The following is a 57,671-nucleotide window of genomic DNA, read 5'->3' as shown; positions in this document are numbered from 1 at the left end:
AAATGGAACAGGACAGATATCTTTATCAGACGCCACGCAACTAAAAATCTTAGCCGCAGACTGGATTTGGCCCGCAACAATCAATTTACCCGTGCTGGACCAACTCAAATTATCTGGCTTTACACCAATATTAACTAACAAAGGTTTACCGCTTCCCGACGCGGTGGGCAGTCGCAATAATGTCTCTCCCCCCCAGCCCGCAATATAATAAAATTTGCCATCGGGACTGATTTTAAGGCCGTTATTAAGTGGCAGTTCACTATTTGGAACACGTGTAAAACCCTTGCGTTTTGTCCATTCGAGCAGATATCCCGTATTTTCTTTTTTCTCTAATTGTTCAATAAGCTGGGTATTGTCGGTTTCAAAAGAAATGGTCATTGCCAGTCCATCCTGTCCGATGGGTACGACCGCATTTGGAAAAGCTTTAGCGGGCATAACCACACATCCACTCCATGTCAATGCGGGCTTAGAGCCAGAAAGATCAACATTGAAAAACTCAACAGACATTCGCTTTCCACGATTTACAGCTATGAGTTGGTTAGCACCGTCGGTTTCATTGCGCATCGCCAGACCACTCATTGCCAGGTCACTCATTACAATAGGCTTACATGATGGATCTCCGGCGGTAGGAATTGGCGCTATCTTTGCGTTCACAAGTTCGGCCTTACCGCTGAGTGAGTTAATGAGATAAAGGTAACCAGGTTTCTTTTTACTGGGTGTTTTGTCCGTTGAAGCGATAACCCAATGCGTCTTATTGACCACTACCATATCTTCGGGGTTTATGGTGTTTTGGATATATCCGATAAATCCCTGCGCGTGTAGCTTCGCAGCACTCAAGGCCACGACCAAGACAAACGAGCTACCAATAAGTGACTTAATTTTCATACAGGCCATGTGTCTCACTCTTTAATTAACAACCAACGAGATTTTGATGGAGAATGTGCCTACTTTAATTAAAGTACTTAAGTTGATAAATAAGCCCATAATCACTACATTTGTGACTCAGATTCCAGCGAGATGACATCATGGATTTAAGTGCAATAAGCGCATTCGTATCCGCAGCGGAAAGAGATAGCTTTACTGATGCTGCGGCGGAGCTTGGTATTAGCGCCTCCGGTGTAAGCAAGGCCGTTTCTCGCCTGGAAAATGAACTACAGATACGTTTGTTTAATCGCTCAACACGCAGCCTTAGCCTGACTGCGGATGGTGCCGCGCTATATCAACGTTGTAAGCAGATCCTCAATGATCTAAACGAAGCTAAACTTGCCATGTCTCAAGCACAGAGTGCTCCTGGTGGTCGCTTGCGTGTGAGCATGCCTGTCGCCTTCGGTCGTTCCCGTGTTATCCCGATAATTTCGGCCTTTTTGCAACGCTACCCAGAGGTAAATGTTGAAGCCAGCGTAACTGACCGAATTGTGGATGTGGTGGAAGAAGGTTTTGATGTTGTCGTACGGATCGGTGACTTGCCTGATACGCGGATGGTCGCCCGCTCTTTGGGAACGACTCGCTTTGTGGTCGCTGCTTCACCTTGTTATTTAGAACAGCATACCCGACCGCAAACACCCGCGGATTTACGCGAACATAATTGTGTTTCGTTTATTTCTCCACAGACTCGAAAACTCATCGAATGGGTTTTTGACGAAAATGGACAGCGTTACATCCATATTCCCGTCGGCACGCTGTCGTTAGACGATGGTGAAGCCATGGTCGATGCTGCAATTAGCGATGTTGGCGTGATTTACTGCCAAGACTACCTCATTGAAAAAAGTGTTAAATCGGGGGAGCTGGAAATATTACTCAACAAGGTGATGACGCCTCAAAAGCCCGTTGTGGTGATGTATCCGCAAAATCGTCATCTTTCACCCAAGGTACGGGTATTTGTTGATTTTATGATCGCACATTTTGAAGCAGCCGCTGCGGAATTAACGCATGATGTTCCCAATACGCCAACTGCAAATAATTAATATGATGTTGAATATAAGTCGTCATTTTATTTCGGAAGGCTATTCTCATTTTTTGATCGCCTAAATAAAACCAACAAACCAAGAAAAGGGAATAGTTAAAGTAAAAAAGACGGATTAAAGAGTGAAATCACTGGCCGGATTCCCGGCCAGAATGGGGATGCAAGCCTGTTTATTGAGAACTTTTGGTGATATTCACAGGCTGACTGGTATTTATTTGGCCATCATTTGGTGTATCGAATATATTTCGGCACACGGCGCTATTACCCCAACACTGCTCGTAAACGTGTCCCGTAAGCTCTTCGATAACGGCGCGAGCTTCGGGGTCAATTTCACTGATTTTCCCCCCTGCTTTTATACGCGACACTTCGTTGAGAACCACCAGATGTGTTTTGCGATTTAACTTCATTTGATAGCTGAAAACCATCGACATAAAAGCAAGGCTGATCACGCCAATGCCAAAGACCATGGCTATCGCCGTGACAGCACTTTCAGGCTGAGTATGGGATTTAGACTGGAAACCGTAAAAACTCAGGATTGCCCCCATTGCGAAGACAATGACCGAACGCATTAACCTTCCTGAGAAGGTCATCGCTCCAGCATAGATGCCCTCACGACGGCGGCCAGTAAATACTTCATCAATATCTGCCAGGAATGTGTAAACCGTCCAGGGAATGTAGTACACACCGCCGGTACCGATACCGAAAATCACCGTGATAGTTAACATGGCTACAGTGACATACTGTTGCGGTAGTTTAAGGAAATGCAGCAGGCTATAACAAATAACGGCGAATACAACAATACAGAGTGCCCAGATATAAGGTTTACTGAAACCGTGCTTTACACAGATACCGATAAAGATCGCTGTAGAGAATAATTGAAGAATGGAATTAAGGCTGTTAAGCCCAGCTACCATGGCGGGATCGTACTGTAGTACGAATATTATAAAATAGGTGAAGACAGAGGCAAATAGCCACTCTGCACCAAATCCGCAAAGGTACATTCCTAAGTGCTTACGAAAAACGCGCAGATGAAAGGTCGATTTCATGTCCCGCACCAGCGTTATTGCTGTTTTCGCTAAACCTATTTTCTTCTCTTCGGCTATCGAGGTTTCTTCTGCTGGCCGTTCCCACGAATAGAAATAGAGTAACCCAATAGCGATAAACAGAATAACGCCATAGGTTAAAGCGGTAAAAAAGAAGGGCTGCGCAGAGTCTTTGCCATAGATCAAAATGAACTGGCCCGGAATTAAAGCAGCCAGGAAGTTAGCTATCTTACCGAAAATGGCTTTGTAACCGGTAAGTTTAGAGCGAGCGGAAAAATCGGTCGTCATTTCTGTCGCCAGCGTTTCATACGGCACCATCACCGACGTATAAATCAGCTCGAATAAAACATAAGTAGATAAGTAATACCAAAAGCCAAAGCCCTCTATCCACAAGAATGGATAGAACATCATCAGGGGTATGCCGAGTAAAATGAAAAATCGACGTCGGCCAAAACGTTTGCCAAGTCGCGTTTTGCCAAAATTATCAGATAGATAGCCCATCAAAGGGTTACTTACGGCGTCAATGATGCTTGCGACAGAGAAAATAACTGAAGCCTGTAAAAGCGTCAGCCCACAGAAGGTGGTGTAAAAATACAATAGCCAGATGCCAGCGATAGCCAGAGCCCCGCTACCGAGTAGATTCCCTCCTCCGTAAGCAAGTTGATGTCTGAATAGAATTCTTTTTTCTACGTTCATCCTGATACCCACCCAGATAGCATTTGTAATATGAAACGCTGTTTCATTTTTATTGATAGAGGGCTTTATATGTCAATCTGTGATCGATAGCTGTGAATGACTTCACATTAAAGAGATTGTTAAACAGTACCTATGGGTTGAATCTTTCGTCATTGATAGCTAAATCATCGACTATTCATGTTCAGAGCGAAGCATATAAGTGAGCTGATCCCGCTCATAACGGTTATTGAGAGAATAATTTCTACAGGAGAGCAGGATTTTAAAAGAAATAACGCCACGAAAATATTGCTTTTGAATCAGTTTTAGGACGGTACAAATAATTATTTGAAATGTGATCGACTCTACATTTTCAAGGGTGATTAGCGTCTCATGGAGCAAATCGTTAATGTATTATTATAAAAATGAAACGATGTTTCAATTTAAATTATATAAATTATCCTATTTATTTCAGTGAGTTAATGTAAAGCCACTCATGGAGAACATCATGGCCAAGGGTTCAAGCATTCAGTTTAACTTCTCTACATTTAAGGATCCGAAAACCGGCGCCTCTGTTACACGCTTAACGCCTCCCGATGTCCTGTGCCATCGCAATTATTTCTATCAGAAATGTTTTACCAACGAAGGTAATAAAATACTTTTTGCGGGGGAGTTTGATAAAAATCGCAACTACTATCTTCTTGATTTAAGTTCGCAAAAAGCCGTTCAACTCACAGAGGGGAAAGGTGATAACACTTATGGCGGCTTCCTTTCACCTGATGATAAGTTCCTTTATTACGTTAAAAACGAACGTAATCTATTACGCGTTAACTTAGATGATTTAAGTGAGGATGTTGTTTACCAGGTACCAGATGAATGGGTTGGATACGGTACTTGGGTGGCAAACAGTGAATGTAATAGTTTAGTTGGCATTGAAATCAGCCGTGAAGACTGGAAACCGCTGCCTGACTGGACCATATTCCAGGCGTTTTATCACAGTAATCCACACTGTCGTCTGCTAAAGATTGATCTGCTGAGTGGCAAATCGAAGGTAATACATGAGCGAAATGAATGGCTAGGACATCCCATTTATCGGCCGTTTGATGATAATACCGTCGCATTTTGTCATGAAGGACCTCATGACCTTGTTGATGCACGCATGTGGTTAATGGATTCAGAGGGCAATAATGTCCGTAAGGTAAAATCACATGAGTCCGGTGAAAGCTGTACACATGAGTTTTGGGTGCCTGACGGATCGGCGCTGATTTACGTGTCGTATCTTAAAGGTCAGCATGACCGATATGTGCGCCGCTATGATCCGGTCACTCACGAAGATACGTGCTTGATGAAGATGCCTGCATGTTCGCATCTCATGAGCAATGAAAACGGCACAATGCTCGTCGGCGATGGCTCTGGTACTCCTGTGGATGTACAAGACACTACCAGCCATACGATTGAAAATGATCCGTGGTTATATTTATTTGATGTTAAAACACGCCAATATACGCCGCTTGCGGCACATAATAGTTCATGGCGCGTTCTAGATGGCGATCGCCAGGTCACTCATCCTCACCCTTCTTTCTCCCCAGATGATCGTCATGTCCTGTTCACCACAGACTATGAAGGATTACCTGCGTTATACCTGGCAGAAATCCCTGATGCGATGCGTCAAGCTCTCAGAGAATAACAGCGACAATCAGGTTAAGCTCAATCAAACCAATGGCGACGGTCATCACCGTCGCGTTTTGGTAGAGAATAGATGTTATGGATGAGGTACCCGCTGACATCTCTCTGCTATTAAGCGAATTTAATCAACACCATGCCCACTAATAACAATCCCACGCCTAACCAGCCTCGGGAACTCAATCGTTGCCCGAATAAAATCCAGCCAGCGGCGACCGTAGCGACCAATCCGAAACCGCCCCAAAGCGCATAGGCGACAGACAAATCGATGCCTTTTACGGCCTGAGCCAGCGCACTGAACGCGGTCAATACCGCGATAAGTGACAATACACCATACAAAGGGCGGCGAAAGCCATGGGAAAACTTCAGAAAAACATTCGCTATGATCTCTAATCCAATCGCCAAGGCTAACCAGGCAATATGCACCCAATTAAAGGTGGCCATGTTGCACCTCCTTGCGCGCTAGCGTGCCAGATTTAATCAATACAATGCCCGCAACCAGCGTCATCAATCCGGCGATTTTCATAGCGGATAACGCTTCCTCAAACAGCATTACACTAAACAGCGTAATAAACAGAATGCCAACACCTTCCCACATTGCGTATGCCACACCCAGCGCAATGCGCTTAATGGCAAACGACAGGAAAATATAAGAAAGCGCGATCATCACTAACATAAAAATATAGCCTGCACTGCCACCATTAACAGTGGCCCATTTCATTGAAACGGTGCCAATAATTTCCGACGCAATTGCCAGCGCTAATAAAATCCAATAGAACATGATTTCTCTCCTAAATGAGAAATAATGGCCAAGCACGCAAAAAAAGGCGCATTAGCCCAGTTAAATTTAAAAAAACAAAAGGAGAGAAAGGAACTACAGTCCGAAACGCCAGTGCTGATCGCAGATCAGGCGGTTTGAGCCAGAGAGAGATAAAGAGAGTTGAGCCATTATTGAAGCGAACATTTTGTCCATAATTTTACAACTTATCCACGTTGTTGCTTTTCGTCAGTGTGGATGAAAAATTGTCCTCTGTCGTTATACACGCGCTTATTCTCGCATATGTGAAATTATATTTTAAGGGATTTTCATTTCTTTACGTCAGCTCGTTTAATAATCTGCGCGTCGGTTCCCTTCTTCCATTCTAATTAACCAAACTGAATAATAAACATTAAAATTCTAACATCCTTAACATTCAGGCCTGTTAAATAAAATTTTAATAACAAGAAGGCTCAGGCGACGTCAAGTCATGCCACAACACACTACGATCTTTGCTTCATTTTCAGTACTTATCAAGCGCACCAACAGAGTGACGGGGTCAGCCTGACACGATTGATAGGTTGTTATCTTAAGGACAGTTCCCCTATGCTAACCTTGAGCGACGTCATTGAGCCCAGCATTAACCTGAATTTCTGCACTGGCCCTGTTCACCAAACAGGGCCAGTGCAGCAGGTCGCGCAACGTTTCAGCGAAAATCCACAACGCAATATCTTGTATAGGCTGAGGCGTCCTAATAGGCGTTTTTCAAGATATGCAGGGCATCACGTCCAGATTGCATAAGGTTGAACAACCCGTTTTTGCCAGCACTCAGGTATGACCGAAATCCGCCTTAATGTCGCTTTTTTAGCGAAAGTTATTTAGGGGCATAAGAGAGATAACCCGCCACACCGCCCTTCCCACCATCTTTAGGATGATTATTCCCATCACTTACAATGACCGATGTAAAATCAAACGGCGATATTCCTTTAATGCAGGCAACATTGACACCAAATTTTTCAGGATCAGAACGGCTCTGATGAAATGTATAGATACCGCAAACTGAACAGAAATAATGTGCAACTTCTCGACTATTAAAGCGATATTCAGTGAGTTGGCTTCGCCCCTCTGTTACTTCTACGCCTGCGGCATAGACAACCACGGCACCACGCATACGGCAAAAAGAACAGTTGCAGCGCCGGACTGAGTCAAACCCGTCTATCAGTTCCACAGTGAAAGCGACCGCACCACAATGGCACTGAGCAGGCATTTTATCTGGCATAGCAATCTCCCGGTGATGTTCGGTGAAATTATTCGACACGCCATAACAGGGCTTACTTCTGTAGAATTGGCGTTTTACCTAATAATCTTATGCTGAGTAAGGCAAAAGATACAAACGTTATACTCACGTGTTCACGTTGCCGACGTAGCGTTACTATCGTTTAGCGCCGTATTAATCTTATATCTTTTGTGCTGGCAACTATCTGTATTCATAGAATTTCTGGTATAAAACATTTTTCGGTCAGAGTTAAAATATGAAAAATCCTCTTTTTTGCCAGAAATAGCATGGGATTTAATAAATCTTAGAAATTATTATATAGCTCATGCCTTATATAGGATTTTTCATAGATACCCGTTTGCACGCCTGTGTCTCTCATCAATATAAACTCAGATGGGCAACTATTGTGAAATCAATCTTCGGCATGATTTTCAGGTGATTTATAAAAAATAAACCAATGAGAAATAAGATAATCACATGGCATTGAATTATGATGTTAGATCTGTGATACAACCCTGTTTATAAAAAGCCAAATAGCGCCTTATAAAAAAGATAATCTCTTAAGATGTGATATCGGGAATGTCGAAGCGATCGCCACGCGTGGTAGGTTGAGAGATAACAATAAACTCAACCGGGTTATTTGAATCGTTTCTGGCCTGATGTTTTGTCTCGGGAGGGATTTCAATTCCCTGCTGGGCTCCGATCTCATGTTTCTCTCCTTCCAGTTCCATTGTCAGGATGCCTTCAAGAACGAAAAAAAACTGTCTCGAGACAGCGTGATAGTGCCTTTTTTCCTGTGTGCCGGCAGGCATTTTCTCATGAATAACGAGCATATCCTGGTTTTTGACCAGGTACCATCCATCGCATTTATCACCCCAAACGTAGTGCTCTGCATTATCCTTAGAAATCATTTTCACCTCAATTATGTCGAATTTTTATTTCACAAAATCAGTGTTTGCGCTAAACATCGAAAGCCTGAACGTCCCCGCATTACTAAGAGTCTTTCTTCAACGTTTAACCGAAACAGCAAAATCCTTGTTCATAAGCGCTTACGCTGGCCAGGCCTGCATAGCAGCCTGAACGACCAAATCGAGTTCGGCGCGTTCTGCGCCATCCACCGCAGCAACCGAAAGCCCTTGTAGGACCGTTGCGTAAAAGCGGGCGAGCGCAGCCGAATCAACAGTAGGCGGCAGTAATCCCGCCTCCACGTCGCACAATATACGTTGCTCCAGCGCCTCGCGTAGTTCAGCTCTCATCGTGCGCAACTCCGCAGCGATGTCCGCGTTTTCTACGCCAACCATGAGCATTCCGCTGGAAATCATACAACCAACCGGTTTACCCGGCTGCGTCACCGCTTTAACGCCGAACGCCAAAACGCTTTGTACCGCTGAACGGGCAGAAGGCATCGCCGCGATCTCTTCCACGGTTAGATTGCCCGCGGCATAAAGCCGTAAAGCACTTCGATAGAGATCAGCCTTGCTGCCAAATGCATGGTAAAGACTGGGCGGCGCTATACCGATCGCCTGACACAAATCGGTTATCGATACGCCTTCATAGCCATGCCGCCAGAAGAGATTCAAAGCAATACTGAGCGCGTCGTCCCGGTCAAACGTGGACTTGCGACCACGGGATTTCGAATCAGCTGTGGGAGAGGTATTCGTTGTCATTTGCGCATTATATCTGCTTGACACCTCTGCGCAAGAAAGTATTGTTTATCGCTCACTAAACAATAAGGGCGCCTCAGTACCCGCGCCACATTTTGAAAAAGGATGAAGATTTTATGATGAATGATCAGCAGGTTGTGATTATTGGCGGCTCAGAAGGGATTGGTCTTGCCGTCGCTAAAGCCGCCACCGCACTTGGCGCACGCGTGCTAGCCGTCGCAAGGACAAGGGAAAAACTCGAGGCCGCACAAAGAGCTGTGAATGGGCTGGAAATCCAGGTCGCTGACATCAACAACACAGAATCCCTTCAGGGACTCTTTGCTCAGCTCCCTTTTGTCGATCACGTTTATATTGCTGCGGGTAGCACCAAAGTAGGCAGTCCACTTGAAGCTGAAATCGGTGATTTTCGACATAAGTTTGATGAACGTCTTTGGGGCTCCGTTGAGGTGGTGCGTGCTGCGCATGGTCTTATGCGGCCTGGTGGATCATTTACATTTACCGGCGGGCTCTCATCAGACCGCCCCGTCAGCGGCGCATGGGTATCTGGCATTGCCACAATGGCAACTGAACAATTGGCGCGCGTGCTGGCGCTGGAACTCGCTCCCCTTCGCTTTAACGCCGTTGCACCCGGTTATACGGACACGCCAATGTGGGACACTATTTTCCCAGAACTCGGCGTGCGAGTACTCGATGAGGTCGCAAAGAAAAATCCCGTTCCTCGTCTGGTAACTGCTGATGAAGTGGCACAGGCGGTGTTGCTCCTTATGCAGAACAAAGCCATCACCGGTGAAACCATTCATGTGGATTGCGGAGCCCGCCTGGTCTGATCCCCTCTAAAAGCCATCAATGCTTTAAGCCATGCCGATAGATTTCGCTGAATGGAAGGAGAAGACAGCATGAATATTGAGAGTTTCGAACACCGAAGGGTAGTAGCTGGCGACATTAACATTCATGCCGTGATTGGCGGTAGTGGATCGCCACTTGTGCTGATTCACGGTTTTCCGCAAACGTGGTGGGAATGGCGTCACATGATGCCGCAACTTGCTAAACGGCACACTGTCGTGGCCGTTGATCTTCGCGGAGCCGGGCATTCTGAAAAACCTCAGGGCGGATATGACAAGCACAGCATGGCCAGTGATGTTCACGCCGTTATGACAACATTGGGTTTTACGAAATATGCAGTCTGCGGTCATGATATTGGGGCGATGACGGCTTTGGCGCTTGCCCTGACGCAGCGGGATGCCGTTACGCACCTGGCCGTGTTGGATGCATCTCAACCTGGCTGGAGCCGTTGGGTGCAAAACTCGCATGAGCAAAAGGTCTGGCATTTCGCCTTCCACATGAAACGTGATTTGCCAGAGTTATTGATACAAGGCCGTGAGCGGGAGTATGTCTCTGCCTTTATCTACGATCGGGCGTTTGATCATGGCGCGCATTCGGTTGATGAAATAGACACATTTGCGCGCGCGCTGGCACAGCCGGGAAACCTGAGAGGCGGTCTGGAATGGTACCGCGCCTTTCCGCGCGATCACGAAAATGCCCTTGTCTGGAAAGAAGAGCGGCTCTCCATTCCTGTGCTGGCGCTTGGGGGCGAGCATTCGTACGGTTCTCTGATTGTGCCAATGCTGGAGGAGTTCGCATCCAACGTGCGCGGTGGCAGCGTTTCAGGCTGCGGCCACTGGCTACCGGAAGAACAACCCGATGAAGTGGCAACGCAGGTAATGCAGCTTTTGTCCGCGTAATAGAGTGATGGCGCCGAACAGGTCGCCGTCATCCCTTCTTGTCGCCGGTTGCGGCCAGCCGCCAAATTCGCTCCCGAATCACCGTTTTCTCATGTTCATCCGTTTCAGCTTCTATTTCCCCAAACAAACCCCAAATTTCTTCTTCCAGTTTATTGCTCTCCTCATTGGATTTACTGGTTTTATCGACACGCTGAATCGTAAACCCATTACAGGGCATCACGACTACTGCATCATGCTTGATCATCATCACTCCCCTGATGCCGGTCATCGGCCACGCCAGATGCATACACCGTTAATCCCGGACATCATCAGATGTCTCAAGGTTAGTCACCGCAGGGAATCCAACAAGCGTAAGCGCAAAGAATTATCTGAGTCTGTTTTTTTATATTCATCCATTGAGAAGGTAATGGCTTAATGCCAGTCAAATGAGATGCAAGAGATGATGTCTTGACGCTACCTGCCAATGCCCTGGAACTGTCAACCTTGGCCTAATACCAGCGGGCGATCTTGGATCACCGTCTTCACCACCAACGTGGAAGTTAAACGTTGCGCCAGCGTAATCGGCGGCACCTGTTTAACGGCTTACTCAAAAGTGTTTACAGCTTGCTGCCGTATCAGTAAAAAAAGAGATGGATCACGTAGGCACGACTTAATTGTGCGACATCATTCTGGGTGAGAGTGTTGACTTCAAATGCGAAAAGGCCACCCTATTGGGCAGCCTTTCCTGAATCAATTCTGTTTATTTGGTCAGTTCGGCTGATACGTAAGCTTTGTTATCAACACGGGCGCCAGTAATTTTATATGAAGCGCCAATCTTATGAGCCTGAGCCGCAATTTTGGCTTCGGCACCGTCAAGTGTAGAAGCGGAAGCAGTAACGCTTTGTGCGAAGCTACCGAAAGAAACCAGGGTCAGGGCTGCAACTGCAACGAAAGTTTTGATAGATTTCATGGTCATTTCCTCAGTTAATTTTATACGGTGTGAGGCATTGTGCCTCGATGTGAACAATCATAGAGCTGAGGAAGCTTGATTAAAAGCAGTGCTATTTGCTCAAAGAAATCAAAAAATTTGAATATTCATTCGTGGTGTATAAACCTTAAAGCGTGAACACGGATTCAACACCAATGCATGGATCGACGCCTCAGAGAGTAAACATATTTGTTAGGTCCGCGAAAGTGACAGGCGTAAACGTAAAGGTTGAGTGGACGAGAAGGCTTTAAGCTAATAAAGAACCCGCAACTGATTGTTGTCAGGATATAGGACGCGCTTAATGATAGAAGTCATGACTCCCAAACGGTGTGCTTTGATTTATTGGTAAGCGTTATGTTAGAAGCTGTGCCGAGACCATTCTGAGGTTAAATGCTCTGCGGCACGGTTCATTCTAAATAGCAGCTTAACTGTTACGCTGTAACCTGTACTTACCAGAGAGCTGCTTCAATGAGTTTATCTTGCGCGATATAGACACGTTGTTTTAGATCTTCACTTTCATTGAAGCCCAGCTTTTCGGCCGCAAACTCTTCATTAATGAGCGCCAAAACAATTTTAGTTTTATTTTTTAACCCAACATGCCAGTTACCGTCGGGAAAAGTCGCAACCTGATTCTCTATCATTGATACACACTCAACTGCACTTTTACCCGCGGTAGAATTTAAATACGCACACATATCTACCTCTTTAACCAAAAGAAAAAATTATACCTTAGGTTGCCCATTCGAAGGGCTCTTTTATGAGCATTCACACCTTATGATTACGCTCAATTGAAGACGCGTAACTTGAAATGCCACTAACATTTTAAATTATCAAAACCAATAAAAAACCGGCTCGTAGCCGGCTTCTTAAATGTAATCATAAAGCAGAGAACTCAGCACCTTCCCCTGCCCTACTCAACGGCGTTATTTCATTGTCGCCAAAATTTCTCTAATTGAGCGGTCGATCTGATCTGCAATCTCTTTCGGCAAACGGCTGAACTCATACTGCACCGTGCGCTTCTCTTCATTGGTTTTACGACGTGCATAGGTATTAGCCGTGGTAAAACTTGCCAATTTTTCTGTAACTGCTTTATTGATCTTAACCGGCGCTTTTAGTTGCCGTTTCGTCGCCTTGAAGAATCCCAGGATCGCAGACTTTTTCTCGTCAGCATTGCTGGTGTTTGGCAACTCAGCTTCGGTGATCTTTTCCTTAACCTTCGCGATTACATCTGTAATGTCGACAGCTTCCGCTTTCGCCTCTTCCCAAACATCCAATAGCAGTTGATAGTCCTGAAGCGTCAATTCTGAAACCACCGGGAACAGCTCAATAAATTCCACTGGCACTGCGGCGGCTTGAAAAGCACGCGTCACCTTGGCATTAGAAATACCTTCAGCTTTGGCAATATCGCTTTTGCTCATGCCTGCTTCATGCAGCAACATGAAGCGCAAACCTAACTCGCGTAGGTTGTGCTCTTTAGCTGTCTGTATATCTGCAGCTAGCTGGCGCGCATCGCTGATGTCGAGTTCGTCTACGGTAGTCAGGATTTCAAGGCTGGCACCGGAGAAAAGACAAGCCGCTCGACGACGCGAACCATCCATGATTTCAACACGATCGCCCTTCATACGGCCAATCGCTGGAAAGAACTGCTGTAAGGTGATAGTCCGCGTAATGTCTTTAACGGACTCTTCCGTCAACGTTTTTTGGTCACGTCCATTGATCTGCGGATCAACAAAAGTTTTCGCTTCAATATCATCATGTGGCACTAACTGACGAACAAAGGTCGCTGTTTTTCCTGACTTCAGCGTGAAGACGCGAGACTGGCTACTGCTGTCGATCATACTCGCGATCGCTGATTGGCCAAGGGTTCGGCCGATGCGCTTTAGTTGTTTTGGATCGCTCACAGCGTGCTCCTGATATATTCAATGCGGTCAAAAACAGCCCGTGAGAACTGCTCAGCTTCATGTTTGGCTTTACGTAATGCGTCCGCACTACCAGGATAAGAAGAAGGATTTGCACTTATCACAGTATCAAAGGATTCACCGCAGCGCTCAAATCCATCCAATCGCGGTAAACCGCAGTCCAGCATTGATTTGGTAAAAACTTCGCGCGCGTAGCTCTGAGAGGTTAAATGGTCATGCTTAGACGTCATCTTCGACATAAAGCCAATATTAGCTTTAAGTCGCGGCTCAACCCCTTCTGACTCGATGCGCTCAAGCATTTCCGGTAGGCGCGTCAGGTACTTCATCGTTGAATGGAAATCAACTTGTGCAGGCGGTGTCGGTGTAAGCAGAACATCACTGGCGGCGATGGCATTCAACATAAAGGAGTCAAGATGCGGACCCGTATCAAGGAAGATAAAGTCGTAGTCGCCTGCCAGGCGATCAATCACATTTCGACGCAACACTTCTGAAGGTGCAACTCCTGGTAAATGTTCCGCAACCAGCTCTTCCCAATCGCTGGCCACAAAGCCGTCATCAATTGAAGCAGGTATAACATCGACGCCTGGCATGACTGTCGGTTTGATGAATTGAGCACGCAACTGATCCGCATCCAGATCGTTAAGCATCGCTTGGGCAGCCGTCTCGAGTACAGAACCGACGCTGTTGGTATGGCTTAAGAACATGGTGCTGGATGCCTGCGGGTCAAGATCGATGACCAAAATGCGCAAATCGTTGTGCAGCATGGACGGATGGGCGCGCATACCATGAGCAAGCGTGACGGTGCTGACGGTTTTAGACACGCCACCCTTGAGGCTCACCACAAATACAACGAATGGCCCTTCATGCTTATCGCGGTATTTTGGCACTTTGCGATGCTGATAGATGTCGATGACGTTTTGTAAGCTCAGTGCGTATTGTGAAGTGCTGCCCGTTTGCTTTTTACCAAACTGATAACCGGCTTCTTCCATATCATTTATGGCAGCAACGACAGCGTGTTTACTCAGCAAAGGCATGTTAGCTACAGCGTTACGGGAAAAAGTTTGATAAAAGCTTGTTTGATTAAATTCCTGCCGCTGCTGTTCAATGTGACTGCTTAACCCGTGCAACATGGAATTAGCACGCGTCGCCATCTCCAGCACACCACCGTAATCACGCTTCATAAGCACCTCAGTATTAATGTTTTTTGGCATACTACACAAAAAACTGAAATCTGCCAATTTTTTAGGAAAATCCCAAAAACTTGGATTTTTTCTGGCTAGGTGGATCAAAGCATGCAGTTTATTATTAGATGATTTCAAATTACTACTTTTGAATTAAGAGAAAGAAACTGACATTTATCATAAATAAGGTTCATAACGATATAACGCTAAGTCGCGTAACAAGGAAAATGCACATTTATTATTGACCTTTTCTTACAACAACAATTTGGCTGGCTGTTCTTACTGAAGCGATTTTATTGCTTTGTTGCAGTTTCAACACGCTTATAAGCAAGAGCTTTTCAGATCGAGAGCATTTCTTCTCTTTAGGGGAAATCAATGCTTCTATCTGTAATCATTTTAATACAGTAAATGATGCTTAGAAGGCTGCGTGTTTCGAGCATAACTTTTTGGGTTTATTCATAAGAGGGGGGTATCCAAATTCCGCTATCGTAAAGTCTTAAAGACGAGTGCAAAGAGGTGTTTTCATCATGAAAATTATAATATATTCCTTTAAATTCAATAGCATAGAATTAAAATGGTAAGGTGATATATTTTATGAATAATGAGATTAGAAGTATGAGAATCAAATGCGATTAGTCTCGACGGAAGGCTGTCGGTATTTGCTCCAGAGATATGTCAAAGAGGGTTAAATATCGTTAGGTGCTTCAAAAGAGGTAATGCCAAATCAGGTTTGTTTGACTACTTCATAGTAGTTGTCAACGTTGTAGAAACTCTACGCAAGTATCTTTACGCCGGTTAATTCACAGACGCCTTGGGTCACATTTTCTCTAGTCAACTTTATGGGTAATTCGGTTTACGTTGTAAAAAACGCATTCATTTGATGAACTAAAATTTAAAGCACAACTAAGTTGTGCGTCACGTCAAATCCTTCTCAACTATTCAAACGGTACACACAGACCTTATTTTATTGCTGATGACAACCAGGGAAGACATGTAAATGTCGCTGACTTATCACGCTGAAGGTAATTTGAAGCATGGAACTGCCATCAATAAGTAAAGCTTAGCTCCACAAGGTAAATTTAGCAGAGAGCAGTGCGGCTGTGCTTCAAAAAACAGAATAGTAGGAGCATATAACGTATGAGTACTTATGAAGATCATAGCTACTTAACAAGCGTGCATTTGACATGCCATATCTAACCTTGCAAACGAATTCCACCTTTATTAACAACCGGGTCAAAGCAGTGCTACGCAGGATAAAGAACGTGTAACGCCCGAAGCTTAATTCAATTCATAGTGATCACTTAAATCATTGGGTTGGTGAAACGAATCTGAAGATCACGTTTCGTAGCCTAACTCTATTCTTTCTTATAAAAAGTGAAGAGTCTGCTGTTCACTTCACGCTGTGTTTGCGAGTTATTATTGCTACATTCAGCACTATTAAAAAAGCATGCGGCTTGATAGCTAAGAGAAAAATTATCTAGAGTCTGGATCTGGCAACTTGGCCAAATGATGCTTAACGATAATAAATTTTTAAAAAAACTAAGATGCGAGCAAGTAATATTGCTGTGCCGTTCACATTCGCATTTCCTCATCAAAAAAAATCTGCTTTAGGTAGGTATACGCAGATATATATCTTAGTGATTTTACCCGTGAGTTTGAGCCACCAAACTGCAAATTGGTGCAATGTACCCTGTTTACTCGTACGCAATCGAAAACTTCAAAAGATTGATTAGGGTATTTTCATCATGAAAATCTCACAAAAACCCCTTATTGTCATATAGTTAGCGGCATATTCAAAGGGTGAAAAAGAAATGCTCTGCTGCTGGCATACGATTCTGGGTAATCGCTTTCTGCTGTAAATTATTGCTTTCAAAAGCTTGTTTTGTACGGCAGTGCGAGGATCTATTAAGTGATGGTACATGTATAGGCGTCACATAAGGATGAGCAAAGGGGAGGGCGGTTCGTTTGGATTTAACGACATATTCAATAGAGAAGATAAGCAGTGTGTTAAGCAGTAGATATGTTTAACGAGTTCTATTTCTAAAATGATCTGTTCTAATTTTTTAGTCTAAGCATGTGCAACACTTTCATGTCGGCGTTAAAACTGTTGATGTACGTACTGATGACGGATTTATTTCTATACGTAAAAAAGTTTTATCCACAAATCGAGTGAGAGCTAAGCATGATAAAAAGTGTAATGCCGTGTTGAGCGGGTGAAACTTACAGAGGCTCGACATAAGTGACCTGTATCTGAACATTTAGCCTCTTTGCAAAAGAGAAATCATATCGTTGATCCCCGTTATCAAAAGTTCTTCTCGCACCAGTCTGATCAATCCTATGTTCTCCCTCGTCTAATTTCAGAAAGTCGAAGCCTTCCTCATTACGTTCGTATATGCCTGTAAAGGGAAAATATCGTTATAAAAGTGTTTTTGGTTTTGCTCATCAGAAACGGCAAACTCAGGAACCAAGATCTTCCCATTTTAAAATGTCTATTGTCGTCATCTTTAAACTTAATTATCAGTAAGTTAATACGTTAACTTCACAGATATAATGAGCTATTGATTTAATTATGAACATCCTTAAAAACCATATATTTTATGTGGTTAAAGAAGTTGTCGATCAGAAAAGCATATTTGATGTATTTGAAAGAATTCTTTTGCCCGGTTTCAAACAATACAGGTTACGTTGCTCGTCATGCATGGACCTACCTTTGCGAAGGTAAAGTTTTAACGAATGTCACCTTTTTGAACAGAGTAGGGCGGTGTCAAAAACTGAGCGTTAAGGTGAAGGGTTGTTCAATCTGAAAAAATGTAGATTCACTGCCAGTACAGGCCGTTATCTTTGCGTCTTGGGTTGTCTCTTTTTGTATATCGCTCTCAAATATTTATGAATCACTTTTCCCCGTTATTCACAGGCTAGATCCAATCAGTCGATCCTATATAGATCATATATAGATCCTAAATAGATCCCCGTACCTTGGCAGCCCTTGCTGTATAAGGCCTTTAAGGGCTTCTATAACCACTATGGAGAGAAGATTAACCACTATAGGTAGTGAAACAACCACTGTAGCGAGTGTTACTAACCGCGCTGGAGAGTAGATGAAAACCACTATAGCGAGTAACTGTGCTTTTATCCTGTGCTTAACTTCTGGCTACGAAATGAACGAAATAACCCATCGCGGTTGAGCCTTGCAGTGAAGGATATTGAATTCGAAGAAAGTATGATGAAGATATGCACAGTTCCTGGTAACTATTTGAGCGAGTTATTCAATGGGTAGATCCAATAACAGATCCTCATAAGATCCCTATAGTTCCTATAAGATCCCCATGTGCAGCCATCCCTTGCCCTACCTGCCCTGAAAGGGGATCACTATCCACTGTAGTGAGTAAAGCAACCACTATAGCGAGGAAATAAACCACTGTAGTAAGTAGCCTAACCGCTACAGTGAGTGCTAGTATCCACTATAACCAGTAACGGCGATTATTAATTGTTCATATCACGGAATTTCCGATGCCGAAAAAAGAACAAGAAAACAATATGATAGCGGAAGCGTTTAGCGAAACTGACAAGCGAACCGGTGAAGTTATCAACCTTACACCCAATAGTAACAACACAGTTCAGCCCGTTGCCCTGATGAGACTGGGTTTATTTGTCCCTACGCTGAAATCCACGGCTCGAGGTCAAAAGAATCAACTCTCTTCAATGGACGTTACTGATGAGCTAAAACAGCTGTCGATCGTCAAATCTGAAGGCTATGAGAATATAAAGATCCTTGGTGCCCGGCTGGATATGGATAACGATTTCAAAACCTGGGTCGGTATCATTCATGCCTTTGCCAAATATAAGGTTCTGGGAGACAGCGTAACGCTTCCTTTCGTCGATTTCGCCAAGTTATGTGGCATACCCTCTGTGCGCTCCTCTGCGAAGCTCAGAGACCGTTTAGATTCGTCCTTGAAGCGTATTGCCACTAACACCATCTCTTTTTCAAACAAAGAGGGTGATACTTACATCACTCACCTTGTTCAGTCAGCAAAATACAGCGTCAAAAACGACAGTGTAACCTTGCAGGCAGATCCCAAAATCTTTGAGCTCTATCAGTTCGATAAAAAAGTCCTTCTTCAGCTAAGGGCCATCAATGAACTCTCTCGTAAAGAGTCTGCACAGGCGCTCTACACTTTTATTGAAAGCCTTCCTACCGATCCAGCACCAATATCGATGGCACGCTTACGCGCCAGACTTAATCTCACCTCACGTGCTATTACGCAAAATGCCACGGTCAGAAAGGCGATGTTGCAGCTTAAAGAGATTGGTTACCTGGATTACACAGAGCTAAAGCGTGGCAATACGGTTTACTTTGCCGTGCATTATCGCCGGCCAAAACTCAGGCCTGCAGACCTGCCGTTAAGCCTGCCTGATATTCATGATGATGAGCTTGATAACGAGCCGGACGTGAATGAGAAGGGCGGAGAGATGGTGATGCTTTCACGTGAAGAGATGGCGCTGCTTGAGAAAATCAGAAAGGGCAAAAAGAGTTAGCGCTTTCTTCAGAGAGCAAGCAATGCAAAAGCTATCCATTGTAGCGAGAGTAAGAAGGCTCACTAACCACTGTGATGAGTATTTTTGATCTCTTACCAAGTAACCGCTATAGCGAGTAACCAACCACTGTAACGAGGTATTTTACTCTTCATAGTGGTTATTCTTTTAAACCGCCCTGGTAACTACTAACCTGCCAAGCCATGTCACTACTCATGTTAGTAATCACTAACATGGCAACAACCACGCATTCATTCTGTAATTTCTCACTATAGCGGTTAGCTTGTTAGGGCAGTAACTTCACTCGCTACAGTGGTTATACTCGTTTTTATACTCCCTACAGTGGTTATCCAGGCAAACATTGCTCATCATGACTACCGCATGAGCAGGTTTACTCGCTACAGTGGATAGTTAGCGAGCCCAGATGCCGCTATTTACTCGCTATAGTGGATAGCCTCTTTAGATTACTCGCTACAGTGGTTATACATAGCGATCTTCTCGCTACAGTGGTTATTGCAGAGAATCGGTCTGTATATCTTTGAGTTGCATAGCCATATGTTCCTTAGTCATCAGTACTGGCCGGATCATCCCCTTTGCTTACGCACTTCTCAGGCCTACACAGTAAGAGATAAGCTTTCAGTAATAAACTCATGCGATTCATTGCTCAAAAAGCCGATTAGCCGCTCAAAAACTCATGACAGAAGTGGTAAAACGGAAAGGAGTGAGTCGAGGTTCAATTAGTACGCATTCTCCTTGAGATCTGCATTTAGCGGGTCTTCTAATCGAATTTTAGGTGAGGAGCGGACTTAGTATTCAACTTGGAGTACCCTGTTAAGCAAGCTAGCCAGCTAACAATCAAATGTAAGATTATCTCTTTATAACAGGTGACATCGGTAATGGCTCTGATCCCAAAAAACTACACGCGGCTGGAAAATGGTTACCGCGAAAAAGCATTGAAAATCTATCCGTGGGTTTGTGGACGCTGCGCGCGCGAGTTTGTTTATTCAAACCTCCGCGAATTAACGGTACACCATATTGATCACGACCATACCAATAACCCGGAAGACGGCAGTAACTGGGAGTTATTGTGTCTGTATTGTCATGACCATGAACACTCGAAGTACACTGAAGCTGATCAGTACGGGACAAGCGTTGTGGCGGGGGAGGACGCGCAAAATGATGTTGATGCAGCAACCTATAATCCCTTTGCCGATTTAAAGTCGATGCTGAACAAGAAGAAATAAGGTTTGATATGTCCGCTGTTGGCACCAAACTGCCTCGGACGGCTATGAGCGAAGAAGAAACATTGGGAAAGCAGTGAGCCAACGCGATGCGCATCTTTTGAGTCCCCAATCTAAACCGTCAACGGAAGCTCATAATGAGCCATCCGTTCTTTTATCGGCTGGATATCTGACCTAATCAATTATCTCTTTGAACGCTCTAATACAGGTGTTTCAGTTGGTTATTCTGAACGCCTGTTTTAACAAGATACTGCCTGTACTGTCAGCATAATCTGTTCAAGGATTAGATACCTCCATCAGTAAAAAATGCCGGTCTTTATTGACGGATTCTCCGTTTCGCAACATCACTACAGACGCTAATGGTGTTAGATAATTTAGCGTTGCATGTAGCCGACGTTCGTTGTTGTGCTGCCGCCAGTCATAAATGATGTCAGACACGTGTTGTTGCGTCAGGCTGGCCGCTTTCGGGTACAGCAGCGAAAGCCGCTCAGTGGCAAGTCACTTGCGACGTGTGCGTTTATGGCTTGGCCGCTGAGATGATAAACGACATGCTTCGGATTTGCGTAATGGTTCTCACGCCGCCGAAGTTGCCAAAGGCATCGCTAACCGAGACGCCTGCGTGCTAGCGCCAATTCAGTTATGCTTGCAGATAAATAAGCACCAGCGTCCGGGTGCTGTGACTTATAGCGACATGTTAACAGGGCCAAATCTGTCAGCCTGCAGACATGACGCTGCAACAGAACCGTCGCATTACACATTACACGCCTCTCGCTTTTGATCTGTCGTCAGTACTCTTGCCCTAAAGCCACTTGAGGCATCTGCTTATCCAGTAGGGTTCTGGCAAGCAGCCACTTCAGGCGGGCATTCTCTTCTTCACGAGCCTTTAGGCGTTTAATTTCGACACTTCCATCCCGCCAGGTTTATTGCGCAAGGTGTAGAAGATGGATCTGAGGTGGTATGTTTACAGCAAAGCCCGCAGGCAGAAACCCGGTTTCGGCTTCATGAAGATCTGTTCCCCCGGACAACGCTTTTCTAGGGGATGCCCTCACGTGAATGATGATGACATGGCCAGCATCGCGGTGTGCTAACCAACGGAGAGCAGGACAAGCCTTATGCGTGTTCTGATCCTCTCATTAAGCAACATGCATTTTATTCAACAAGACCAGCATAAGTGGCAGATTTTACGCTGAGGGAGACGTCCATCACACCCCAACAGTTAGCCGCTCTACACCCTATGGACTCCAGCTTTAAATCATTTCGATCAGGGTTTCTGCCACAATGCCTTTGCTTACCGCACCCCTAGTCATGAAAAAGACTCATGTTTAATGAAATTAAATCACTTTTACTCACTCAATGAGTCAGGCATAAAATATGCTCTGTAATTAACTATAGATAATATAAAGGCTACTGAATGAGAAAACCACAAATGAAATTTAGGACATGCTGAAAAGCAATGAAAAAATCAGGTTTTTTTATCTCAGAGTTTAGGATGCCAGATTACAATGAATAAACAATTTACTTTTACTATTAAAAGCATTCGTTTCGACGAGAATTATAACCCCTCCGAAAGTACGCGCATCACTACTAATTTTGCTAATTTGGCTAGAGGTGAGAAACGCCAAGAGAACTTGCGTAACGCCTTAGTGATGATTGACAATCGGTTCAACGCATTGGCGCATTGGGATAACCCCAAAGGCGATCGTTATTCTGTCGAGCTTGAAATTATATCCGCTGAGTTGAATGTGGATGCTGACGGCAACGGTGATGCCTTCCCAGTTATTGAAATACTGAAAACGAATATTGTTGATAAAAAAACCAACGAACGCATTGATGGTATTTTAGGGAATAATTTCTCCTCTTACGTACGTGATTATGACTTCAGCGTACTACTCCCAGAGCACAATAATAATCAATCCAAATTTAGCACGCCGGAGAGTTTTGGCGTTTTGCATGGTAATATCTTTAAAAGATTCATTGGTTCAAAGGCTTACAAAGATAACTTCAATAAAACACCTGTTATATGCCTAAGCGTTTCAAGCAAAAATACCTATCATCGAACAGGTAATGAGCATCCTGTATTGGGCGTCGAATATCAGCAGAATGAATCTTCTTTAACTGACCAATATTTTACGAAAATGGGGTTGCAGGCTCGCTATTTTATGCCGCCAAATAGTGTTGCGCCTTTGGCATTTTATTTTGTTGGTGATTTACTCAGTGATTACACGAATCTTGAGCTTATCAGTACCATCAGCACGATGGAGACTTTTCAAAAGATTTATCGACCTGAGATTTACAATGCTAATTCTGCAGCAGGAAAATACTACCAACCAAACCTGAATCATCAGGATTATTCTATAACGCAGATTGTTTATGATCGAGAAGAACGTAGCCAATTAGCTGTTGAGCAGGGAAAGTTTACTGAGAAGCACTTCATCAAACCTTACCAAACTATTCTTGAGCAATGGTCTGCTAATTCCGTTCTTTGATTAATCAAATACAAGGTCATCTATTATGAAAAAGTTACTTCCCACTTCGACTGCTGGCAGTTTACCTAAACCTTCCTGGCTTGCTCAACCTGAGACACTTTGGTCTCCCTGGAAATTACAAGATCAGGAATTAATTGATGGCAAACAAGATGCCCTGCGTTTGTGCCTGGAAGATCAACAACAGGCAGGTATTGATATTGTTAGTGATGGCGAGCAGACGCGACAGCATTTCGTCACTACGTTTATTGAGCATCTCGACGGCGTTGATTTTGAAAAACGTGAGATCGTTAAAATTCGTAATCGCTACGATGCGAGTGTACCGACCGTCGTGGGTGCCGTGTCTCGCCAAAAGCCCGTTTTTGTTGAAGATGCCAAGTATTTACGTCAGCAAACCAAGCAACCCATTAAATGGGCCCTACCAGGTCCCATGACTATGATAGATACGCTCTACGATAGTCACTATAAAAGCCGCGAAAAACTTGCCTGGGAATTCGCCAAAATTCTTAATCAAGAAGCCAAAGAGTTAGAGGCTGCTGGTGTCGATATTATCCAATTTGATGAACCCGCATTTAACGTTTTTTTTGATGAGGTAAACGATTGGGGTATTGCCGCTTTAGAAAGAGCTATTGAAGGGCTTAATTGCGAAACTGCCGTGCATATTTGCTACGGTTATGGCATTAAAGCCAATACAGATTGGAAAAAGACGCTGGGAACAGAGTGGCGACAATATGAAGAGATTTTTCCTAAACTGCAAAAATCGAATATCGATATAATATCACTGGAATGTCAAAACTCTCATGTACCAATGGAACTCATTGAACTCATTCGAGGTAAAAAAGTCATGGTTGGGGCCATAGATGTGGCAACCAATACCATTGAAACACCAGAGGAAGTTGCCAATACTTTGCGAAAAGCACTACAGTTTGTTGACGCCGATAAGCTCTACCCTTGCACCAACTGTGGCATGACGCCTTTATCTCGTCGAGTAGCAAGAGGCAAGCTAAATGCTTTAAGTGCTGGCGCAGACATCGTCCGAAGAGAGCTCTTGGCTAAATAACTTCGCCAAATTTTATATCCCTACTCAGTCCGGGTTGAGCAATGAGATCAAACATCAACTATCCCAAAACATCATTCGGACTGAGCGATGATGCTCATCGCAGCAATCATTGATAAGAACAACAACGATTGAGTAAAGACGCTAATCAGACTTTTACCGTGTCTCGGCCATGGTTTTCTACTGATTGGCCTCTATTGCATGTCATTATTCATCGCTGTCATTAACTACTTGTGTTCTACCAGAAGTAAAAATAACGAGAAATTTTTCATTATGGAATAACGGGTTATTTAAGCTCATGTTTTATATGACTGCATGTCTTTTTTTAGGTGTGTCCTCTTTAAATTTTTCGCGAATGTATTTTACCTAAGACGTTTATAAAGGTAATGGCGCAGCCTTGGATGAAAATGAAGCTACTACGCCATTTTTGAGCGAGCTCAACCTTTTAATTTTCTCAACAAAGGCGGCATGCCGCTGAATTGCTGAATTGTGGCCATCAGCCTGACCGTCATAGTTATATGTCTATGAATGATAGTAGTATTATCAATATGTTAGTGTTATCCCCAATCGTTGCCTATTACCTGAAATCACTGTGTTCTGACAGAGTAAAGGGTAACGCACTTTTCTGTTCCAATTGTAAATCTATTTATCACCTTTCTCTCTATAATCTTAGTTGACTTCCTAAAATAAAGTCTGCTTCCTGTAATGTTACATCTAGTCCCGCTGAAGGGGTAAATGTCAGCTCCCCAAATATTACCTTGCTATTTAGAAGGTAGAAGTCAGCTCGGACAAACTTAAAGTCAGAAGCTAATTTTGCAGCATACTCTTTCATTTTATTAAAACCATCAGGCATTTTTGGGAAACGTTTTTTATTTATTAATTCAATGGTATCCTCGAAAGGTAAAGGGTTCCAGTTCATATCAAAATAGTAAAACTTAGGTATTCCCTTTTCTCGCCCTATGCATACCATTACCGCGTATGGTTTTCCATTAAAACAGTAAAATTTGTAATCATCAGGAAAGCCACCGCTTTCATTTTCAATATACTTCTCGCACAGAATTTTCCTTTCTATTTTTTTATACTGAGGCTCAATAAAAAGGTTGGAAAAGTCCTGTCTTAACCATTTATTTAGTTGTCTGTTAGTCTTTTCAATGTCTATTGATGATTTATTATCACATATTATATTATAACCGGCTCCATGGTTGCATTTTAGCGCAAACTTTTCAGGTAATGTAGTATAATCAATGCTTTGTGGGTTATCGTATACGCCGTATAAGTCATTAAGGATTTCATCACACCCTTTAGATGAAACATACTCCCTTACTTTATATTTATCAGCGCACATGGTGTAAATATCACCATTCAGTTCGTTGAATTTAAGCCACTGTATTTTTTCGTTAAAGTTGGTGGGGTTTGTTAAGTTAAGTTTTTTCTTAAACTTAATATAGTAATGAGCTTTAGCACAAAACTTTGGAGAGATATTAGCATAGATGTTTAAAGCTGATTTTACTGTGTGTTTTATCATTTTCATTTAAATTATCTCGTTTTGAAAATGTTAAGATGCATTTTGATGATTGTTTTATTTCTGAAAAAATAATTAAGTAAAGTGCAAGAGAGTATCTCTACAGTTAAAAAACAATATGCAGCACCATTAATCCCGAATGAACTAATCATTACCCAGGATAATGGTATCGTTAATATACAGCATAAGATCATTTTTTTAGCCAGGTAACTATACCCAGACTCTTTTATCATATATCTATAACAAATTGTCCCTAATGAAGAGAACATTGTGCCAATGATTATTATGGGGATAATGTTAACCGAATCCATGTAATTATCGCCATAGAGTAAATGTATAAAATAACCTCCAAAAAGATAGAATCCACCTAAAGCAATAAGTGATAATAGAATCACGATTCTGTTTATTTTAATGAGTAATTTCTCAACGGTTATTTCATTCTTCTCACTATAAATCTTTGAGAAAAAACTGGTTACTAATGACAATACAATAAACGACCAAGCACCTCCTATTGTTAACGCTACGCTATAAATTCCCAGATAAGAGTAAGACATTATCTTAGTTAAAAAAATGCTGGATATCTGAGTGTATATATCTGCTGATAAGCTTGATAAGATTAAAGCACCACCAGCGTATAACATGTGACGATTATATATGCCAGCCACCTTACTGTTTTCTTTTACTTTTGTTGTGTATTTAAAATAAATGAAGCGCATAATGTAAGGTATGAGAGGGATAATGATAATAGGTATTGTAAAGTAGTGAACCGGCATTTTAAAATGAGCAATATAATATCTAATTAATAGGGCGAGAGATAACCCAATTACATTCGTAATTGTATTTATTTTGGATTTTAATTGAGTGTTGTTGTAAATGGAAAAAAAGTCCATCACAATATAGTATGTGGCAATACAGTTGGCCAAGCCAAATAAAAATACAATTAAATCAGTAAAGAAATAGAGATAAATTAAAACTGAGCCTGATGATACGAGAAAGAAAATACGCCGTAGATTTTGAGTGTGTATCGCCATTGCGATTCCAGACTTTGTATTTTCACTCATGCGTTTAAATATAATATTCTGACCACCAAACCATGATAGCGTTTGCACAAAAATAAAAATAGATGTCGAAATATTTATTTTGCCAAAGTTTTCTGGCCCAATGTACTTTGCCATAAGCGAATTAATATATATCAAGCCGATTATATTAACTGACTTTTCTAGCATAATCCATATCGCGTTAGAGTACATTTTATTTCTCACGTAAACATAGTTTTTTGATGTCTGTAAATTTAATCTATGATTTTTTGGATAAAGTGGTCCTTTGTTATGAATAATTTCTTTATTTATTGCTAGGGTTTTCTTCTTATCTAAATAACCATTCGCGTCATTTTGTTGAGTTGTTAGTGTGAATGCTTATATAAAAATAGGAAAGTTTTTTTGAATGAATCAGATTAGTGGCAGTATTTTATAAATAATGATTCCACTTATTTTTAGTGTTTTATGGGCAGGTAATGCGATAAATGGAATGGCGATCACAGGTTTTGAGTTGGGTGTCACCAGCATGAAGTCACATGCATTTATCATAAAAAAGCGAATGAGCAAGCGCATCATCAACGCCCTGTTAAATTTATGCACGGGGGCTGCTTATTTTTAGTATTAATACCAGTGTCATCTAAAGTATTCGTCAGGAGCAATGCCAATACACGGAGGAATAATTCGTACGACGATGGCCCTGTTGGCCTGTAATAAACACGACTGTCACGTCGCCTCTCGCCTTTGCTGTTATGCCTCATCCCACTATTTGATTAAACAGGGTACATCGGAGCATTACAGTAAGCGGGTGTTAATTCAAATGTTCAGACCAGTAATTTCGATGACCCTTCAGCATTGAAGAACAGGAAACTGAAATATTGCCATTCTCGTCTTTGATAATGAATGGAAGTAAAGCAATAGTCTGAATGATCGGCTTAGGTATAGGGATGATTTCGAGTTTTATGGCCTAGCCAAGGCGGGGACGAGGCGAGCTGACTCCGATAATTTCTGCGTTTACCGCGGAGCGGCAAACATTACCGTCCTGTTGCCTTAGCGCTGGCCTTCTAATCCTGGGTACGTGCTTTTCTGGATAGGGTTTTTTATTCCTGCTTAAAGAGGATGATCTGCACCCATAGATTAACTCAGCATGCTGTTAGCCAGGACCGCTTCTAGCATAAAGCAGGAAATAAGGAATGTTGTCTGACCGCTATGAGCGAAAAGCAGACCTGAGGCTCACGGTATGTTGAGCGATGCAAGTCATTCTGTTCATGTGTTAGAAGCTTAGCTCTAATTCAATGCTGGTCGCTCCGACAAGTTCGGGAATGCCAGGAGACGGGTAATGCTTCAACAGTTATCACTGTCAGCAGGGGTTTTGTATGCTCATCGTATAGTCTGGACTTAAGCAGTTGCGTCATACTGTGAAGGCACGTCATAAAGCGTATCCGTAAAATTTCCTTTTCTTCCTTGCGGAGCCAGTCAGACAAAGGCATTAACAGAAACGCCATGAGATCTTCAGGGTCGTAGCTGGTATAGACTTCCCCAGATAACCAGCCTGTGTTTCATCGGTTCCGGATAGAAATTGAAAAAATAAATTCCTGCCTGCGAAATTTCCAGCCGCCAGGCTGATACTGCCGCGAATCATTCAAGAGGGGTAATCTTCATGCTCAAAACGCTAGAAGCACGGGCATCCTTTAGACTGGGAAACCCGTGCTTACGCAACGGGTGTATTTCTCCGAATTCACTTTTTCTTATAAACATCTGCAGTAGCATGCATCTTGTTTTTGGTATTGCCGGATGTCAGGACGTAAATATCTCCGCCTTTCTTATCGGCAAGTTCAGAAAGCTCAGTCTTTGCATCGGCTGCACTGGTCTCACCTGATGTTGAAATGCTGCCAACCTTTTCATATTGCCCCTGCACCTTTTCAAAATCATTTTTCGGCATCATTTCTGCCGCAAATGAGCTAAATGAAAAAACGCACGCGGCTATAGCGTAAATGAATATTTTCATCTGAGAACTCTCCCGTCTGGTTTAGTATGAAGTTAATATTAATTACAAGGATAAATATATAGTCAGCTTCAGACTTTTGCCTTAGGCATTAAATTTATTTTTGCTTTTTGTGATGAGTGATTTCTTAAGAGCATATGAGGTACTGCTTAAAAGTAGATTCGTCGCAAATAGCCTCAATAAAAGAAGAACGTCTTTGGGGGATTAGCCAGTATTGAATGAGGTTATATATTTTAGAGTGCTAAAGGTTATAGTTTTTTAGAACTTTCAGAAGAAATAAATTTAAAATAAAGACAGGTTGAGTTAAATTTTTCGGCGCATGACTGTTGCTTTCTTAATTTCCACTGTAGGTTATTGTTTTAATGGCGTGATATTTATTAGGGTTGCGGCATGATAGGTATCTTAACATTCGTAATGAATTTAACTGGCAATGCATTATCAATCATATCCCGGGGGGGAAGATGATTATTCCACAGAAGCTCGATTGAAAGTTGAGCGCTATTAGAATTTTTAACGCTCTCTGGTTGTTTTCGAAAGTGGCAGAAACCAGTCAGTATTCAGGTTTATGAGCTTCTTCCGGTGACAGCCGTTGTTGCGGGGACAATGACCGGAAAACGCTCACAGCGCACTTATCTGTTTATCGAAGCCGTATTGCCAGACGTCACAACGAATTAGCCGGTCATTAAAGTAGTCAGAAAAGCGTACGGTGGTGAAGTTTCTAACAGTCAGTCTCAGATAAGCAGGGATGACTTAAAATGTGCAATAGATGTCATGGTTGCTGATGTCGTAGATTTTCCGGGAAAATAAATACGGAGAGGGCAGTCTGGCTTATGCTGAATCCTATCTGGAGATTCACATGGCCTTTTCTGAAGAGAGTTGCCTGTTAGCTAAAAATCCACTCTGAAAATAGTGGTTAATATTTATCGCGTAACAGCGCGTTATTGATATTTGAAATGAGCCTTGCTGCGACCTGTTACGCTTTCGTCAAAACAGAGTAGCCTGCCTCGCATCGTCCGGTAGTTTAACCATAAGGGCTGCTGGACAATATCTATTATCTTCTAACAGGCATTAAGTATGAGGATGCAGCGAGCCGATATGCCGCGCTGAGATGACCGCCTGCCCGGAATATTTCGTCGCAGTTATGTCTATGATCTTATTCCGTCAAAAAAACAGAGCTGATTTGGATAACACATCGACTGACTGCGTTCAGAGTTAAGATTTTTTTACGAATAAGCCCGTTTGGATAGGTCGTATCAGCCCGGTAAGAAGTTCCTGCGCTTTTATAGATGGGCTAATACACGTCGTTTTAGGAGCCAGAAGCAGGGATTTCGCTGTTCACAACCTCAGGCCCGACATCAGGTCGGTAAAATCAGCTTGGATCCATTCGTCTCGGGCTTGGTAGCGATTTTTTCTAACCGGAAAAGCATTTCCCTTTCTTCATAGTCATCTTATGTGATTGAAAAAATTGTCAGCTGAGCTTGCACCTATTACTGGGGAGAGAGGCAAGAGCATTTTCACAATAGACTCAATGAATAAGGACAGATCGCTGTGGGGCGACGGGCTTCAGTCCGCCCATTCCAGCGCCGCCAGCTCGTGAGGCTAAACCCTACTTTCCGACAGGCGGGCAGCAGACGTTATGGCTTCACGTAGCCACCGGAGCAGTTGCGCGCGTTCGTGAGCGGTATGCCTCCAATCTGACCTTCGCCTTGAACTCCGCGCTGTGCAGTTTCCGCTTCTTCGCTTCCGTCATATCCTGCCGTCCTGCGTTGAGGACAATGAGCGTAAACTGCTGTCTCACATCGTTGCTCCACTATACTGACCATTGCAGTAGTCACTTACATACGAGGCTGCGCACGGTTAATTACCGGGTGCTAACCTTACCCATGACCATCAGGAGAGCAAAATGCAAAAGAGTAAAACCTTGAAAGCCCTGCTAGCCGTAACGGTAGTGGCAGCTATGTTCAGCTCTGTCGGCGTGCAAGCCCAGACCCCGACGAGCGCCGCGCAGAATGGTGCCGCTGGCCAGACCGGATCGCGCACCATGCTCAGCTCCGACGACGTAAAAGCGTTGAAGGACATGGCGCAGGCTAATATTAATGAAATCGCCGCCGCCAAAATCGCGCTGAGCAAGGCCCAAAGCAGTGAAGTCAAAGCATTCGCTAAGCAGATGGTCGACGACCACGGCGCTGCCTTGACCAAAGTACAGACGGTTGCCCAGCAAAAGGGTGTAGCACTGCCGACTGAGCCAGACGCCAAGCACAAGGCTATGGCCACCGAGCTGGAAAAGCAGAGCGGCGGCGCATTTGACAAAATGTATATGGAAAACGCCGGCACTAAGGACCACAAGATGGTGCTATCGACGCTGCAGAGTGACTCCAGGAAGATCAAGGATCCGGATGTGAAGGCCCTGGCGGACGCGCACACGCCAGTTGTTGAGCAGCACCTAAAGTCCGCCCAACAGATGTCGATGTAAGCAAAGTCAGTAAATAGGTCGTTCGATGGGCACAAAGTGCTGCGACGTGGAGTACCCTTTGTTCAAAGTGATGCCGAAAGTCACAGCGGTAATGTTACTGTTGACAGTGCTGAATAACGGGGACGATTTTTACAGTAAATGTGCCGATCGATGCTCGCCCATGTGCATTACAAGCTGACACTTACTCTACGTGTGGGCGGCTACAATTGCCCGGAAACAGCTGTTCGATAAGGCTGCATAGTGCAAACATTGACAACGTCCGCTTCGGGCACAAAGCAGCCGGACGCGGACGCACCTTCCATTGTGAGCGAGGATCGGACTCGCAAGCCTTAATGTGAGATGCCGAAATAGGCGGATTAAATCCCTCAGTGACCGCGAACGGTCAATCCTACAAGTCGGATAACAATCGGACGTACAACGAGTATGCAAACAAAGGCCGCTGGCATAGCAACCTGATAAGCATTCATCACATTTGTCATGTAATGCGGCCCCCTTCCAAATTCCGCCAGAGTGATGACCAAACTCATCAGAAACGCCATGATGGTTGCCATATAAAGAGCAAATATGTAGGGCGAAGCGTGCTTGGGTAAGCGGAATTTTGCTGTTTTTTTAGCGATTGAATGAGTCATCGAGTTGTCCCTTTTAACAAAGATTAGCGAAACAGCGACTAACCTAACAACCTAACGAGGACGAGGGTAGAGCGGTTATGCTTTAATCATTACTAAGTAAAAGTAACGAATCAAGCATTGGGGATGATATGGACGTGTTAGGGCTGATTAGCACTTTTATCCGCGTGGTGGAGAACGGCAGTATTGCAGCGGCGGCACGCGCTAAAGGCATGAGTCCAGCGGCAGTTAGCCAGAGCCTTTCTCGGCTTGAGACCCATTTGGGTGTGCGCCTGATTTCGCGCACCACACGTAGCATGACACTCACCGAAAATGGTAAGCGTTATTTCGAGAAAGTACGCCATATTCCCCATGATATCGAAATCGCCTCGCAGGCTGCAGCGTTTGAAACCAAACCGCAGGGTCCTCTTTGTATCGCTACGACGGCTGCGTTTGGTCGTTACGTTCTCGCTCCACTGATGCCCGCTTTTCAAAACGCTTTTCCTGATATTAATATCGAATTGATTAGTACCGATCGCAACGTCGACCATCGGTTGGAAGGCGTCGACGTCAGTATCCGCATTGAGGCACAGCTGAACGATCAACTGATTGCCAGGAAAATCGCATCGTTACCGTTTATCTTCTGTGCGGCCCCTGCTTATCTGAACCATGCGGGCATCCCTCAAACTCCCGAAGAACTTAGCCAGCACGCCTGTCTGGTTTTCCGCTACCCCACAGATGGTCGTTTTCTACCTTGGACTTTTATGATCAATGGCCAACCGGTTAACGCGAAACTCAACCCCACGTTCATTAGTGATGATATTGATATCATTGCAAAAATAGCGGCAAACGGAGGAGGCATTGCCCGACTGGCAAGCTTTGTTGCTCAGCCGTTGATAAACAATGGTCAACTCATGCCTTTGTTCTGCTCAGGCCACCGTGGTGAGAGCAAAATAGAGTCTTTACCGATGAATATTTATGCCTGCGTCAACGAACGTTCGGCACTTAATTCAAAGGTCCGAGCCTTTATTGAGTTTTTAGAAAGGGCGATGTAGGGCGAGGCACAGTTGTTTTATGCGGAATCAAAAACTGGTGCTTTTCTGTCAAATCATCATCTGTAAGTTAAACGGGTTACGCATGACTATCTTTAAAAAAGGTGGCCGAGCATGACCGATAGAACTCACAGCATAATACTGGCTTTTAGCGAAAAGCGGACGTATGAAGGACAGATCAGGACAAGAGATGTCGAGAGTATAGAATTAATGAATCCTGTCTGGTAATCATTATGTTGATGAGATTAAAGCACTTCTGCATAAGGCGGATATATGGATTTTTATTGCAGTAAAGAATTCACTGGCTTAAAAGCCTGGGACTCTCAACATGTTGCCAGCTTCGATAATATCAGCGTAAAACTTCACTGGACCGATCAACCTTACAAATGGCATATCAATGACGGACAAGAGGTTTTTGCTGTTATGGATGGTTGTGTTGAAATGTTTTACAAAGAAAATGGGGAAATTAAAAGCAGGGAACTGAAAACAGGAGATATTTTTTATGCAAGTGAAGGGACAGAACACATTGCTCATCCGCAAGGAATAGCACGCGTTCTTGTTATTGAAAAAGAAGGATCAATCTAATCCTAATTTCAAATAACCGGTTTAAGCGATTTGATCTGTCACGTACCAGGGAGGTACTGGGTTATCAGCCAGCCGATAATGCCTTGCAGGCGTTTAAGCCGTGTTCACTTCTAAACTGACATCAACAGATGTCATATATGGCCGGGGCCAGGCCAGTTGTAGGATGCAGGTTTCATTAAAGATCATGGGTAAATCAGCCGATAAACGTAGACTACTCCTTCTGACCTTGTATTCGTCATAGAGAATTTCCCGCTCATTTCTGCGGGCAAAATGGCACCGTAGAAGTGCTGTTGATCAAGCTACAGTGTCAGCCACCGCTCATGACTGACCTTCGCGAAATTGAGAACCTCTTACCGACGCACTTCCCAAGTTTCTGAGGCAGCAATTACGGCGATCAAAAGGTCGGTAATGACCAGTATCGAGCTTGTTCAGTATTGTCAGCAAACAACGGATCCGACCACCATGAACACTGTGATCAAACCTACCCTTTCCGCCGTTTGGTCCATGGACGCACAAGGCATATGCATCGCCAGTCAGGAAAGCCCTGCGGGTCTAATGCCCGCACTGAAAGGCGTCACGCTAAGTGCATGGCTGAAGCTCGCACAGGCTGATGATGATGCGAAGATCGCGCAGCAACTTACTGCGGCATTGGAATTTGTGACACCTTTTCATCTCGAAGTGCCGATCCATTGTCTGGATGGGACGACGCGGCGTGTGATTGTTTCAGGCCTGCCGGATTGCCAACCTAGTGCTCCTCGTCTGCAGTACAGCGGCTTCATTGTTGATATAACCGGGCAGCGCAAAGCACTTGAAGACGCGCTGCGCACGGCGGCGGAATACCGTCTGTTGATTGAAAACAGCACCGACCTGATCGCCCATTGCGACACGGATGGCAGGTACGTGTCGATCTCGCCTTCTTATAGCAAAATGATAGGCTGGTCAGCCGATGAGATGACAGGCCAACGGGTCGTGGATTTCTTGCATCCCGACGACCGCGCATCCGCCACGGATGTACTGGTACATCTCTTCAATGGTGGCGTGCGGGCGGACGTAGTGGAGGTGCGCAAGCAACATCGCGATGGGCACTATATTACGCTTGGCACCAAGGCCTGCGGCGTCAGCGATCCTTCCACAGGCAACAACATCGGTGCCGTGTTGATTTCGCGCGACATTACGCGTGACAAAGAAAAGATCCAGAAACTTGAGAAACTGGCCACCCACGATACGTTGACCGGATTGCCTAACCGAGCCTGGATCAATGACCAGGTTAGCTGCATGCTCTCGCAGGGCGAAGATCTGGCATACACGACAGTCCTGTTTATCGATCTGAATGGGTTCAAAGCTGTCAATGATTCGATGGGACACGCGACTGGGGATGCCTTGCTGCAGCAGGTAAGCGAACGGCTACAACGCTGCATGCGCCCGGGCGACTCTGTGGCACGCCTGGGCGGAGACGAGTTTGTGGTCGCAGCGAAGTGCAGCAATCGCGAGGCGGCGTCCATAATCGCCCAGCGCCTCATTGACAGCCTGAAAGAGCCATTTTCTATCAATAGTCTGGAAGTACCGATCGGAGCGGCGATTGGCATCAGCCTTGCACGGTTTGGGACGACATCGGCCAAGATGTTATTTGAAAATGCCGATAAAGCGATGTACCAAGCGAAAGCACGCCGTGATAGTTCATATCAGTTTTTTGAGCCCACAGCGCTACCGTTGCGTGATTAGGATAGCCGGCTTCGCTTTCTGTCCTTGTCTGTAATTCATCAGGGTGTCGTTTACCCTAAAGCCCGTTCGGCGCATTACCGTAGAGCGCTTCAGCGCATATTTCCCGCCTCAGAAAGATGCGCTGAATTTCGCAAATGAATCCTGCGCTTAAGCATAGCTAAGCAAAAAATGTATAAGAAATGACGTTAGAAGCTTCTCAGACATTCGCTATTGGCACAAAGCCGTCTTACGCGGCGAACAGTCCACTATGAGCGAACAGCGGGCATTTGATGTACAGCGAGATATAACTGGGCAGTAGGGTTATCAACTACCTGACACCGACCCACTACAGATAACTCTCCTTTAATCCCCGTTTTCTCTCGATGTAACTAACGTAAATTACGAAATAGCTTCGCTGACTAGATTTGACCATCAACGAAAATTGCCCACAGTTCTTCTACAGCCCGGGACATTCTTGCAGCAGGCCGGAAAAGCCTGATGTCAATGGGGATCCAGAGAGCGCTTTCTTTACCTGCAGCAACGGCAATCGTGCCGGCATCAACATCCGGAGCGGCCAGCGTTTCCGGCAGCCATGCGATACCGTCTCCGGCTCTGACCATAGCCAGCAATGTAGCCGCAAGATCGGCGGTAAAGGCAATATCCATCCCGCGTCTTGCTCGATTCACCTGTGATGTGTTTGAAAGGATCCGGCCAAGGCCAGATTCAGCCGAATAAGAGAGGAAAGGAAACTTTTTCCCTCCAGATGCCTGCCAGAGTGGCTGCCGGGTAGCGGAATCGCACTTTGAATAAGGCCGTAATATTTCCCGCCCGAGCCGGACACTGAGGTATTTCGACTGATCGAGGTTAATGTGCATGTGGGGATGGTAGTAACAAAGCAGAAACTGCGCGTCACCTTTTTCAATCATACGCTCACAGGCACTCAGCGAATCAGACAGCAGACGAAAGGAGCCGAAGCGAGCAATTTTTTCATTATTGCGCATCAGCGTCGGGAAAAAAGAAAATGACAGGGAATGCGTAGCGGAGAAAATCACGTCCGGTCGGGTATCTCCTGCTGCTTCTATAGCTTCGCTTCTCAAGGTATAGAGCGTGCGAATAAGTTCCGGGATCTGCGTGACGAAAACTTCTCCGGCGCGCGTCAGACTGACGCCCCGACGGTTTCTCTCAAAAATCGGTGTTCCGAGCCACTCTTCCAGCGAAACAATTCGCCGGCTGAATGCTGGCTGCGTCACATATCGTGAAGCTGCTGCACGGGAGAAATTCAGTGACTGCGCCAGCGCAACACAGTCCTCAAGCCACGTTAACTCAAGGTGATGCCGATTTTGCATTACAGCCTGCCTCTTTGGCATTAGAACAGCTCCCTCTTAATACTTAGTATGGGATCAGACAGGACACCAAGGTCCTTGAATACTACGTGAGTGTATTATGCCGATAAATATCCGGCATGACATAACACATTTCGTAGGCACGTAAGTTTGACTGTATTTGACTGAGAATTGCCGGAGAGAACATGCGTATCCTAGACGTTGTAGAAATGACCAAACCCATTGCTTCCCCTATCCGTAACGCGTACATCGATTTCAGCAAAATGACGGCGAGCCTGGTTGCCGTTGTGACAGACGTCGAGGTGGACGGACGCCGCGTAGTGGGATATGGGTTTAACTCTAACGGCCGTTACGGTCAGGGCGGCCTGATCCGGGAACGCTTCCGCAACCGCATTCTGGAAGCCGAGCCGGGAAGTCTGCTGAATGATAAGGGCAATAACCTGGATCCGCATAAAATCTGGGATGTCATGATGAGCAACGAAAAGCCGGGTGGCCACGGGGAGCGTTCAGTTGCCGTCGGTACGCTAGACATGGCCATCTGGGATGCCACTGCTAAAATCGCTAACAAGCCGCTTTTCCGCCTCCTGGCAGAAATAAAAGGCGTAGAGGCTAATCCGCGCGTCTTTGTTTATGCGGCGGGTGGATACTATTACCCTGGCAAGGATTTAAGCGCGCTGCGTCAGGAAATGCGTGGCTACCTGAACCGCGGCTATAACGTCGTTAAAATGAAAATCGGTGGTGCGTCTCTGGAAGAGGACCGCCGTCGTATTGAGGCCGTACTTGACGAAATCGGCAGCGAAGCACGCCTCGCCGTTGATGCCAATGGCCGTTTCGATCTGGAAACCGGGATTGCCTATGCCAAAATGCTGCGTGAATACCCCCTGTTCTGGTACGAAGAGGTAGGGGATCCGCTGGATTATTCTCTGCAGGCCTCACTGTCACAATTCTATCCTGGCTCAATGGCGACAGGTGAAAACCTCTTCTCTCATCAGGATGCGCGCAATTTGCTGCGATATGGCGGCATGCGTCCGGATCGTGACTACCTCCAGTTTGACTGCGCACTCTCCTATGGCCTGGTAGAATATCTGCGCACCCTGGAGGTGCTTAAAGAATTTGGCTGGTCACCGTCACGCTGTATTCCTCACGGCGGCCACCAGATGTCACTGAATATCGCAGCGGGTCTTGGTCTGGGTGGTAATGAAAGCTATCCAGATCTCTTCCAGCCATACGGTGGTTTCCCTGACTCGGTGAAGGTTGAGGATGGGCACATCATCATGCCCGAACTGCCGGGTATCGGCTTTGAAGGCAAATCTGACCTTATTAAAGAAATGCGCGCGCTGGCTGAATAATTTCCGGCTACCTGCAGCCTTGCCTGATTCTTTCATTTCGCCCCTCTGTGCTTAAGAGGGGCGTTGCGGGAAAATGTATGAAACTTTTAAGTTATCTGACGCCGGAAGGATATAAGAGTTACGGTATCCTGAAGGGCGAGAGCATTATAGATTTGAGAAGCCGGACCGATATCGACACACCCGATCTGAAGAGTTTTATCAGAGAAAAGGGAGTCGCGTCTGCGGATGAATATATTGATATTGATCCGGATTATCAGCTTTCTGATATTACCTTTCTTCCGGTAATCGAAAATCCGGGAAAAATACTCTGTGTGGGTATGAATTATCAAGACAAGCGTACGGAATTCAGTATTACTTCAGACGCCCCCACAATATTTATCCGTTTTTCCGATTCTCAGACCGCTCATCTGGAAAATATCGTCAAACCTGCGCTGAGTGACCAGCTGGACTATGAGGGTGAGCTTGTACTCATCATCGGAAAACCCGGCCTGAATATTCCGGCAGAAGAAGCACGGGAATATATAGCCGGTTATTCATGCTATATGGACGGTTCGGTGCGTGACTGGCAACACACGTGGTTCACCGCCGGTAAGAACTGGAGTAAAACGGGAGGATTCGGCCCCTGGCTAGTGACGCCCGAAGAAATTCCAGATCCACAACAGCTCCGGCTTAAAACCTGGCTCAACGGCGAAATTGTCCAGCAGGACAGCACGGCCAGTATGGTTCATTCAATCAACAAAATTATCAGTTACATGAGCACGTTTACGCAGCTCTCTCCGGGTGATGTCATTCTGACGGGGTCCCCTGGCGGCGTTGGCCGTTCACGTCACCCGCAGCTGTTTCTGAATGATGGTGATGTTATCGAAGTCGAAATTGAATCAATCGGACGACTGACTAATTATGTCGTCTCAGTTTCAAAATAATAAACATAAAAATAGCCAGGCTGATATTTAAAAGGATCTGAAATCAGTATTTCCTCCCCTACATCTGCTCCAGACGAGGAAGTTAACATGAGTAATAATACTCTTAACGGTAATGCACTTATCGGGAAAAAGCGCTGGACAATAATATTACCCGCCGTATTTATCATGTACACAATATCTTTTTTTGACCGGGTGAATATAGGCATGGCGCTGCCTCATATTACAGCCGAAATGGGGCTCAGCGCCGTTGAGGCCGGCTGGCTTGGCGGCGCATTTGCGTGGGGCTATGTGGCAACGCAGTTCACTGCGGGCTGGCTGGCGCTCCGCTTTGGCTCCAGAAGAATTATTGGCGTCAGTCTGTTTCTTTTTGGCGCCTGCGCCATGCTGACAGGCCTGACGCGCAATTTCGGTGAACTGGTTGCTATTCGCTTCTTCCTGGGCCTGGCTGAAGGTCCCATTCAGGCGGCAACGGCGATGTTCCTTGCGCAGTGGTTTATGAAGCCGGAGCGCGGACGTGCTTTTGGCATCTGGAATCTAAGCTTGGGAGCGGGGGCGTTCCTTGCCGGCCCGATTTCTGGCTGGATCCTTGCACATCATAACTGGCGCATGATGATGGTTATTGAAGGCGCGCCGGCGTGGCTGTTCTGCATCATCTGGTTTTATCTGGTACCCAAAACTATTCAGGCCGCAAGCTGGCTCAGCGCTGAAGACCGGGATCATATCCAGAAAGATCTGACGGCCGAGCAGTCAAACTACGTGAAAGAGAAATCTGATCCGTGGTGGACCATCCTGAAAATACCTGCGCTCTGGCTGATGCTTATTGGCTATTCGCTGCACAGTATGCTGGCGTACGGCTTTACGCTCTGGCTGCCAACGGCACTCAAAGGTTACGGCACGCTCAGCGAATTCATGGTCGGCTTAATCAGCGGCATGCCGTTCCTGATGACCATGGCTGGCATCTGGTATATCACCCGGCGTTCAGACCGTTACAACCAGGAGCGGCGGCTACACGCGGCCATCCCTACCGTATTGTGCGGTATCGCCTTATCGGCAGCAGCTTTTGTACCGCTGTCTTATTATTGGGTGCAGATCGTTCTGTTTATGTTTGTCGGACTGACAATGAAGATGCTTGTGCCGCTGGTTTATGTACGGCTGACTGAAATCCTTCCCACTAAGAAAGCAGTACCTGCAGTAGCGTTCGTGGGTGGGTGCAGTAATTTCATCGGGCAGTTTGGCGGGCCGCTTGTCGCCGGGTATCTGAAGCATCTGGGTGGCGGCAACGATATGACGCTTGCATGGGGTGTTCTGGGGCTGTTCTCCATCGTGGGGGGAATTCTGTTTGCACTGGCGGTAGGCCGCGGGGAGAACGTCTGGGACCTGAGGCAGGCGTTCCGCGTGTCTTCACGTCGTGCTCTTCCTGCCAAAGAATAACAAACAGCAGTCTGTTTCCCGGTAATGGGAGCAGGCTGCTGTTCATTCAGTAGGCTGTAAGTTCAGAAACAGGAGGGTGATGAGCGAAATTTATAAAGCGGTGAAAAAGAGCCTGGATGTAGCTGATGATTACATTGTTATCTCACTATATGAGACGCCTAGGGAGAATAAATCGCGCGGTGGCAAACTCTTTAGCAACAACTGATATGTGCTTTTCACCTTCTCCAGAAAGTAAAATTAATATCATGCTTCAACGGGTTACTCATAAGTAGTTAACCGGACATCACCCGGCTATTTTCCTGGTGCCCAGAACACGCGCTTTCCTGCCGTTCACACAGTTATTACTTGCTCAGCAATCCAGTGCCTGCACCGTCCGGTACTCATATGTCCGCTGTTGGCACAAAGCGGGTACAAGTCCGAGTCTGCTATGAACGAGAAGCGGTCGCACAATAAATCTATGTTTGCGCGACGCGCCGCTACGTATATCGCAATCTATCTATTAACGGAAAAATTGCATTTTCAGTTTGGCAACGCACCTGCCCAGATCTCCGGACGCCGTCCACGCCAAGGGTGCGCACGTTCAATCTGACCGGCAAGACTGAGTAGTGCATGCTCGCAGTTGTATCCTGCGAAGAACTGCATCCCGATTGGCAGATGGTTTGATTCGCAGAAACCCAGTGGAATCGACATGGCTGGCGTTCCGCACACGTTAGCCAGCGCTGTGAAGGGCGTCTGGCTGAAAACATGATGTAGCCAATCGCGGCCATCCATTTTATCCTGACCGCGATTGAAGGCACCCAACTTCGCAGGAACGTCAGGCAAAGTCGGGGTCAGCAACATGTCGTATTCGCCAAAAAATGCCCCCATCTTTCGCGTAACGGTGTTTCTCATGTGCATTGCCCCAACAAGCTCAGTTGCCTTAAGTTCATGACCGAGTTTCCAGAGGGCAAGGTTAGAAGGTTCGAGGGTTTCGGTATTGATGGGTTTATTGTTCATTGAAGCCAGCGCATCGATCCAGCCTGCTGAGTTTGCCGCCCAGAAACACGCATTCATTTCCACAAATGCATCCCAGCTCAGCCCAATGTCTGGCATGACTTCTTCCACCTGATGGCCCAGTGCCAGCAGCAGCTTGACGGTTTGTTCAAGTGCAGACACGACTTCCGGTGTGCTTCGTTTACCGTTAAGAGGATGAGTTAAAACGCCAATTTTGAGATTGCCCGGGTCGTTATCAACGCTTGTGACTAATCCAGGCGTGGAGCGGTCAATGTTAAAGGGATCTCCCGGCATATTTCCCTGAACGGCTTCCAAAAGCGCAGCGCTATCGCGTACCGAGCGGGTGACAAAACCATGCACGGCGAGTCCCGACCAGATTTCGTCGACATCAGGTCCCATACTGATCCGGCCCCGACTGGATTTTAATCCAAACAGGCCGTTTGCTGATGCCGGGATACGAATAGAGCCACCGCCATCTGTAGCATGTGCAGCAGGAACGATACCGGAAGCGACGGCAACAGCGGAACCGCCACTCGATCCACCGGCACTAAAATCACTATTCCATGGATTTCGTGTACCGCCATTAAACAGGGGTTCGGTAGTAATACTGGCAGCTAACTCAGGCGTGGTGGTTCGCCCCATAAGAACCAAGCCTGCCTGCCTCATTTTTACGGTCAGATGGGAGTCATGAGGCGAAACCATGCCAGCTGCGAGACGGCTACCGAGCTCATTGAGGCGCCCGGCGACGGAAATACCCAGATCTTTAACCAGCATCGGCACGCCAGCCATTGGCCCCGCTTGATTGTATTTTTCACCTTCCCAGCATTCTATAACAGCGTGAACATCAGGGTTTACGGCCTGATAAGCCCGCATGGCTGCGGATGATACTTCGGCAGGGCTAACTTCTTTTTTATTGATCAGCTCAGCAAGACCGATGGCATCAAAAGACGTGTAGTCAGATAAGTTCATAAACGTTCCGGTGTTTTGAGTAAGACAGCTAAGCCCGTGTGGGGTATACTTGGTGGTATCTTTTGATACCGATCAGTATCGTATGATACCAGTCGGTATCATTGCAACCAGGAATTTACGATGCCCAGAGTCAACGAGCCACGCCTGCCTCCCCGAGATCGCATTCTTCAGGCGGCCGAAGCACTTTTTTATCAGGAAGGAATAGTTCGCGTTACCGTTGATGCCATTGCAGAAAAAGCGCAGTCAACAAAGATGACGCTGTATCGCCATTTTGAATCCAAGGAAGTGCTGGTATCGGAGTGGATCGGGTTGTTAATCGAAGATTACAGCCACGTTTTAGACCAATTGGCGGAAAGTCATGCTGATAGTGCGGCTGAACAAATCAGTGGGTTCGTACGTTTTGTTATCGACAATCTCTCTGGCACGTCCCAGCGAGGGTGCCCCTTTACCAACACGTTGGCAGAGATAGGTGATCAGTATGCTGATGTACGCGCACTGATAATCAGCCATAAAAAAAGGCAATATCAGCGGCTGGAGGCTTTATGTTCCAAGGCTGGTGCAAATGCCCCTGATTCTCTGGCAAAAGAGATAACGCTCATTCTTGAGGGGATTCAAGTGGTTGCTCAAAATGCGAGCTTCGAGAAGTCTTCAGAATTCACCCTCAATATTATTGAAAGCAAGCTCGCTCTGCTTAAATGATCTGTTTTAGAGGCCCCTGAAGGTAAACCCGTTTGCGGTGAGTATGCCTTACTTGTGGCCTGAATGTGTTGAATCACTGAATCGCTATGTCCGCTGCTGGCAAAAGGTAGCCTGATGGGGGCCTCAGATCGCTATGAGCGAGAAGCGGACCGACATGTCATGCCGTAAACCCCTAATAAATTCAATCTCAAATCTTGCTGCTCAACGTGGCTGTAGAGTGAAATGTCGCATACTGACGTAGGGGAAAGATTATTTCAGAGATATTCTGCGGCGTTCCTCAATCCTTCCTTTTTTACCCACCTTAGCCTTTCTCTGCCCCTAAGCCTTATATGAACCTTGTCACAAAACAGGCATGAAGTTTTTAGCCTTCATCAAACAATATTGCCCGGAGTGAAACTGTTGATATCCCGTTACAGCTTCTCGATCATCATTGTTAACGCTGATTCATGCACCAAACGCATCAACTCATGATTTTATTGCGCTTATTTACTTTATTTTCCTGATCCAGTCTGCAGCTACAGGCGCTGTAAAAGCGTCAAGACAAACTGGAGATAAAAATGCATTCCTCTAACGCACCCATGACGACTTGGGCAAGAACCAGCGCGATACTGCGTGTGACCTCTGGCAACTTTCTGGAGCAGTTTGATTTTTTCCTGTTCGGATTTTATGCCACCTACATCGCACATACTTTCTTTCCGGCCAGCAGTGAATTTGCCTCGCTGATGATGACTTTCGCCGTCTTTGGTGCGGGCTTTCTGATGCGTCCTATCGGCGCAATCGTGCTGGGCGCGTACATTGATAAAGTCGGCAGACGTAAAGGTCTGATTGTTACCCTGACTATCATGGCCGCAGGGACCTTCCTGATTGTCCTGATCCCATCCTATCAATCGATTGGCCTCTGGGCGCCGTTGTTGGTGCTGGGAGGGCGTTTATTGCAAGGTTTTTCTGCGGGTGCAGAGCTGGGCGGCGTATCTGTTTACCTGGCAGAGATTGCCACGCCAGGCCGTAAAGGCTTCTACACCAGTTGGCAGTCTGGCAGCCAGCAAGTAGCCATTATGGTAGCTGCGGCCATGGGCTTCGCACTGAATGCCATCATGGAAGAAAGCGCCATTCGCGAGTGGGGCTGGCGACTGCCTTTCCTGTTCGGCTGTCTGATTGTACCTTTCATCTTTTTCCTGCGCCGCAAACTGGAAGAGACCGAAGAGTTCACCGCGCGCCGCAATCATTTGGCGATGCGCGACGCGTTTAAAACCCTTTTAGCAAACTGGCAGGTGGTTATTGCCGGTATGTTAATGGTCGCCATGACCACCACCGCATTTTATCTGATCACCGTGTATGCCCCGACGTTCGGTAAGAAAGTGCTGATGCTCAGCGCCTCTGACAGTCTGCTTGTGACCTTACTGGTTGCGATATCTAACTTTCTCTGGTTACCGGTAGGTGGTGCCCTGTCAGATCGTTATGGCCGTAAGCCGGTCTTAATTGCCATGGCATTGCTGGCTCTTATCACTGCATATCCGGCACTTAGCCTGCTTGCTAAAGCACCGAGCTTTTCCATGATGCTGACGGTACTGCTGTGGCTGTCCTTCCTCTATGGCCTCTACAACGGCGCCATGATCCCGGCATTAACGGAGATCATGCCAACAGAGGTCCGGGTTGCTGGTTTCTCTCTGGCCTACAGTCTGGCAACCGCTGTGTTTGGCGGATTTACGCCAGTTATTTCTACTGCACTGATTGAGTACACCGGCGATAAAGCCTCACCCGGCTACTGGATGAGCTTTGCTGCTGTATGTGCACTACTGGCGACGTTTTATTTGTACCGTCGCAGCGCATTATCACTACAAACTGCCCGTTGAATCAGGATTTACGTTATGCAAAAAATTTATCGTTCACTCCTTACCACACTGTTATTTGCCTCTGTCAGCTCGGGAGCATTGGCTAAAGAAGTAACCGTCATGATTTCAGGCGGATTTAAAGCCGCACTGGAAAAATTGGCCCCACAATTTGAAGCTGAGAGCGGCGACAACATCATTTTGATATCCGGCCCCTCTATGGGTAAAACCCCTCAGGCGATTCCAGCACGCCTGGCCCGTGGCGAAAACGCTGATGTGGTAATTATGGTGGGTGATGCGCTGAAAAATCTGGAAAAGGATAAATGGCTACTACCGGGCTCGCGCGTAGAGCTAGCTGACTCATCAATTGGTATGGTCGTCAAACAAGGTGACTCTGAACCGACTATCAAAAAGCAGGCAGATCTGCGCAATACCCTACTGCAGGCCAAATCCATCGCTTATTCTGACAGTGCCAGCGGCCGATATGTCAGCAGCCAGCTGTTCAAAAAACTGGGTATTGGAGACAAGGTAAAAGAGAAAGCGCACATGATTCAGCGCATTCCGGTGGCATCCGAGGTGGCGAAAGGAAAATATGCTCTGGGTTTCCAGCAGGTGAGCGAATTGATTCCGGTGTCGGGCGTAACCTTTATTGGCGAGCTGCCTGAAGATGTGCAATACATTACCCGGTTTTCCGGCGCGGTGACCGCCAAAGCAGAACACCCGAAAGAAGGCAAAGCGCTACTGAATTTTCTGTCTTCCGCCGAGGCGCAAAAAACGATTCGTGCCACCGGGATGCGATCGGTGAAAACTGAACGACCCGTTAACCCACGTGATACTGTTCAGTGATCAACTTTTCCAACTCGGCGGCGACGTAGGATTGCATACGTCCGCTGCGCCTGATCAGGCCAACCGTGCGCTTCACCACCGGATCCGTTAGCGGCAGGTGAGTCAGCAATGAATGCTCAGAAGTCGGCATGGACATAGTGGGCACGGCAGCAATGCCGACGCCCGCTTCAACCATACCTAGCATGGTCGTCACGTGACGGGTTTCGCAGATACTGGCACGCTCAGGAGTGATGTTTTCCAGCATTTTATCGAGCAAATTGCGGTTACCAGATGTCTTATCCAGCCCAACATAATCGTGTTGATAAAACTCGCGCCAGGTCAGGCTTTTTTTGCTGGCTATTGGATGATCGCGTCTGCAGGCGGCAACGTAAGCATCTCCCACCAACGGGAGAAATTCGATATTGGGCTGCAGGTTTTTCGCAAAACAGATACCGAAGTCTGCCTGACCACTGGCAACCGCTTCAATGACATTACCGGCACTGCTATCAATAATCTTAACGCGTACCCGTGGATAGCGGACCTGGAAACGGCGAATCACGTCAGGCATGAAATAGTAGGCTGCCGAAGGCACTGTGGCGACAGTTACCAAGCCCACGCGATCCTGACCAACCTTATTGATATCCGCTAATACCAACTCAACATTGGCCAGTAGCTGATCTGAACGTTCAGCAAAGGTCTGTCCATATAGTGTCAGCGTGACGCGCCGGGTAGTTCTTTGGAACAACTTTATACCGAGCGCAGATTCTAGCTTCTCTATCCTGCGGCTCAATGCTGACTGTGAAAGGCAGATAGACTCTGCGGCAAGCCGAAAATTACCGTATTCAACCAGCGCTCGAAAGGCATAAAGATCGTTGAGATCAAAATTCACGGGCATAGTGGCAGTCAATCCTTTCCGAGCCGACAATGGCTTAAAGCAAGGATAATAGCGCTATATTGGACAACGGCAACTTTTTGAAGCCTGGCCGCTCTTTGCCGCCGGTGACACGTTGTCCGGGGTATCTGAAACGCGTGTCGCCCGCACGCTACGCTGAATTATCAGAGCCCGTCTGATTTTGCAACGGACTGGAGAAAGGGGAAGGCTGAAAGTGAAGGGGCCGGTATGCTCTACTGAACTTTTCACAAGGCAAAAAAGCGATGAATTTTTAATGTATTAATCTGGCAACTGGTACTGAGCGGTAAGCCGACTTAACAGCCCACCGGTCCTGAGTGATGAGACTCATGCCATAAAAAAACGTCCGCGCGCGGTTTTTATGCATCAGGTAATTATTTTTCATCAAGATGTATAATAAATAGCGACTTACAGTGTGGGCAAATCAACGTCTTTTCATGACAATATCCGTTTTACGGTAATTCACGGCTGGCGACGAAGCGCTTGGTAATTTCAGATGGGCATCTTAGAGCGTAAGTTAATCTTTAATCCGTAGTGGTTAATAATCACTATGACCCAGCCCACATAGTGCGGCCAGTACATCAAACTCTCCATCGTGACGAACTAACAGTTTTATGGCCTGTTGCAAAGGTGTCCAGAAGACAGCATCCTGCCAGTCATTTTTTTAATGACAGCGGATAATTAATTTTAGGCTCTAGTATTCATTTAATAGCCTCTGTGATTCTTTTTCTTCTGTGTATTCAAAGGGAAGAAGGTGTGTTTGGATATTGTTGCAAAACCATGCGGATTCGTTTCTATGAAGAGTATCGCCGGGTTTGAGACATATTCCTGATGCTGCACGAACGACAGCGAACTTTCCATTATTAAACATGACATTATGGATACAAAAAGTGTGGCTTGACTCGCCCATGCGCCGACTCGCAACAATATGTCCTTCAATAGGCATAGCATGCTTGATTTTCATGAGTTTACCTTTATTACAGTTGTAAAATTAATAAAAAAGATAATTGTAAATTGCCGTCGCGCAGTGCGCTTATTTCAAAAGAGAGTCAATTTAGGGCTGAATAAAATCTGTCAGCCTTCGGAGAGTCGACAAAACAACCCTCAAAGGAGGCACTCAAGATAAGTATCGTTTCCAATATTATCGGTTGCTTTGTCAATTATAATGTACAAAAGCACAGGTAAGCTTTTTACTGTTAATTTATTTTTCGGCAGCTGGCTAAAAGAATATAAATTAACACCATAACTCTGCAATAAATAATCATACGCCGTTATTAAACAATGTTCTGTGATTTTTATTATTATCCTTGATTTCATCCTGATGGTTTCAGGGATGCCTTGGAAATTTATATGAAAAGCGCAAGATATTCCCGGCTGATATCCAAAAATGACTGCCAGTTAAAAAAACATACCCAGAGAAGCCGTTCGGGTGGTCGGTGAGCAGGTTGACCCACCAATACCCGTTCATTGCTTACGTGCTTGCAGAGGAGCCAGGAAAAACAATCAAAGAAGGGAGTGAAACTCCGAGGCAAATCGCAATTCTTCTTCCCCAAGCCAATCAATGCATTAACGGCAGGCGTTAATACACTGATTGAGCCAGTATCAGTTTTGAAAAATATCGATCGTATGGTTATGCCCGTCATCAATCAGTGGAATCCGGTCGTGTGGCAGTATTACACCATCCAGGATGACCCGGTACTCCTCGCTGCCCTGCGAAACGGTGATGTGATACTGACTTTGCCCACATTGATACGTTATGCCAACCGGTGGCCAGTCATGAGGTAAGTGGGCATGTATAACTAAATCTGCACCATAATGTTTAATCCCCAGTAATTCCTCTGTAAGCAGGCGATATGCCCAACCTGCAGAGCCTGTATACCAGCTCCATCCTCCACGCCCGATATGGGGAGCGACGCTGTAAACATCCGCGCTCATAACGTAAGGCTCTGTTTTATATCTCTCGACATCGCGGGCATTTAGCGCGTGGTTTATGGGATTGATCATCGACCACAGCTGCCATGCGCGCGCAGTATTACCCATTCGCGCAAAAGCCATTACCGCCCAGATTGCGCCATGCGTATACTGCCCTCCATTTTCCCGCACGCCTGGCAGATAACCCTGAATATAACCGGGATTCGGCCCATGGCCATCGAACGGCGGCGTTAACAGTTTTATAATCCCGGCTTCGTTATCTACCAGATGCTTATCCAGTGACTGCATGGCGAGGATGCTGCGCTCCTGACTGGCTGCCCCGGATAGCACAGACCAGCTTTGCGCAATGGCATCAATTCGGCAATCCTGTGAGGCTTTCGCCCCCAAGGGAGTGCCATCATCAAAATAGCCACGCCGGTACCATTCGCCATCCCATGCGGAGGCTTCAAGGTTTTTCTGTAAACGCGACGCCTCTGTACGGCACAGCGAAGCAATCTGGGCGTCCTGACGCTGTTCAGCCAAGTCTGCAAAGCGCTGTAAAATGTCGTACAGGAAGAAGCCCAGCCAGACGCTTTCCCCTTTACCTTCGATCCCGACTCGGTTCATGCCATCATTCCAGTCGCCCGCACCCATGAGGGGCAGACCATGCAGCCCGAACTGCAGGCCATGTCTGATGGCTTTCACACAGTGCATCCACAGCGTCTCTTCAAAGGTGCTGATAATGGGTTTATCGTAGACGGACTCTTCGCCGGGCTGGAGCGTCCGACCTTCCAGATAAGGTATGCGCTCTTCAAGTACGCCGGTATCCCCCGTGGTTTCAACATAGTGACAGACAGCCAGCGGGAGCCAGAGATAATCATCCGAACAGCGCGTGCGGACACCGTTGCCATGCGGAGGATGCCACCAGTGCTGTACGTCACCTTCTATGAACTGGCGCGATGCGCACAGCACAATCTGGTCGCGTAGCCGGTCCGGCATGGCGTGACTCAGCGCCAGCGTATCCTGCAGCTGATCGCGGAAACCGAACGCGCCGCCGGACTGATAGTAACCGCTGCGCGCCATTAAACGACAGGCCACCGTCTGGTACAGCAGCCAGCCGTTCACCAGTAAATTAACGGTGGTGTCAGGCGTTCTGACCACTACTTTATCCAGCACGCTGTGCCAGTACCGGTGAACGTTACCTAGCTCCTCGCGGGCGGCCTCTTCGTTCAGATAATGTGTGAGGCATGCCTGAGCCTGAGCCTGATCTTCCCCAATGCCCAGCACAAAAATAAATGTCTTCTGATCACCATCAATTAATGTGGCTGCAGACTGCACCGCACCGCAGGGATCGAGACCGGCTCCTGTTTTATCTGACAGGGCGCGCAGATTCATTGCCGCCGGTTTTTGCAGGGAACCGTTGCGGCCGAGAAACTCACGACGGTCGCCCGTCAACGAACAGTGAGCACCCGTGACGGCAAAAAATGCGGTACGTGCGGCTCCGTTACTGCCATAAAAGTTATTTGCCATTACACCGCAGCCGCCTTCGACGCTGGCCGCATGGGTAACAACGTGAAGAGCAGATTGAGTTCGTGACTCACCCAGGGTCCACTCTACATAACCCGTAACGCTTAGTTTTCGCGTGCGGCCGGAGTTATTACTGAGCGTCAGGATCGCAAGTTTGACTGGAGCCTGCTCGGCGACCAGCACCGTCAGTTCGCTGTCTATGCCGCTCTCCCGGTGGGCAAATACGCTGTAGCCAAAACCATGTCGGGACAAATAATCCCCCTGACCGCGCACCGGCAACGTGGTCGGCGACCAGCATGCGCCGCTCTCTTCATCGCGCAGATAGAAAGCTTCTCCGCTGCGATCGCTAACGGGGTCGTTTTCCCACGGCGTTAACCGATATTCATGGGCATTCTCATACCAGCTGTAGGCCTGGCCGGATTCAGACAACACGCTGCCGAAACTCGGGTTTGCCAGCACATTTGACCAGGGAGCAGGCGTCGGACTGTTTTCCCTAAGCACAATCTGATACTCCCGACCATCCTGAGAAAAACCGCCGTGACCATTGAAATGAAGGAGTTGATCGGTATCTGGCGTCCAGGGAATATGCTGATTGGTTCCCGGCACAACGTGGGGAATAAACGGCCTTGGTAACGTTTTCGACGTCTGAATGCGCTGATCGAGCTGTTCATTAAGTCCGCCTGCGCGGTCATCGAGGTAGAGGTGCGCCACACTCATCAAAAGCAGCTTGTCTTCGGCGGAAAGGTGTTCACCATTACGTACAAAAATCCCGCCAGATTTATCCAGCAGGCTGGCTTCAGATCCGGCGTAAATCAGATCCATAATCTGATTTTGCAGCGCCTGCTGGTAGCCACCCGGGTTGGCATTCAGGATCACCAGATCCACCGCCAGGCCTTTCAGTCGCCAGTAGCGGTGCGCTTGAATCATGGTGGTAATAGTAGGGATGTTATCTTCGCTGGTGACGCTGAGAAGCACAATGGGGAGATCGCCGGAGATGCCCCAGCCCCACAGGCTCGACTGACCCCGTCGATTACTGCTAATTATCCGGCTCTCAGCGCGGAGTTCCTGACAAGGGTAAAGGATCGCGCCCGCAAGCCGGTTAAACAACGCCGCATCATCTTCATTGGCGTTAATTTGTCGTAACACGACCAGACTGTGGGACCAGGCGAGTTCAAAAACGCGGTCAGCGATTGGATGATCGCGATATTTTTCCAGCAGCGCCAGGCTGAGCTGGCGATTTTCACTGATACCATAAACGATATCAATGATGACCGGTTTTCCGGGCTGCAGAGTCACAGACTGACGTATCGCCAGCATAGGGTCCAGTACGGATCCCGATGTGTTGCTGAGTGGTCCGCTTTGCCTGATACCCAGTGCATCAACCGGACGTTTGCCGCGACCGAGAAATTTCGCCCGATCGGTTTCAAAGGAGACGCTCCTTGAGTTGTCGCCATGCACCACCATCATGTGGAACAGCCATGGGCTCTTTTCGTCTGGAGCGCGCGGACGCCGGTGACACAAAATGGCATTCTGGGCGGGAATAAGCTCAGTCTGGATAAATAAATTGCTGAACGCGGGATGCGCCCGATCGCTGGTGGCAGGTGCCAGCACCACTTCTGCGTAGGTGGTGAGTTCAATGGTACGAGGCTGGCGACCACGATGAAGCAGCGTGATCCGACGCAGTTCAATATCGTCTTCAGGCGACACCACAACCTGCGTTTTGACGCTAAGAAAGCCGAGGGTACCTCTGAATTCAGCACCAGCTTCGGTAAATATTACTTCGTCGTTACTGTCGGCACGGCCCGTAGGTTGCCAGGTATTGCCCCACACTTCACCCGTTTGTGGATCGCTGATATAGCAGAATGTTCCCCAGTTATCGCTGGTGGTATCGCTGTGCCAGCGTGTCAGGGCAAGATCGTTCCAGCGGCTGTAACCGCCGCCGGTATGGGTCATCATCAGATGGTAATGGCTGTTGGACAACAGCTGAACCTCGGGAACCGGACTCTCAGCGCCAGTGAAAATACGGGGTTCATAGCGAACCGGTTTGACTATCCCTTCATGAGACTCAAAATGACGGCGCGGGCTGTAGAGATCGACCGCATCCGGCACGCGTTCCTGTAACAGCATGCTCGCCGACTGGAAGGCCGTGCTGGACATGAATCTCTCCGCCATAGGGGCGCCAAGCAGCACGTGAGCCAGTGACTGAAAGGCCATTCCCTGATGGTGTGCCATCCATGACTGCACCACGGCATATAACTGTCCGGTGGCCAGACGCGACGGCGTGTAGTCCAGCGCTTCATAAAAACCGTACTCGCCGCGCGCGCCACTTTTTTGCAGCCTGAACAAATTTTCACACGCTTTTTGCGGAGAGATCATTAACGCCAGCAGCGTGGCGTAAGGGGCGACGACCATATCGTCAGCCAATCCCCGACGAAGGCCGAGGCCAGGAACGCCAAATGCCTGATAGAGATAATTTTGCTGCACATCAAACGCGTGGTAGCCGGACTCAGATACGCCCCATGGCACCCCGCGCTCTTTCCCCCAGTCTATCTGGCGCATAACCGCCGACTGACTCATCTCATCAATCAGGCTGCCGCGCCAGGTGGGCATCACCAGGTTGGGCATCAGATATTCAAACATTGATCCGCTCCAGGACATCAGTGCGGTTTCGTTATCAATGGTGGTGAACAGCCGCCCCAGAGCGTACCAACTTTTGAGTGGCAACTGATTTGTCGCGATGGCGAGAAAACTGGTCAGGCGAATTTCGGAGGGCAACAGGTCGTATTGACTCTTATCCAGCATATTGCTGTCACAGTTATAGCCGATGTTGAGCAGGCTGGTTGCTTCGCTGTACAGGAACGTGAAATCCATTTGCGCATGATCATGCAGCCGCTGTTCAAGTTCAGTGATGATGTCCAGCTGCATACGTGCCTGCGCGATTGCCGACGCTGGGGGCGTTCCTTCTCCGGTAAATTTCGCCCGGGCAAGCCAGTTAAGAGAGGGCAGAGCTTCTGCGTCATATGCTGGCGTTAACCATCCAAGCAGATGCGCTCCTTCATGGCACAGCAGCGCCAGTTGATTCTGTAAATGTTCTATCCAGCGCAGAACGAGTTTGTCTTCGTGACTGCATGCCTCCTGAAGATGGTTGCTTTGGGTATGCATATTTTTTAATGCGATAAACACCTGTGCCGGAGCCAGCGAGGCAGCATTAAGACATTGTTTACGCAGCGTTTGCAGACTGTCAGGGGCGTTCTGTCCCCAGTGCTTCTCCAAAATACTCAGTGTATCGTCCAGGCCCGCCAGCACCTGTACCGGGTTCAATACCGGCTGACTGCGCATGGCTGAAAGCCCTTCGCGAAGCGTGAGTAAATGGCCTGCCATATTGCCACTGTCGACGCTTGAAACATAACGTGGACTGAGTGCGGCAAGGGTGACGGTGTCATACCAGTTATACAAATGACCCCGGAAATGCGCCATTTTATCCAGTGTGTCCAGGGTAAGCGTCACGCGTTGCAATACCACACTAATCGGAATATAACCAAAATCCCATGCAGTCAGGTTGGCCATCAGTGAGAGGCCAATATTGGTGGGTGAGGTACGGTGTGCGACTACCGGCGGTAAGGCTTCCTGATAATTGTCAGGCGGAAGCCAGTTCTCTTTCGCGGTGACAAAGGTCTCAAAAAATGCCCAGATTTCGCGGCTGGTCTGACGCAACAACAGTTTTTGTTCTTTATTGGGTGCGAACGCATGCGGTACGGGTTGGCGGCTCATCCAACTTAGCAGAAGCGGTGCCAGACACCACACCACACCGACGGGTAAAGCGATTGCCAGGAATGGCGGTGCAAAATACGCGGTCAGGGCAATCAGTGCCACGCCGCTGACCACGTTCAGCCACATCGCCCGGTAAAACCGCACAGGCGAGGTTTTTGCCAGGTCATTATCCGGACTGTGGCTGGCCCACTGGCTGAGGTTACGTTGACTGTATCCCAGACGCCATAATGTCACGGCAATGGCGTACAGGGCATAGCCGGCCTCATGGGGCAAGGTGGTAAAATTGAGCCCGATCCGGGAAAACCGCTTCAGCGCACCGGTAGTGACCAGTAGCAGATGCTGCCCAAGGGGACGGCGGGCAGGCTTATTGAGGAGATCGTGCACAACAGCCAGCACTGTAGGCATTAGCCACACCAGCAGCAGTACACTTAGCCAATAAAATGGGTTCGGTACCCACAGCAAGCTACAAAACAGGAGTAGCAAGGAGAAAGGGGCCACTAGGCTGCGTCGCAGATTATCGAATAATTTCCAGTAAGAGAGTGCAGATAGCGGATTTTTATCCTGTGTTCCATCCGCTTTTCTGACGTTGGGTTTGAGCCAGTTAAGCAGTTGCCAGTCCCCACGGATCCAGCGGGTGCGTCGTGCAACGTCCGACAGATAGTTATTTGGGTACTGTTCATAGAGTAAGACTTCGCTCAGCAGACCCGAACGTGCATAACATCCTTCCAGTAAATCATGGCTGAGCACCAGATTCTCGGGGCAGGTATTTTGCGTGGCCTGAACAAAGATATCGACATCGTAAATCCCTTTGCCGATAAACGATCCCTCCCCAAAAAGGTCCTGATAGATATCTGAAGACATCATCGAATAGGGATTATTACCCGCAACGCTGCTGCTCATGGCGGCATAGCGCCCCTGCCCGTTGCGTGGCATCTCCTCCGCCAGTCCCGGTTGCAATATCCCGTACCCTTTAACCACCCGTTGGCGTGCAGCGTCATACTCGGGCCGGTTCAGTGGGTGCGCCATTGTCGCGATCAGTTTGTGCGCCGTATCGCGTGGCAGAACTGTGTCACTGTCCAGCGTAATAACATACTTAATCCGCGCAGGTAGCTGGTCAGCAGGCATACCTGCCACACTGGAAAACTGGGCTTCGGGATGGCGTAACCAGCTGTTCAGCAAAGCCAGTTTGCCACGTTTGCGTTCATAACCCATCCATACACCCTGGAGCGGATTCCATTCAGGTTCCCGGTAGAGCAGATAAAAACGTGGGCGACTGGCCGGGTAGCGGCGGTTGAGATCTTGCGTTTGTGAAATGGCCTGTTCGATCAGTGCGTTATTTTGCGGAGAATGTTCATCTGCCGAATCAGTCACGTCGGCCACAAGGGCGAAACAGAGATTTTCGCTATGGTTGCCAAGCCAGCAGACCTCAAGACTGGTGATGAGTTTGCTGATGCTTTCGCTGCTGCTGAGCAGGCAGGGGATTACCACCATGGTGGCGGCGCCCTCCGGGATCCCGGTAGAAAAATCCATCCTTGGCAGCGGGCGCGGGGTGCGAAATCGGGTGGTCGCCTCACTCAGCAGGTCGGTCACTGACTGACTGATCACCACAACAAGCGGGATAGCGAGAAGTATCAGCAGCCAGTCCATTCCCTGGTGTGCCGTTTCTTGCACTATTTCGGCTGTTATCGCGGTGGTTAGCAGACACAAGCTACCAAGCCATGAAACCAGTGGGATCTGGTTGAAACTGTGCCGTAGACGGATAAGCCGTGAAGTATCTGCCGACAAAAGCGTTTCCAGCTGATGACGGCCTTCGCCCATCAGGTAATAGCCAATATGGGCGCCCGGCGTGTCAGAGGCGGCTTCCTTGGAGAGCGCCAGCACGCGGCGGGCGACTTCTGGCTCGCTGAAGCGACTCTCTCTGGCCAGGATCTCAATGACGTGGCGATAATGATCACGCGTATCAAAGTGCATCAAGGGGTAGGTGCCCGCAGGATCAAGACGTAATGTCTGCTCCACCACGCTCATGGCCTCAGCGAAATTAGCCCAGTTCGTTTCACTCAGTAAACGTAAACCGGCGATGCTGTTGCTCACCGAGAGCTGGCTAGCGGCAAGTTGTTGATTGAATAGGTTTATCAGGGTGTCGGTGGTCGTACCTTGCTCAGCCAGTCGCTGCTCAATCCAGCTCAGAGGCAAGGTCAGCATATTGCCGCGTCCCTGTAGACGGCGTACCAGTTCCGCAACAAACGCACTGTTCAGCGGGGGATTGGATCGCGCCATATCAGCAATTACCATGATCAAGTCGGCGGGAGCATTCTCCGCGCATTTGAAAATTCGCGTTACCCAACTGTCTGCCAGCGTGCGTGCTTGCTGGGCTTTTACGACATCGATACTGACCCGACGGAGGTTCTCAATTAACGCCAGGCGCAGCATACCGGGTAAAGCCCAGACTTCGCCGAGCGTAAGCGGCGTCACCTGTTGATAGGCGCTGATATAGCTGGTCAGATTTGTTGCGTCCCAACGCCCGTCTCCGTGAGCAATTGCTTCGGCAGCAATATCATAAATACGCGGACAGGAGTGCGGCGCGGCCAGCGCCGGAAGACCCTTGCCGAAATTCTTCGGCAAGTGCTGGCGAACGATACGGATCTGCTCCTCAATAAGATAGTAATTGTCCAGTAGCCACTCCCCTGCGGGCATGATGCTTGCCTTTTTCCCGGCATTGAGCTCGTAGCAGTTTTGCGTAATTACCGCCTCATTATTATCGAGGCGTTTGAGCAAATAATAGGGCAGTTTGTCAGGAGACAATTTATGCGAACGTGCCAGCTTTTGTCCGTAGCGCTCCATCTGAGTGGTCGAAAATAGCTCTGCTTTGAAACTATTTTCACTGCCAGGGTCATTGCTCGGAAGGTACGGGATGAACTCGGATGTTTGTGGCCGTGTAGAGAAGTGGCAGAGCCACTTCTTAAGCTTCATGTTCATAAGATGGCTCTGATGCAGCGTTAATGCTCAGGAGCAGTTGCGAAATCAGTTCAGAAACGTTCTCTCAGGATGGGCGTCGGGCATCAGGGATTTAACAGCTGCTGGTATGTTTTTTAAGTTCTGGTTACTGATTTTCGCCTGAGTATGTTTCAGGATCATCATAGAGCAACAAACAGGACTTTAAATCCAAAGCAAAGCATTGTTTGCGTAAGAAGAATTATTGAAAAGGGATAGGACCTAAAGGCTCTAACAGAGCAGGTAACAGTGGTTGTAGATTCACCACCAAGGTTCATTGCGAATCGATACAAGACATAACGATTAACCTTTCAATGAATGAACTTCATCCTATCATACACTGAGCAAAAAATGTGCGATGAATCGCCAGGGATAATCCTGATTTGCCCGGGCTTATCCAGTTCCATACCATCCAACGTGGTGCGCAGCAGGAGCAGCGACGCGTCCAGGACGTATATCGGGCGGCGGTAGTCCGGCTGCGGGTAAGCGGCAGCATTGTAAATATTCAGAAAGCCGGGGCGTTTGTGGAGAGTAACGGGTTTCCGTCATATGTGCGGGCATCCGCTGAGAGTATCCAGTTGTTTATGGCCAGATATGCCCTGTGTCGGGCATATCTGGGGACGGTGCGGGTGCGGGTGAGGCGAGGGCACACTCTTGTGTGAACGCAAAGCGGACATGATAGTCCTTGGTATTAAAGGTCAGCGCCTTCAATCAACACAAAAGTTCCGGTCGCAGCGCCTGCTCGTATTGACCTGGCTGCCTGATATTTAGGGCTCTCATAAAAACGTTTGGCCTCGGCAAAAGAAGCGAACTCAAAAACGACATGCCGTTCATGGGATTCTCCCTCAAGATTTTCATACTGCCCAGACCAGGCAATGATCTTCGGATTGAAATCCTGCATTGCCTCCCCGGCAGCTTGGGCATACTCAGAGTATGCGACAGGGTCTGATACAGTCACGTGAGCGATTAAATAACCTTTATTCATTTCTCTTTATCCTGCGTAAGTGGTGTTGTATTTCAGCGTAAGCACAGAGATAGCCGT

Annotated in this window: 41 protein-coding genes and 1 pseudogene (1 of these 42 only partly in view); 19 read left to right on the top strand and 23 right to left on the bottom strand. The window is 47.0% G+C overall.

The window, feature by feature from the left end; translation table 11 throughout:
• Positions 1-894 carry the 5' portion of a hypothetical protein gene (locus tag SC127_RS10570; RefSeq protein WP_332626254.1) on the bottom strand. It extends 165 nt beyond the left edge of the window, so the window shows 894 of its 1,059 coding nt (coding positions 1-894); the start codon lies at positions 892-894; its stop codon lies beyond the left edge, outside the window.
• 131 nt (positions 895-1,025) lie between these two features.
• Between SC127_RS10570 and SC127_RS10565 the strand changes: the two genes are divergently transcribed.
• Entirely contained in the window at positions 1,026-1,964 is a 939-nt protein-coding gene (locus SC127_RS10565) for a LysR family transcriptional regulator (protein WP_332626252.1), read from the top strand.
• A gap of 169 nt (positions 1,965-2,133) precedes the next feature.
• Here the strand turns inward: SC127_RS10565 and SC127_RS10560 are convergent, their stop codons facing one another.
• A complete protein-coding gene (locus SC127_RS10560) occupies positions 2,134-3,702 on the bottom strand; it encodes an MFS transporter (protein WP_332626250.1) in 1,569 nt (522 codons plus the stop codon).
• Between the two features lie 484 nt (positions 3,703-4,186).
• On the opposite strand from SC127_RS10560, the gene SC127_RS10555 reads away from it, so the two are divergent.
• Complete coding sequence (locus SC127_RS10555; RefSeq protein WP_332626248.1) at positions 4,187-5,365, top strand: oligogalacturonate lyase family protein; 1,179 nt, start codon at positions 4,187-4,189, stop codon at positions 5,363-5,365.
• Positions 5,366-5,475: 110 nt separating this feature from the next.
• Here the strand turns inward: SC127_RS10555 and mdtI are convergent, their stop codons facing one another.
• The 5 genes from mdtI to SC127_RS10530 all read right to left on the bottom strand — a co-directional run bounded on the left by mdtI (position 5,476) and on the right by SC127_RS10530 (position 8,974).
• Complete coding sequence (gene mdtI / locus SC127_RS10550; protein ID WP_215844931.1) at positions 5,476-5,805, bottom strand: multidrug/spermidine efflux SMR transporter subunit MdtI; 330 nt, start codon at positions 5,803-5,805, stop codon at positions 5,476-5,478.
• Positions 5,792-6,145, bottom strand: a complete 354-nt coding sequence (gene mdtJ, locus SC127_RS10545; protein WP_332626424.1) for a multidrug/spermidine efflux SMR transporter subunit MdtJ — start codon at positions 6,143-6,145, stop codon at positions 5,792-5,794. The genes mdtI and mdtJ overlap by 14 nt, the downstream gene beginning before the upstream one ends.
• Before the next feature lie 847 nt (positions 6,146-6,992).
• Positions 6,993-7,397: a GFA family protein gene (locus SC127_RS10540; RefSeq protein WP_332626246.1), complete on the bottom strand. Its 405-nt coding sequence runs from the start codon at positions 7,395-7,397 to the stop codon at positions 6,993-6,995.
• A gap of 557 nt (positions 7,398-7,954) precedes the next feature.
• Positions 7,955-8,305, bottom strand: a complete 351-nt coding sequence (locus SC127_RS10535; protein ID WP_332626244.1) for a cupin domain-containing protein — start codon at positions 8,303-8,305, stop codon at positions 7,955-7,957.
• Between the two features lie 138 nt (positions 8,306-8,443).
• Positions 8,444-8,974, bottom strand: coding sequence for a TetR/AcrR family transcriptional regulator (locus tag SC127_RS10530; protein WP_332626242.1), 531 nt, complete (start codon positions 8,972-8,974; stop codon positions 8,444-8,446).
• A gap of 200 nt (positions 8,975-9,174) precedes the next feature.
• Here SC127_RS10530 and SC127_RS10525 point away from each other — a divergent pair, with 200 nt between their 5' ends.
• Positions 9,175-9,885, top strand: a complete 711-nt coding sequence (locus SC127_RS10525) for an SDR family oxidoreductase (protein ID WP_332626241.1) — start codon at positions 9,175-9,177, stop codon at positions 9,883-9,885.
• Between the two features lie 69 nt (positions 9,886-9,954).
• Positions 9,955-10,800, top strand: a complete 846-nt coding sequence (locus SC127_RS10520) for an alpha/beta fold hydrolase (protein WP_332626239.1) — start codon at positions 9,955-9,957, stop codon at positions 10,798-10,800.
• 28 nt (positions 10,801-10,828) lie between these two features.
• On the opposite strand, the gene SC127_RS10515 is transcribed toward SC127_RS10520, so the two are convergent.
• From SC127_RS10515 to SC127_RS10495, 5 genes are all read right to left on the bottom strand, one after another.
• Entirely contained in the window at positions 10,829-11,086 is a 258-nt protein-coding gene (locus SC127_RS10515) for a hypothetical protein (protein ID WP_243079599.1), read from the bottom strand.
• Between the two features lie 453 nt (positions 11,087-11,539).
• Entirely contained in the window at positions 11,540-11,749 is a 210-nt protein-coding gene (locus tag SC127_RS10510; protein WP_215844950.1) for a DUF1471 domain-containing protein, read from the bottom strand.
• Between the two features lie 467 nt (positions 11,750-12,216).
• The gene (locus SC127_RS10505; RefSeq protein ID WP_215844951.1) at positions 12,217-12,462 is read right to left on the bottom strand and encodes a hypothetical protein; all 246 of its coding nucleotides are present in this window, start codon (positions 12,460-12,462) and stop codon (positions 12,217-12,219) included.
• Between the two features lie 228 nt (positions 12,463-12,690).
• Positions 12,691-13,605, bottom strand: coding sequence for a ParB family protein (locus tag SC127_RS10500; RefSeq protein WP_332626422.1), 915 nt, complete (start codon positions 13,603-13,605; stop codon positions 12,691-12,693).
• A 59-nt stretch (positions 13,606-13,664) separates the two neighbouring features.
• Positions 13,665-14,867 carry an AAA family ATPase gene (locus tag SC127_RS10495; RefSeq protein ID WP_243079684.1) on the bottom strand — a complete coding sequence of 401 codons (1,203 nt, stop codon included), beginning with the start codon at positions 14,865-14,867 and terminating at the stop codon, positions 13,665-13,667.
• A 3,510-nt stretch (positions 14,868-18,377) separates the two neighbouring features.
• Here SC127_RS10495 and SC127_RS10490 point away from each other — a divergent pair.
• The gene (locus tag SC127_RS10490) at positions 18,378-19,403 is read left to right on the top strand and encodes a RepB family plasmid replication initiator protein (RefSeq protein ID WP_243079598.1); all 1,026 of its coding nucleotides are present in this window, start codon (positions 18,378-18,380) and stop codon (positions 19,401-19,403) included.
• Between the two features lie 893 nt (positions 19,404-20,296).
• Complete coding sequence (gene yajD, locus SC127_RS10485) at positions 20,297-20,644, top strand: HNH nuclease YajD (protein WP_243079597.1); 348 nt, start codon at positions 20,297-20,299, stop codon at positions 20,642-20,644.
• A gap of 498 nt (positions 20,645-21,142) precedes the next feature.
• Here yajD and SC127_RS10480 read toward each other — a convergent pair.
• Positions 21,143-21,628 (bottom strand): annotated as a pseudogene (locus tag SC127_RS10480) (IS3 family transposase); the annotation flags it as partial.
• 515 nt (positions 21,629-22,143) lie between these two features.
• Between SC127_RS10480 and SC127_RS10475 the strand changes: the two are divergent.
• The gene (locus tag SC127_RS10475) at positions 22,144-23,127 is read left to right on the top strand and encodes a DUF1852 domain-containing protein (protein WP_332626233.1); all 984 of its coding nucleotides are present in this window, start codon (positions 22,144-22,146) and stop codon (positions 23,125-23,127) included.
• A gap of 25 nt (positions 23,128-23,152) precedes the next feature.
• Entirely contained in the window at positions 23,153-24,184 is a 1,032-nt protein-coding gene (locus tag SC127_RS10470; RefSeq protein ID WP_332626231.1) for a methionine synthase, read from the top strand.
• Positions 24,185-24,842: 658 nt separating this feature from the next.
• Here SC127_RS10470 and SC127_RS10465 read toward each other — a convergent pair.
• The 3 genes from SC127_RS10465 to yahO form a co-directional block, all read right to left on the bottom strand.
• Positions 24,843-25,712: an ATP-grasp fold amidoligase family protein gene (locus tag SC127_RS10465; protein WP_332626230.1), complete on the bottom strand. Its 870-nt coding sequence runs from the start codon at positions 25,710-25,712 to the stop codon at positions 24,843-24,845.
• A gap of 5 nt (positions 25,713-25,717) precedes the next feature.
• Positions 25,718-26,953: an oligosaccharide flippase family protein gene (locus SC127_RS10460; RefSeq protein WP_332626227.1), complete on the bottom strand. Its 1,236-nt coding sequence runs from the start codon at positions 26,951-26,953 to the stop codon at positions 25,718-25,720.
• Positions 26,954-28,475: 1,522 nt separating this feature from the next.
• Positions 28,476-28,745: a DUF1471 family periplasmic protein YahO gene (gene yahO / locus SC127_RS10455; RefSeq protein ID WP_215844954.1), complete on the bottom strand. Its 270-nt coding sequence runs from the start codon at positions 28,743-28,745 to the stop codon at positions 28,476-28,478.
• A gap of 1,900 nt (positions 28,746-30,645) precedes the next feature.
• On the opposite strand from yahO, the gene SC127_RS10450 reads away from it, so the two are divergent.
• Positions 30,646-31,215 carry a DUF4142 domain-containing protein gene (locus SC127_RS10450; protein ID WP_215844955.1) on the top strand — a complete coding sequence of 190 codons (570 nt, stop codon included), beginning with the start codon at positions 30,646-30,648 and terminating at the stop codon, positions 31,213-31,215.
• Positions 31,216-31,580: 365 nt separating this feature from the next.
• Here the strand turns inward: SC127_RS10450 and SC127_RS10445 are convergent, their stop codons facing one another.
• Positions 31,581-31,844 (bottom strand): DUF2798 domain-containing protein, encoded by a 264-nt coding sequence (locus SC127_RS10445; RefSeq protein WP_215844956.1) that lies wholly within the window; start codon positions 31,842-31,844, stop codon positions 31,581-31,583.
• A 128-nt stretch (positions 31,845-31,972) separates the two neighbouring features.
• On the opposite strand from SC127_RS10445, the gene SC127_RS10440 reads away from it, so the two are divergent.
• The 3 genes from SC127_RS10440 (at position 31,973) to SC127_RS10430 (ending at position 35,179) form a co-directional block, all read left to right on the top strand.
• Positions 31,973-32,875, top strand: a complete 903-nt coding sequence (locus SC127_RS10440; protein ID WP_332626222.1) for a LysR family transcriptional regulator — start codon at positions 31,973-31,975, stop codon at positions 32,873-32,875.
• Between the two features lie 270 nt (positions 32,876-33,145).
• Positions 33,146-33,457 carry a cupin gene (locus SC127_RS10435; RefSeq protein ID WP_215844958.1) on the top strand — a complete coding sequence of 104 codons (312 nt, stop codon included), beginning with the start codon at positions 33,146-33,148 and terminating at the stop codon, positions 33,455-33,457.
• A 462-nt stretch (positions 33,458-33,919) separates the two neighbouring features.
• On the top strand, positions 33,920-35,179 hold the full coding sequence (locus SC127_RS10430; RefSeq protein ID WP_332626418.1) for a diguanylate cyclase domain-containing protein: 1,260 nt from the start codon (positions 33,920-33,922) through the stop codon (positions 35,177-35,179).
• Positions 35,180-35,577: 398 nt separating this feature from the next.
• Here SC127_RS10430 and SC127_RS10425 read toward each other — a convergent pair whose 3' ends face one another.
• Positions 35,578-36,504: a LysR family transcriptional regulator gene (locus SC127_RS10425; RefSeq protein WP_332626220.1), complete on the bottom strand. Its 927-nt coding sequence runs from the start codon at positions 36,502-36,504 to the stop codon at positions 35,578-35,580.
• Positions 36,505-36,686: 182 nt separating this feature from the next.
• Here SC127_RS10425 and SC127_RS10420 point away from each other — a divergent pair, with 182 nt between their 5' ends.
• From SC127_RS10420 to SC127_RS10405, 4 genes are all read left to right on the top strand, one after another.
• The gene (locus SC127_RS10420; protein WP_332626216.1) at positions 36,687-37,850 is read left to right on the top strand and encodes a mandelate racemase/muconate lactonizing enzyme family protein; all 1,164 of its coding nucleotides are present in this window, start codon (positions 36,687-36,689) and stop codon (positions 37,848-37,850) included.
• Between the two features lie 77 nt (positions 37,851-37,927).
• Positions 37,928-38,773, top strand: coding sequence for a fumarylacetoacetate hydrolase family protein (locus tag SC127_RS10415; protein ID WP_332626214.1), 846 nt, complete (start codon positions 37,928-37,930; stop codon positions 38,771-38,773).
• Positions 38,774-38,860: 87 nt separating this feature from the next.
• On the top strand, positions 38,861-40,204 hold the full coding sequence (locus SC127_RS10410) for an MFS transporter (protein WP_332626212.1): 1,344 nt from the start codon (positions 38,861-38,863) through the stop codon (positions 40,202-40,204).
• A 79-nt stretch (positions 40,205-40,283) separates the two neighbouring features.
• Positions 40,284-40,409, top strand: a complete 126-nt coding sequence (locus tag SC127_RS10405; protein WP_332626210.1) for a tautomerase family protein — start codon at positions 40,284-40,286, stop codon at positions 40,407-40,409.
• Between the two features lie 314 nt (positions 40,410-40,723).
• On the opposite strand, the gene SC127_RS10400 is transcribed toward SC127_RS10405, so the two are convergent.
• Complete coding sequence (locus tag SC127_RS10400) at positions 40,724-42,166, bottom strand: amidase (protein ID WP_332626209.1); 1,443 nt, start codon at positions 42,164-42,166, stop codon at positions 40,724-40,726.
• Between the two features lie 120 nt (positions 42,167-42,286).
• On the opposite strand from SC127_RS10400, the gene SC127_RS10395 reads away from it, so the two are divergent.
• The 3 genes from SC127_RS10395 (at position 42,287) to SC127_RS10385 (ending at position 45,540) form a co-directional block, all read left to right on the top strand.
• The gene (locus SC127_RS10395; protein ID WP_332626207.1) at positions 42,287-42,865 is read left to right on the top strand and encodes a TetR/AcrR family transcriptional regulator; all 579 of its coding nucleotides are present in this window, start codon (positions 42,287-42,289) and stop codon (positions 42,863-42,865) included.
• Between the two features lie 557 nt (positions 42,866-43,422).
• On the top strand, positions 43,423-44,718 hold the full coding sequence (locus tag SC127_RS10390; RefSeq protein WP_332626205.1) for an MFS transporter: 1,296 nt from the start codon (positions 43,423-43,425) through the stop codon (positions 44,716-44,718).
• A 15-nt stretch (positions 44,719-44,733) separates the two neighbouring features.
• Positions 44,734-45,540, top strand: coding sequence for a substrate-binding domain-containing protein (locus tag SC127_RS10385; RefSeq protein ID WP_332626203.1), 807 nt, complete (start codon positions 44,734-44,736; stop codon positions 45,538-45,540).
• On the opposite strand, the gene SC127_RS10380 is transcribed toward SC127_RS10385, so the two are convergent.
• The 4 genes from SC127_RS10380 to SC127_RS10365 all read right to left on the bottom strand — a co-directional run bounded on the left by SC127_RS10380 (position 45,515) and on the right by SC127_RS10365 (position 57,614).
• The gene (locus SC127_RS10380) at positions 45,515-46,414 is read right to left on the bottom strand and encodes a LysR family transcriptional regulator (RefSeq protein ID WP_243079584.1); all 900 of its coding nucleotides are present in this window, start codon (positions 46,412-46,414) and stop codon (positions 45,515-45,517) included. The genes SC127_RS10385 and SC127_RS10380 overlap by 26 nt on opposite strands.
• A 709-nt stretch (positions 46,415-47,123) precedes the next feature.
• A complete protein-coding gene (locus SC127_RS10375; protein ID WP_332626201.1) occupies positions 47,124-47,393 on the bottom strand; it encodes a hypothetical protein in 270 nt (89 codons plus the stop codon).
• 638 nt (positions 47,394-48,031) lie between these two features.
• Positions 48,032-56,614 (bottom strand): GH36-type glycosyl hydrolase domain-containing protein, encoded by an 8,583-nt coding sequence (locus tag SC127_RS10370; protein ID WP_332626200.1) that lies wholly within the window; start codon positions 56,612-56,614, stop codon positions 48,032-48,034.
• Between the two features lie 706 nt (positions 56,615-57,320).
• Positions 57,321-57,614, bottom strand: a complete 294-nt coding sequence (locus SC127_RS10365; RefSeq protein WP_243079582.1) for a DUF1330 domain-containing protein — start codon at positions 57,612-57,614, stop codon at positions 57,321-57,323.
• Between the last annotated feature and the right edge of the window lie 57 nt (positions 57,615-57,671).

It is taken from the genome of Pantoea sp. T14 (assembly GCF_036663535.1).
Taxonomy (GTDB): Bacteria; Pseudomonadota; Gammaproteobacteria; order Enterobacterales; family Enterobacteriaceae; genus Pantoea; species Pantoea phytostimulans.
Note: the sequence above shows the minus strand (reverse complement) of the source record. Positions and strands in the feature narration are given on the sequence as shown.

Excerpts from the sequence above, each read along its gene's own strand:
- SC127_RS10565 (WP_332626252.1), top strand. The coding sequence starts at position 1,026 with ATGGATTTAAGTGCAATAAGCGCATTCGTATCCGCAGCGGAAAGAGAT.
- SC127_RS10560 (WP_332626250.1), bottom strand. The coding sequence starts at position 3,702 with ATGAACGTAGAAAAAAGAATTCTATTCAGACATCAACTTGCTTACGGA.
- SC127_RS10555 (WP_332626248.1), top strand. The coding sequence starts at position 4,187 with ATGGCCAAGGGTTCAAGCATTCAGTTTAACTTCTCTACATTTAAGGAT.
- mdtI (WP_215844931.1), bottom strand. The coding sequence starts at position 5,805 with ATGGCCACCTTTAATTGGGTGCATATTGCCTGGTTAGCCTTGGCGATT.
- SC127_RS10540 (WP_332626246.1), bottom strand. The coding sequence starts at position 7,397 with ATGCCAGATAAAATGCCTGCTCAGTGCCATTGTGGTGCGGTCGCTTTC.
- SC127_RS10535 (WP_332626244.1), bottom strand. The coding sequence starts at position 8,305 with ATGATTTCTAAGGATAATGCAGAGCACTACGTTTGGGGTGATAAATGC.
- SC127_RS10525 (WP_332626241.1), top strand. The coding sequence starts at position 9,175 with ATGATGAATGATCAGCAGGTTGTGATTATTGGCGGCTCAGAAGGGATT.
- SC127_RS10520 (WP_332626239.1), top strand. The coding sequence starts at position 9,955 with ATGAATATTGAGAGTTTCGAACACCGAAGGGTAGTAGCTGGCGACATT.
- SC127_RS10515 (WP_243079599.1), bottom strand. The coding sequence starts at position 11,086 with ATGCATCTGGCGTGGCCGATGACCGGCATCAGGGGAGTGATGATGATC.
- SC127_RS10510 (WP_215844950.1), bottom strand. The coding sequence starts at position 11,749 with ATGAAATCTATCAAAACTTTCGTTGCAGTTGCAGCCCTGACCCTGGTT.
- SC127_RS10505 (WP_215844951.1), bottom strand. The coding sequence starts at position 12,462 with ATGTGTGCGTATTTAAATTCTACCGCGGGTAAAAGTGCAGTTGAGTGT.
- SC127_RS10500 (WP_332626422.1), bottom strand. The coding sequence starts at position 13,605 with ATGATCGACAGCAGTAGCCAGTCTCGCGTCTTCACGCTGAAGTCAGGA.
- SC127_RS10495 (WP_243079684.1), bottom strand. The coding sequence starts at position 14,867 with ATGAAGCGTGATTACGGTGGTGTGCTGGAGATGGCGACGCGTGCTAAT.
- SC127_RS10490 (WP_243079598.1), top strand. The coding sequence starts at position 18,378 with ATGCCGAAAAAAGAACAAGAAAACAATATGATAGCGGAAGCGTTTAGC.
- yajD (WP_243079597.1), top strand. The coding sequence starts at position 20,297 with ATGGCTCTGATCCCAAAAAACTACACGCGGCTGGAAAATGGTTACCGC.
- SC127_RS10475 (WP_332626233.1), top strand. The coding sequence starts at position 22,144 with ATGAATAAACAATTTACTTTTACTATTAAAAGCATTCGTTTCGACGAG.
- SC127_RS10470 (WP_332626231.1), top strand. The coding sequence starts at position 23,153 with ATGAAAAAGTTACTTCCCACTTCGACTGCTGGCAGTTTACCTAAACCT.
- SC127_RS10465 (WP_332626230.1), bottom strand. The coding sequence starts at position 25,712 with ATGAAAATGATAAAACACACAGTAAAATCAGCTTTAAACATCTATGCT.
- SC127_RS10460 (WP_332626227.1), bottom strand. The coding sequence starts at position 26,953 with ATGTACTCTAACGCGATATGGATTATGCTAGAAAAGTCAGTTAATATA.
- yahO (WP_215844954.1), bottom strand. The coding sequence starts at position 28,745 with ATGAAAATATTCATTTACGCTATAGCCGCGTGCGTTTTTTCATTTAGC.
- SC127_RS10450 (WP_215844955.1), top strand. The coding sequence starts at position 30,646 with ATGCAAAAGAGTAAAACCTTGAAAGCCCTGCTAGCCGTAACGGTAGTG.
- SC127_RS10445 (WP_215844956.1), bottom strand. The coding sequence starts at position 31,844 with ATGACTCATTCAATCGCTAAAAAAACAGCAAAATTCCGCTTACCCAAG.
- SC127_RS10440 (WP_332626222.1), top strand. The coding sequence starts at position 31,973 with ATGGACGTGTTAGGGCTGATTAGCACTTTTATCCGCGTGGTGGAGAAC.
- SC127_RS10435 (WP_215844958.1), top strand. The coding sequence starts at position 33,146 with ATGGATTTTTATTGCAGTAAAGAATTCACTGGCTTAAAAGCCTGGGAC.
- SC127_RS10430 (WP_332626418.1), top strand. The coding sequence starts at position 33,920 with ATGAACACTGTGATCAAACCTACCCTTTCCGCCGTTTGGTCCATGGAC.
- SC127_RS10425 (WP_332626220.1), bottom strand. The coding sequence starts at position 36,504 with ATGCAAAATCGGCATCACCTTGAGTTAACGTGGCTTGAGGACTGTGTT.
- SC127_RS10420 (WP_332626216.1), top strand. The coding sequence starts at position 36,687 with ATGCGTATCCTAGACGTTGTAGAAATGACCAAACCCATTGCTTCCCCT.
- SC127_RS10415 (WP_332626214.1), top strand. The coding sequence starts at position 37,928 with ATGAAACTTTTAAGTTATCTGACGCCGGAAGGATATAAGAGTTACGGT.
- SC127_RS10410 (WP_332626212.1), top strand. The coding sequence starts at position 38,861 with ATGAGTAATAATACTCTTAACGGTAATGCACTTATCGGGAAAAAGCGC.
- SC127_RS10405 (WP_332626210.1), top strand. The coding sequence starts at position 40,284 with ATGAGCGAAATTTATAAAGCGGTGAAAAAGAGCCTGGATGTAGCTGAT.
- SC127_RS10400 (WP_332626209.1), bottom strand. The coding sequence starts at position 42,166 with ATGAACTTATCTGACTACACGTCTTTTGATGCCATCGGTCTTGCTGAG.
- SC127_RS10395 (WP_332626207.1), top strand. The coding sequence starts at position 42,287 with ATGCCCAGAGTCAACGAGCCACGCCTGCCTCCCCGAGATCGCATTCTT.
- SC127_RS10390 (WP_332626205.1), top strand. The coding sequence starts at position 43,423 with ATGCATTCCTCTAACGCACCCATGACGACTTGGGCAAGAACCAGCGCG.
- SC127_RS10385 (WP_332626203.1), top strand. The coding sequence starts at position 44,734 with ATGCAAAAAATTTATCGTTCACTCCTTACCACACTGTTATTTGCCTCT.
- SC127_RS10380 (WP_243079584.1), bottom strand. The coding sequence starts at position 46,414 with ATGCCCGTGAATTTTGATCTCAACGATCTTTATGCCTTTCGAGCGCTG.
- SC127_RS10375 (WP_332626201.1), bottom strand. The coding sequence starts at position 47,393 with ATGAAAATCAAGCATGCTATGCCTATTGAAGGACATATTGTTGCGAGT.
- SC127_RS10370 (WP_332626200.1), bottom strand. The coding sequence starts at position 56,614 with ATGAACATGAAGCTTAAGAAGTGGCTCTGCCACTTCTCTACACGGCCA.
- SC127_RS10365 (WP_243079582.1), bottom strand. The coding sequence starts at position 57,614 with ATGAATAAAGGTTATTTAATCGCTCACGTGACTGTATCAGACCCTGTC.